Annotated in this window: 57 protein-coding genes (2 of these 57 cut by a window edge); 42 read left to right on the top strand and 15 right to left on the bottom strand. The window is 72.3% G+C overall.

Going from position 1 to position 55,938, the window contains the following annotated elements:
* On the top strand, positions 1-1,474 hold the 3' portion of the coding sequence (locus tag CF165_RS34690; protein ID WP_093951804.1) for an IucA/IucC family protein. Its footprint begins 257 nt before the window's first position; only the last 1,474 of its 1,731 coding nucleotides appear in the window; the start codon falls outside the window, past its left edge; its stop codon occupies positions 1,472-1,474.
* Complete coding sequence (locus CF165_RS34685; RefSeq protein ID WP_093951803.1) at positions 1,471-2,778, top strand: type I glutamate--ammonia ligase; 1,308 nt, start codon at positions 1,471-1,473, stop codon at positions 2,776-2,778. The genes CF165_RS34690 and CF165_RS34685 overlap by 4 nt, the downstream gene beginning before the upstream one ends.
* Positions 2,779-2,967: 189 nt before the next feature.
* Here the strand turns inward: CF165_RS34685 and CF165_RS34680 are convergent, their stop codons facing one another.
* Positions 2,968-4,356: an FAD-binding oxidoreductase gene (locus CF165_RS34680; RefSeq protein WP_093951802.1), complete on the bottom strand. Its 1,389-nt coding sequence runs from the start codon at positions 4,354-4,356 to the stop codon at positions 2,968-2,970.
* A 72-nt stretch (positions 4,357-4,428) separates the two neighbouring features.
* Positions 4,429-7,407 (bottom strand): ATP-binding protein, encoded by a 2,979-nt coding sequence (locus tag CF165_RS34675; protein WP_093951801.1) that lies wholly within the window; start codon positions 7,405-7,407, stop codon positions 4,429-4,431.
* A gap of 90 nt (positions 7,408-7,497) precedes the next feature.
* Between CF165_RS34675 and sthA the strand changes: the two genes are divergently transcribed.
* The 7 genes from sthA to CF165_RS34640 all read left to right on the top strand — a co-directional run bounded on the left by sthA (position 7,498) and on the right by CF165_RS34640 (position 16,916).
* On the top strand, positions 7,498-8,907 hold the full coding sequence (sthA, locus tag CF165_RS34670) for a Si-specific NAD(P)(+) transhydrogenase (RefSeq protein ID WP_240521926.1): 1,410 nt from the start codon (positions 7,498-7,500) through the stop codon (positions 8,905-8,907).
* Between the two features lie 88 nt (positions 8,908-8,995).
* Positions 8,996-10,885 carry an intein-containing Rv2578c family radical SAM protein gene (locus CF165_RS34665; RefSeq protein WP_205661047.1) on the top strand — a complete coding sequence of 630 codons (1,890 nt, stop codon included), beginning with the start codon at positions 8,996-8,998 and terminating at the stop codon, positions 10,883-10,885.
* Between the two features lie 155 nt (positions 10,886-11,040).
* Positions 11,041-11,643, top strand: a complete 603-nt coding sequence (gene merB / locus CF165_RS34660) for an organomercurial lyase (protein WP_093951799.1) — start codon at positions 11,041-11,043, stop codon at positions 11,641-11,643.
* A 94-nt stretch (positions 11,644-11,737) separates the two neighbouring features.
* A complete protein-coding gene (aspS, locus tag CF165_RS34655) occupies positions 11,738-13,513 on the top strand; it encodes an aspartate--tRNA ligase (protein WP_093951798.1) in 1,776 nt (591 codons plus the stop codon).
* A complete protein-coding gene (locus CF165_RS34650; RefSeq protein ID WP_167441645.1) occupies positions 13,513-14,460 on the top strand; it encodes a DUF389 domain-containing protein in 948 nt (315 codons plus the stop codon). The genes aspS and CF165_RS34650 overlap by 1 nt, the downstream gene beginning before the upstream one ends.
* A gap of 79 nt (positions 14,461-14,539) precedes the next feature.
* Positions 14,540-15,727 carry a phosphotransferase gene (locus CF165_RS34645; protein ID WP_093951797.1) on the top strand — a complete coding sequence of 396 codons (1,188 nt, stop codon included), beginning with the start codon at positions 14,540-14,542 and terminating at the stop codon, positions 15,725-15,727.
* A gap of 340 nt (positions 15,728-16,067) precedes the next feature.
* Positions 16,068-16,916 carry an SGNH/GDSL hydrolase family protein gene (locus tag CF165_RS34640; protein ID WP_093951796.1) on the top strand — a complete coding sequence of 283 codons (849 nt, stop codon included), beginning with the start codon at positions 16,068-16,070 and terminating at the stop codon, positions 16,914-16,916.
* On the opposite strand, the gene CF165_RS34635 is transcribed toward CF165_RS34640, so the two are convergent.
* The 3 genes from CF165_RS34635 to CF165_RS34625 form a co-directional block, all read right to left on the bottom strand.
* Entirely contained in the window at positions 16,888-17,616 is a 729-nt protein-coding gene (locus CF165_RS34635) for a metallophosphoesterase family protein (RefSeq protein ID WP_093951795.1), read from the bottom strand. The genes CF165_RS34640 and CF165_RS34635 overlap by 29 nt on opposite strands.
* Before the next feature lie 62 nt (positions 17,617-17,678).
* Positions 17,679-18,890, bottom strand: a complete 1,212-nt coding sequence (locus tag CF165_RS34630) for a cytochrome P450 (protein WP_093951794.1) — start codon at positions 18,888-18,890, stop codon at positions 17,679-17,681.
* A gap of 34 nt (positions 18,891-18,924) precedes the next feature.
* Positions 18,925-19,620, bottom strand: a complete 696-nt coding sequence (locus tag CF165_RS34625) for a TetR/AcrR family transcriptional regulator (RefSeq protein ID WP_093951793.1) — start codon at positions 19,618-19,620, stop codon at positions 18,925-18,927.
* Positions 19,621-19,762: 142 nt separating this feature from the next.
* On the opposite strand from CF165_RS34625, the gene CF165_RS34620 reads away from it, so the two are divergent.
* The 3 genes from CF165_RS34620 to CF165_RS34610 all read left to right on the top strand — a co-directional run bounded on the left by CF165_RS34620 (position 19,763) and on the right by CF165_RS34610 (position 22,547).
* Positions 19,763-21,139: a replication-associated recombination protein A gene (locus CF165_RS34620; protein ID WP_093951792.1), complete on the top strand. Its 1,377-nt coding sequence runs from the start codon at positions 19,763-19,765 to the stop codon at positions 21,137-21,139.
* A 147-nt stretch (positions 21,140-21,286) separates the two neighbouring features.
* On the top strand, positions 21,287-21,664 hold the full coding sequence (locus CF165_RS34615; RefSeq protein WP_093951791.1) for a VOC family protein: 378 nt from the start codon (positions 21,287-21,289) through the stop codon (positions 21,662-21,664).
* A 37-nt stretch (positions 21,665-21,701) separates the two neighbouring features.
* On the top strand, positions 21,702-22,547 hold the full coding sequence (locus CF165_RS34610; RefSeq protein WP_093951790.1) for an NAD(P)-dependent oxidoreductase: 846 nt from the start codon (positions 21,702-21,704) through the stop codon (positions 22,545-22,547).
* Here CF165_RS34610 and CF165_RS34605 read toward each other — a convergent pair.
* Positions 22,544-23,425 (bottom strand): hypothetical protein, encoded by an 882-nt coding sequence (locus CF165_RS34605; protein ID WP_093951789.1) that lies wholly within the window; start codon positions 23,423-23,425, stop codon positions 22,544-22,546. The genes CF165_RS34610 and CF165_RS34605 overlap by 4 nt on opposite strands.
* A 128-nt stretch (positions 23,426-23,553) precedes the next feature.
* On the opposite strand from CF165_RS34605, the gene CF165_RS34600 reads away from it, so the two are divergent.
* From CF165_RS34600 to CF165_RS34565, 8 genes are all read left to right on the top strand, one after another.
* Positions 23,554-23,940, top strand: a complete 387-nt coding sequence (locus CF165_RS34600) for a DUF948 domain-containing protein (protein ID WP_093951788.1) — start codon at positions 23,554-23,556, stop codon at positions 23,938-23,940.
* Positions 23,937-24,242 carry a hypothetical protein gene (locus CF165_RS34595; RefSeq protein WP_093951787.1) on the top strand — a complete coding sequence of 102 codons (306 nt, stop codon included), beginning with the start codon at positions 23,937-23,939 and terminating at the stop codon, positions 24,240-24,242. Before CF165_RS34600 ends, CF165_RS34595 begins: the two co-directional genes overlap by 4 nt.
* A 73-nt stretch (positions 24,243-24,315) precedes the next feature.
* A complete protein-coding gene (gene alaS / locus CF165_RS34590) occupies positions 24,316-26,976 on the top strand; it encodes an alanine--tRNA ligase (RefSeq protein WP_093951786.1) in 2,661 nt (886 codons plus the stop codon).
* Positions 26,977-27,034: 58 nt separating this feature from the next.
* On the top strand, positions 27,035-27,469 hold the full coding sequence (gene ruvX / locus CF165_RS34585) for a Holliday junction resolvase RuvX (RefSeq protein ID WP_338023523.1): 435 nt from the start codon (positions 27,035-27,037) through the stop codon (positions 27,467-27,469).
* Positions 27,466-29,547, top strand: a complete 2,082-nt coding sequence (gene mltG / locus CF165_RS34580) for an endolytic transglycosylase MltG (RefSeq protein ID WP_093951785.1) — start codon at positions 27,466-27,468, stop codon at positions 29,545-29,547. The genes ruvX and mltG overlap by 4 nt, the downstream gene beginning before the upstream one ends.
* A gap of 16 nt (positions 29,548-29,563) precedes the next feature.
* The gene (locus CF165_RS34575; RefSeq protein WP_240521930.1) at positions 29,564-30,391 is read left to right on the top strand and encodes a shikimate dehydrogenase; all 828 of its coding nucleotides are present in this window, start codon (positions 29,564-29,566) and stop codon (positions 30,389-30,391) included.
* A gap of 82 nt (positions 30,392-30,473) precedes the next feature.
* Entirely contained in the window at positions 30,474-31,733 is a 1,260-nt protein-coding gene (locus CF165_RS34570; RefSeq protein WP_093951849.1) for a GrpB family protein, read from the top strand.
* Positions 31,734-31,822: 89 nt separating this feature from the next.
* Positions 31,823-32,041, top strand: coding sequence for a hypothetical protein (locus CF165_RS34565; protein WP_093951783.1), 219 nt, complete (start codon positions 31,823-31,825; stop codon positions 32,039-32,041).
* 15 nt (positions 32,042-32,056) lie between these two features.
* On the opposite strand, the gene CF165_RS34560 is transcribed toward CF165_RS34565, so the two are convergent.
* Together CF165_RS34560 and CF165_RS34555 are read right to left on the bottom strand one after the other, a co-directional pair.
* Positions 32,057-32,716 carry a TetR/AcrR family transcriptional regulator gene (locus tag CF165_RS34560; RefSeq protein WP_093951782.1) on the bottom strand — a complete coding sequence of 220 codons (660 nt, stop codon included), beginning with the start codon at positions 32,714-32,716 and terminating at the stop codon, positions 32,057-32,059.
* A gap of 25 nt (positions 32,717-32,741) precedes the next feature.
* Positions 32,742-33,167 (bottom strand): hypothetical protein, encoded by a 426-nt coding sequence (locus CF165_RS34555; protein ID WP_093951781.1) that lies wholly within the window; start codon positions 33,165-33,167, stop codon positions 32,742-32,744.
* A gap of 124 nt (positions 33,168-33,291) precedes the next feature.
* On the opposite strand from CF165_RS34555, the gene CF165_RS34550 reads away from it, so the two are divergent.
* On the top strand, positions 33,292-34,224 hold the full coding sequence (locus CF165_RS34550; protein WP_093951780.1) for a D-2-hydroxyacid dehydrogenase family protein: 933 nt from the start codon (positions 33,292-33,294) through the stop codon (positions 34,222-34,224).
* Positions 34,225-34,411: 187 nt separating this feature from the next.
* Here the strand turns inward: CF165_RS34550 and CF165_RS34545 are convergent, their stop codons facing one another.
* The 4 genes from CF165_RS34545 to CF165_RS34530 all read right to left on the bottom strand — a co-directional run bounded on the left by CF165_RS34545 (position 34,412) and on the right by CF165_RS34530 (position 37,634).
* Positions 34,412-35,227, bottom strand: a complete 816-nt coding sequence (locus tag CF165_RS34545; protein WP_093951779.1) for a serine hydrolase domain-containing protein — start codon at positions 35,225-35,227, stop codon at positions 34,412-34,414.
* Positions 35,228-35,308: 81 nt separating this feature from the next.
* Positions 35,309-35,575, bottom strand: coding sequence for an HPr family phosphocarrier protein (locus CF165_RS34540; RefSeq protein ID WP_093951778.1), 267 nt, complete (start codon positions 35,573-35,575; stop codon positions 35,309-35,311).
* A 38-nt stretch (positions 35,576-35,613) separates the two neighbouring features.
* Complete coding sequence (locus tag CF165_RS34535; RefSeq protein ID WP_093951777.1) at positions 35,614-36,849, bottom strand: PTS transporter subunit EIIC; 1,236 nt, start codon at positions 36,847-36,849, stop codon at positions 35,614-35,616.
* Positions 36,846-37,634 (bottom strand): GntR family transcriptional regulator, encoded by a 789-nt coding sequence (locus CF165_RS34530; RefSeq protein ID WP_093951776.1) that lies wholly within the window; start codon positions 37,632-37,634, stop codon positions 36,846-36,848. Before CF165_RS34530 ends, CF165_RS34535 begins: the two co-directional genes overlap by 4 nt.
* A 243-nt stretch (positions 37,635-37,877) precedes the next feature.
* Here CF165_RS34530 and CF165_RS34525 point away from each other — a divergent pair, with 243 nt between their 5' ends.
* Together CF165_RS34525 and CF165_RS34520 are read left to right on the top strand one after the other, a co-directional pair.
* Positions 37,878-38,117: a PTS sugar transporter subunit IIB gene (locus CF165_RS34525; protein WP_167379806.1), complete on the top strand. Its 240-nt coding sequence runs from the start codon at positions 37,878-37,880 to the stop codon at positions 38,115-38,117.
* The gene (locus CF165_RS34520) at positions 38,114-38,569 is read left to right on the top strand and encodes a PTS sugar transporter subunit IIA (RefSeq protein ID WP_093951775.1); all 456 of its coding nucleotides are present in this window, start codon (positions 38,114-38,116) and stop codon (positions 38,567-38,569) included. The genes CF165_RS34525 and CF165_RS34520 overlap by 4 nt, the downstream gene beginning before the upstream one ends.
* Positions 38,570-38,639: 70 nt before the next feature.
* Here CF165_RS34520 and CF165_RS34515 read toward each other — a convergent pair whose 3' ends face one another.
* The gene (locus CF165_RS34515; protein ID WP_093951774.1) at positions 38,640-39,077 is read right to left on the bottom strand and encodes a QcrA and Rieske domain-containing protein; all 438 of its coding nucleotides are present in this window, start codon (positions 39,075-39,077) and stop codon (positions 38,640-38,642) included.
* A gap of 105 nt (positions 39,078-39,182) precedes the next feature.
* Between CF165_RS34515 and CF165_RS34510 the strand changes: the two genes are divergently transcribed.
* From CF165_RS34510 to CF165_RS34465, 10 genes are all read left to right on the top strand, one after another.
* Positions 39,183-39,551 (top strand): hypothetical protein, encoded by a 369-nt coding sequence (locus CF165_RS34510; RefSeq protein ID WP_093951773.1) that lies wholly within the window; start codon positions 39,183-39,185, stop codon positions 39,549-39,551.
* 10 nt (positions 39,552-39,561) lie between these two features.
* Complete coding sequence (locus CF165_RS34505) at positions 39,562-40,074, top strand: sigma-70 family RNA polymerase sigma factor (RefSeq protein WP_093951772.1); 513 nt, start codon at positions 39,562-39,564, stop codon at positions 40,072-40,074.
* Positions 40,071-40,709, top strand: coding sequence for an anti-sigma factor family protein (locus CF165_RS34500; RefSeq protein ID WP_093951771.1), 639 nt, complete (start codon positions 40,071-40,073; stop codon positions 40,707-40,709). The genes CF165_RS34505 and CF165_RS34500 overlap by 4 nt, the downstream gene beginning before the upstream one ends.
* A gap of 468 nt (positions 40,710-41,177) precedes the next feature.
* Entirely contained in the window at positions 41,178-41,801 is a 624-nt protein-coding gene (locus tag CF165_RS34495) for a prepilin peptidase (protein WP_093951770.1), read from the top strand.
* Positions 41,802-41,848: 47 nt separating this feature from the next.
* Positions 41,849-43,036, top strand: a complete 1,188-nt coding sequence (gene aroC, locus CF165_RS34490; RefSeq protein WP_093951769.1) for a chorismate synthase — start codon at positions 41,849-41,851, stop codon at positions 43,034-43,036.
* Complete coding sequence (locus CF165_RS34485) at positions 43,033-43,554, top strand: shikimate kinase (protein WP_205661046.1); 522 nt, start codon at positions 43,033-43,035, stop codon at positions 43,552-43,554. Before aroC ends, CF165_RS34485 begins: the two co-directional genes overlap by 4 nt.
* Before the next feature lie 8 nt (positions 43,555-43,562).
* Entirely contained in the window at positions 43,563-44,672 is a 1,110-nt protein-coding gene (aroB, locus tag CF165_RS34480) for a 3-dehydroquinate synthase (RefSeq protein WP_093951767.1), read from the top strand.
* Entirely contained in the window at positions 44,669-45,100 is a 432-nt protein-coding gene (gene aroQ, locus CF165_RS34475; protein ID WP_093951766.1) for a type II 3-dehydroquinate dehydratase, read from the top strand. Before aroB ends, aroQ begins: the two co-directional genes overlap by 4 nt.
* Positions 45,097-46,011, top strand: coding sequence for a GNAT family N-acetyltransferase (locus CF165_RS34470; protein ID WP_167441644.1), 915 nt, complete (start codon positions 45,097-45,099; stop codon positions 46,009-46,011). The genes aroQ and CF165_RS34470 overlap by 4 nt, the downstream gene beginning before the upstream one ends.
* Positions 46,012-46,195: 184 nt before the next feature.
* Positions 46,196-47,671, top strand: a complete 1,476-nt coding sequence (locus CF165_RS34465) for a glycoside hydrolase family protein (RefSeq protein ID WP_093951765.1) — start codon at positions 46,196-46,198, stop codon at positions 47,669-47,671.
* 129 nt (positions 47,672-47,800) lie between these two features.
* On the opposite strand, the gene CF165_RS34460 is transcribed toward CF165_RS34465, so the two are convergent.
* Complete coding sequence (locus tag CF165_RS34460; protein WP_093951764.1) at positions 47,801-48,322, bottom strand: B-4DMT family transporter; 522 nt, start codon at positions 48,320-48,322, stop codon at positions 47,801-47,803.
* 91 nt (positions 48,323-48,413) lie between these two features.
* Here CF165_RS34460 and CF165_RS34455 point away from each other — a divergent pair, with 91 nt between their 5' ends.
* From CF165_RS34455 to nusB, 3 genes are read left to right on the top strand one after another with little or no spacing between them, the layout of a single operon-like run.
* Positions 48,414-49,502 (top strand): M24 family metallopeptidase, encoded by a 1,089-nt coding sequence (locus tag CF165_RS34455; protein WP_093951847.1) that lies wholly within the window; start codon positions 48,414-48,416, stop codon positions 49,500-49,502.
* A gap of 44 nt (positions 49,503-49,546) precedes the next feature.
* Positions 49,547-50,110, top strand: coding sequence for an elongation factor P (gene efp, locus CF165_RS34450; protein WP_086856368.1), 564 nt, complete (start codon positions 49,547-49,549; stop codon positions 50,108-50,110).
* The gene (nusB, locus tag CF165_RS34445) at positions 50,110-50,565 is read left to right on the top strand and encodes a transcription antitermination factor NusB (protein WP_086841739.1); all 456 of its coding nucleotides are present in this window, start codon (positions 50,110-50,112) and stop codon (positions 50,563-50,565) included. Before efp ends, nusB begins: the two co-directional genes overlap by 1 nt.
* 121 nt (positions 50,566-50,686) lie before the next feature.
* Here nusB and bldD read toward each other — a convergent pair whose 3' ends face one another.
* The gene (gene bldD / locus CF165_RS34440; RefSeq protein ID WP_003096372.1) at positions 50,687-51,175 is read right to left on the bottom strand and encodes a transcriptional regulator BldD; all 489 of its coding nucleotides are present in this window, start codon (positions 51,173-51,175) and stop codon (positions 50,687-50,689) included.
* A 246-nt stretch (positions 51,176-51,421) separates the two neighbouring features.
* Between bldD and pyrR the strand changes: the two genes are divergently transcribed.
* The 6 genes in view from pyrR to carB are tightly spaced (each overlapping or abutting the next) and all read left to right on the top strand, a layout consistent with a single transcriptional unit that may run on beyond the window.
* Positions 51,422-52,021, top strand: a complete 600-nt coding sequence (gene pyrR / locus CF165_RS34435) for a bifunctional pyr operon transcriptional regulator/uracil phosphoribosyltransferase PyrR (RefSeq protein ID WP_093951763.1) — start codon at positions 51,422-51,424, stop codon at positions 52,019-52,021.
* Entirely contained in the window at positions 52,018-52,965 is a 948-nt protein-coding gene (locus CF165_RS34430) for an aspartate carbamoyltransferase catalytic subunit (protein ID WP_093951762.1), read from the top strand. Before pyrR ends, CF165_RS34430 begins: the two co-directional genes overlap by 4 nt.
* Positions 52,962-54,248 carry a dihydroorotase gene (locus CF165_RS34425; RefSeq protein ID WP_093951761.1) on the top strand — a complete coding sequence of 429 codons (1,287 nt, stop codon included), beginning with the start codon at positions 52,962-52,964 and terminating at the stop codon, positions 54,246-54,248. Before CF165_RS34430 ends, CF165_RS34425 begins: the two co-directional genes overlap by 4 nt.
* Positions 54,248-54,742 (top strand): PH-like domain-containing protein, encoded by a 495-nt coding sequence (locus tag CF165_RS34420; RefSeq protein WP_093951760.1) that lies wholly within the window; start codon positions 54,248-54,250, stop codon positions 54,740-54,742. Before CF165_RS34425 ends, CF165_RS34420 begins: the two co-directional genes overlap by 1 nt.
* The gene (gene carA / locus CF165_RS34415) at positions 54,703-55,860 is read left to right on the top strand and encodes a glutamine-hydrolyzing carbamoyl-phosphate synthase small subunit (RefSeq protein ID WP_167441643.1); all 1,158 of its coding nucleotides are present in this window, start codon (positions 54,703-54,705) and stop codon (positions 55,858-55,860) included. Before CF165_RS34420 ends, carA begins: the two co-directional genes overlap by 40 nt.
* Positions 55,860-55,938: the beginning of a carbamoyl-phosphate synthase large subunit gene (carB, locus tag CF165_RS34410; RefSeq protein ID WP_093951758.1), read on the top strand. 3,251 nt of this gene lie beyond the right edge of the window; the window shows 79 of its 3,330 coding nt (coding positions 1-79); its start codon is at positions 55,860-55,862; the stop codon falls past the right edge of the window. Before carA ends, carB begins: the two co-directional genes overlap by 1 nt.

Here is a 55,938-nt window from a genome sequence, read left to right as displayed (position 1 = left end):
AGTCCTGGGCCTGAGCGGGCTGCGGCTGGCCGACGTGCTCGCCGAGCTGACCGCCACCGTCGCCAACGAGGCCGCGCGGCTGCGGCGCGCGCCGACCGCGGCCGAACTGTCCACAATGGAGTACAACGTCGCCGACGGGCACCTCACCGGCCACCCGCGGCTGGTGCTCAACAAGGGCCGCGTGGGCTTCTCCGCGCGTGACCGGGCCCGGTACGCGCCCGAGGCGGGCGAGGACATCCGGCTGCGCTGGTTCGCCGTCCACCCGGACCACGCCGAGTTCCGCTGCGTCGGCGGGCTGAGCCGGGACGCGCTGCTGGCCGCCGAACTCGGCGAACTGCGCGCGGAGTTCGCCGCGAAAGCTCCCGGGGACTACGTCTGGGTGCCCGTGCACCCCTGGCAGGCCGACGAAATCCTCGGCACACTCTACGCCGCCGAGCTCGCCACCGGCGTCGTGGTCGACCTCGGGGAGAGCGCCGACGCCTACCGGCCGCACCAGACGGTCCGGACCCTGGCGAACGTGAGCACGCCCGGACGCCACGACGTCAAGACCGCCGTATCGGTGCGGAACACGCTCGTCTACCGCGGGCTCAACTCCGCGGCCACGCTCGCCGGGCCGTCGGTGACGACGTGGCTGCGCCGGATCGGCGCGGCCGACCCGCTGCTGAGCGAGAAGTACCGGTTCGGGCTGCTCGGCGAAGTCGCGAGCGTGTCGGTGAAGCACCCGCTGTTCGGGCACCTCGAAGAACTGCCGTACCGGTTCCACGAAACCCTGGGCGCGCTCTGGCGCGAGCCCATCCAGCTCTCCGAGGGGGAGCGCGCGATTTCGTTCGCCGCGCTGCCCTACCGCGGACCCGACGGCGTCTCGATGCTGTCGCACCTGATCGGCGGCGGGGACGCGACAGCGTGGCTGACGCGTCTTTTCGACCTGGTGCTGACGCCGTTGCTGCAGTGGCTGCTGCGCCACGGCGTCGGGTTCTGCCCGCACGGCCAGAACCTGGTCCTCGTCGTCGACACCGCCGGGTTCCCGCAGCGGGTGCTGATCAAGGACTTCGCCCAGGGCGTCGACCTGCTCGACGAGCAGCTCGAAAGCTACGAGAGCCTGCCTGCCGAGGCGGCGGCCGACATGCTGCGCTGGCCCGCGCACCTGCTGGCCCAGTCGCTGTTCAGCTCGGTGTTCTCCGGCCAGTTCCGGTTCTGGGCCGAGCTGCTGCTCGACGAGCGGAGCCTGCCGCGGGCGGCGTTCTGGGCGCTGGTCCGGGAAATCGTCGGCCGCTACCGCGACGAGAACCCGGACGTGGCCGCGCGGTTCGACGCGTGCCGCCTGTTCGCCCCCGACGTCGAGCGGGTGACGCTCAACCGGGAGCACTTCGCCGGCCAGGGCTTCGACAAGGTGGAGCGCGACGACGAGTTCGACGTCCGCTGGGGCCGGGTGCCGAACCCGCTGCACGCCCCGGACCCCGGCGGCGCCTGGTGACGGCGTTCACGCGGCCGGCCGGCCCGCGATCCCTGGCCGACCGGCAGGAGGCGGCTTCCGCGGGAACGGCCGTGCTGCGCGGAATCCTGGCCGAGGACGGTGCCCGGCTGCTCCTGCTGGTGCCCGACCCGCACGCCCGCTTCGCCGCCGTCGAGCTGGCCGCGCCGTTCGCCGCTTCGGTGCTCGACGACGGCTACGGTGTCTGCAGCTACGTCTTCGCGTGGACGCCTTCGCGTGACCCGCTCAAGGCGTCCGGCGTGCTCGGCGGCTACCTCGAAGGCTTCGGCGACCTGCGGATGCGGCTCGACGCGGCGAGCGCGATCCCGCTGGGGGAGCGGACGTGGGCGGTGGTGTGCGACGCCGAATGGCCGTCCGGGACCGTCGCGGAGCTGGCGCCGCGCGAAGTGCTGCGCGGGCAGCTGGCGGCACTGGAAGGTCTGGGGCTGGGGCCGTCGGTGGGCATCGAGCACGAGGTCGTCTTCCGCGATTCCGCCGGCGTGCCGCTCACAACGCACGGCGTCGACTACGCGGTGGGCGGCACCGAACGCCTGGCGCCGCTGCTGCGCGACCTGCGCACGGCGCTGGACGACGCGGGGCTGGGCGTCGAGTCGGCGCGCGCCGAATGCCACCCGGGGCAGTACGAGATCGTGCTGCGCCACCGCGACGCCCTGTCCGCGTGCGACGACGTCCTGCTGCAGCAGCTGATCGTGCGGCGGGTCGCCGCGCGCCACGGCGTCACCGCGGACTACCTCGCCGCGCCGGAGCCGGGGCAGGGAAATTCTGGACATGTGCACCTGTCGCTGTCCGCAATGGACGGTTCGGAACCGGATCTGCTGGGCGGCTTCCTGGCCGGGGTGCTGCGGGACGCGCGGGCGCTGACCGCCGTCTGGGCTCCGACGTGGAACAGCTATGTCCGGCTGCGGACTGCGCCGTTCTCGCCCCGTGAGGTTCGCTGGGGGTACGACGATCGGACCGCGTCGGTGCGCGTGGCCGGGCCGTCGTCGAGCCCTCGGCTGGAGTTCCGCTTCGCCGGCGCCGATGCCCAGCCTCATCTGGTCGTCGCCGCCCTGCTGGCGGCCGGGCGGTTCGGCTTGGAGGAGGGGCTCGCGCCGCCGGATGCCGGGGTCACGGTGGGTTCACTGGCGACGTCGCCGTGGGAGGCGCTGCCGCTGCTGGAGCGGGTCGGGGAGTTGCTGGGTCCCGCCGTCGCGGCACAGCTGGCGGCGCTGCTGACCGAAGAGATCGAGTCCTCTTTGGACACTGTTACGGACTGGCAGCGTCGCCGTGGCGCTCTGCGGTCTTGAGAGGGCTGGGTTCCGCCACCCCGAAGCCTGATTGTGACTACGGCCGGCGGCACCGTGTCAAGGCGGGAAAGCGTGCCTTGACACGGCGTCGCCGTCCGTGTTCTGGCTTCGGATCGGGGTTGCGGGGGGTCTGGGTGTCGTGCGGGCTGGGCTGGCGGCCTTCCCTTGCCTTTCGTCAGCCCCGGGTTCCTAGGCCGGGCGGATGTTCTGGTTGACGTGGAACACGTTCTCCGGGTCGTACCGGCGTTTGACCGCGGCCAGCCGCTCGTAGTTGCCCCGGTACGACGACCGGACGCGGTCCTGGCCCTCCTCCATCATGAAGTTGACGTACGCTCCGCCCGCCGAGGTCGGGTGCAGTTCCTCCCAGTAGTCCCGGGTCCACCGCGAGATCGCTTCCGCGTTCTCCGGCGCCGGGTCGACGCCGACGATCACGCCCGACCAGCCGCCCGAGCGGTGCGGGAACGCCGTCGCGTCCGGGGCGACCCGGCTCGCCGCGCCGTCGATCGGGTAGAGGTGCATCGACGAATGCATCGTCGGCAACGCCTCGCCGTGCTTGAGGTGGATGTCGATCGCCGCGTCGGAGATCTCGTGGAACACGTCCGCGCGCCAGTACCACTGCAGCCCGGCGGGGTACAGCGCGTCGAACGCGCCCTGCAGCGCCGTGTACGGCATCTCCTGCAAACCCACCAGCAGCGGCGAGCCGAAGTCGCGGACCGGCGCGAGCACCTCGTCCGCCTTCGCGTGTGCTCCGGTGTAGCACCAGACGATGCCGCACGCCTTGCGGCCCCACAGCTCCTCCGGGAACGGCGGTGCGGGTGGCACGGTCAGCAGGCCGAACCAGCCGTTCAGCTCCTCCGGCAGCGACGGCAGCAGTTCCCGGTACCAGCGCAGCACGTCCGGCGTGTTGGCCAGGTCGTAGAGCACCGGTCCGGCGATCACCGAGCCGTGCTCGCCGATGTCGTGGCAGCGGAACGTGAACGACGTGACGACGCCGAAGTTGCCGCCGCCGCCGCGCAGCGCCCAGAACAGGTCGGCGTGCGAAGACTCCGAAGCCTGCACGAACGAGCCGTCCGCGAGCACGACGTCCGCGGCGAGCAGGTTGTCGACGGTCAGCCCGAAGCGGCGGGCCAGGTAGCCGATGCCGCCGCCGAGGGTCAGGCCCGCGACGCCGGTGGACGCGACGATGCCCGACGGCGTCGCCATGCCGAACGCGACCGTCGCGTGGTCGACGTCGCCCCACGTGCAGCCGGCGTCGGCACGGACGGTGTGGTGCACCGGGTCGACCGTGGTGCTGCGCAGCCCGGACAGGTCGATGACCAGCGCGTCGTCGGCGACGCCGAGGCCGCCCGCGTTGTGGCCGCCGCCGCGCACGGCGAGGTCCAGGCCCCGTTCGCGGCCGTAGCGGACGCAGGTGACGACGTCGGCGGCGTCGCGGCAGTAGGCGATCGCCGCCGGCCGCTTGTCGATCATGGCGTTGTAGACGGCGCGGGCTTCGTCGTAGCCCGGGTCCGCCGGCGTGACGAGTCTGCCGCGCAGAGTGGCGGCCAAGGCTTCGTGTGGCAACGCGGTGGTGGTCATGGGTGGCCCCTCTCGGATTTTCCGGTTCAGGGCGAACGTAGGCACCAGGCGTTCGCGAAGCGTTCGGTCCGTTCAGGACGGTCCGGAGCCGGCGAGATCCGCCTCGCACCGCCGCAGCAGCGCGACGCTGCCCTGGGCGCGGGCCAGCTCCGCGGCGGCCCGCAGGCGGGGGCCCGGATCGGCGTCGTGCGCGGCCCGCAGCCGCAGCACCTCCGGCAGCCACCAGCGGTCGTCGCGGGCCTCGCCGGCGGCGAGCGCCGCGTCCAGCGTCGCGCGGGCCGCTTCGGGCGCGGACAGCTCGGCCACCAGCGTCAGCCAGTACGGCATCCGGGCGAACGCCCCCTCGGCCTTGAGGTGCGCGACGCCCTCCTGGGTGGCGGCCAGCCCCGCCGCGCCGCCGCGGGCCCAGCCGCCCAGCACCAGCGCCCACTCCCGGTAGTAGGCGAACCCGTACCGGTCGCACAGGGCGCGCAGCTCCGCCACGGCCGCCGACAGCGTGGGCCGGTCGCGGCGCAGCTGGTGGGTGATCCCGGCGTAGGCCAGCGCGATGGTCAGGCTGTACGGGTGCCCGGCCGCGCGGGCCCGCTCGACGGCTTCGGCGCTGCTCGCCACCGCGGCGTCGTCGTGGCCGAGCAGCCACTGCGCGTGGGCCGCCCAGGCCGGGCCGTGGATGTCGGGCCGGGTGCCGATCGGCCAGGTCGACGCGCCCCGCGTGCGCTCGGCCCCCAGCTCGAAGTGCCGCAGCCCCTCGGCCGGGCGGCCGAGGCTCACCGACGAACCCGCGACGATGAAGTGCGCCGAGCCGCTCAGCTCCGGGCTCGTCCCGGGGACGAGCAGCGAGAGCGCGCGTTCGGCCGACTCGTGCGCCTGCGCGGTCCGGCCCTGGACGAACTGGGACGACCACAGCTCCAGCAGCGCGGTCAGCGCGGAATCCTGGCTGTCCAGGGATTCCGCGAGCGCGAGCGACTGCTCCAGGGTGCGTTGCAGCTCGGGAGAGGCGTAGCCCTGGTGCGCGTTGAGCGGCCCGGCGAGCGCTTCGAGGACGGCGAGTTCGGAGCGGTCCCGGTTGCCGCTGGGCGGCCGCGCGCGGACGAGCGCCAGCGCTTCCTTCAGCAGCCGGATCGCTTCGGCGTGGGCGAAGGTCCGCGCGGCGACGGCCGCGGCCCGCCGGTAGTGCTCGACGGCACGGTCCGGGCGGCCGCCGCGGGCGTACTGCTCGGCCAGCTGCACGGCCACGGCGTCGGGGTCGCCGGCGTGCAGCAGCTCGATGCCCTGCGCCAGCCGCCGGTGCAGCAGCCACCGGCGCGGCGGGCTGACCTGCTGGTAGGCGGCGTCGCGCAGCAGGTCGTGGGTGAAGTCGTAGCCACCGCCGACCTCGCGCAGGATCCGGCGCCGCCACAGCTCGTCGACCGCGTCGACGACGGTGTCCGCGTCGAGGTCGCTGGCTTCGGTGAGCAGCTCCAGGGTGACGTCCCGGCCGGCCGCGGCGGCCAGCCCGGCGACCTCGCGGGCCGCCGGGCCGGGCTGCTCGAGCCGGGCCCGCAGCACCCCGGACAGCCGCCCGGCCGGCGGGGAAGCGTTGGCGCGCAAGGCTTCCACGACGTACAGCGGGAACCCGCCGGTGGCCGCGTGCAACAGCGTCCGGTCCGAATCGGACAGCGGGCGCCCGGCGACCGCTTCGCCGAGGCGAGCCGTGCCGTCGGCGTCGAAGGGACGCAGGGGGAGCTCGGTCAGCTTGCCGTCCTCGCGCAGCTGGGTGATCCAGGTCCCGGCCCCGCCTTCGCGAAGGGTCACGGCGACCAGCAGGGGCGCCTCCGGCACGAGACCGAGGCAGAAGGTGACGAACGCGCTGGTCTCTTCGTCGCACCACTGCGCGTTGTCGAGGACGAGCAGGACGGGGCGTTCACCGGCGGTGAGCGCGCGGGCCAGCCCCTCGAAGAACCGCAGGCGCTGCCACGCGTCGACCATCGGGTGCCCGCCCGCGACCGGCCGCGCGGCCGGCAGCAGCCGGTCGACTTCGGCCCGCCACACCGGGTCCAGGGCGGCCGCCGCCCGCTGGACGGCCGGGGTGCGCAACCACTCGGCCACCGGCGCCAGCGGGAGCTGCCCGGCCGAACCGAAGCAGCGGCCGGTGGCCACCACGGCGCCTTCCGCGCGGGCCAGCACGGCGAGCTCGGTGACCAGGCGCGTCTTGCCCACCCCGGCGTCCCCGCGGACGAGGGCGACCCCGGCCCGGCCCGCGGCGGCCGCGCGCCACGCCTCACCGAGCCGGGCCAGCTCGGCGGCCCGGCCGACGAGCCCGGGCGCCGCCGCCCGCCCGACCTCGGGGCCGGGCCGGGCGAGCAGCCGGCGCAGCGCCGCGCGCGTCGGCTCGGCGGGCACGACCCCGAGCTCGTGTTCGAGGACCGACGCGCACCGGTGGTAGGTGCTCACCGCGCCCGCCCGGTCGCCGGCGTCGGCCTGCAGCCGCATCAGCGTCCGGTAGCCGGTCTCCTCCAGCGGGCGCAGGCGGATCCGGCGGCGCGCGGCGGCGAGCGCGGCGGCCGGGTCGCCCGACGGCGTCCGGCAGATCAGGTCGCACAGTTCGACGCACTGGCGGTCGAGCTCGGCGCGGGCCGCCAGGACCCAGTCGTCGGTCAGGCCCGGCAGCAGCTCGCCGCGGTAGGCGGCCAGCGCGGCGTCGGCGTGGGCGAGCACGCCCCTGGCGTCCCCGGTGGCCAGCGCGGCCCGGCGGGCGAGGTCGAACTCCCGGACGTCCACCCGGCTCGTCGGCGTGTCGCGCCAGCACAGGTCGCGCCCGGTGACGGCCAGCGACGGCTGCTCGCCCAGCACGTGGCGCAGCTGGTGGAGTTCGCGGCGCAGGTTGGTCAGCGCCTGCGCGTCGGTGGAGTCCGGCCAGAACAGCCCGGCGATGAGGCGCCGCGGCTGCGCCAGGCCGGCGTGCACGACGAGGTAGGCCACCAGCGCGACCGACCGCGGCGACCGCGTCAGCACGGCGCCGGTCGCGTCGTCGGCGATCACCTGCTCGCCCAGCAGCGAAACCCGCAGCACCCGGCCACGCTAACCCCGCGGCGGGGTCACCGGCGGATCTTCACCGGCAAGGGGTTGCGCCGGGGCCGCCGGGTGCGCAGGCTCGACGTCGTGAGCGAGCACGAGTACGACCTCATCGTCATCGGTTCGGGCCCCGGCGGACAGAAGGCCGCGATCGCCGCGGCGAAGCTCGGCAAGCGGGTGGCGGTCGTCGACCGGCACGACATGGTCGGCGGGGTGTGTGTCAACACCGGCACGATCCCGTCCAAGACACTGCGCGAAGCGGTGCTCTACCTGACCGGCATGAACCAGCGCGAGCTCTACGGCGCGAGCTACCGGGTCAAGCAGGACATCACCATCGCCGACCTGCTGGCGCGCACCCAGCACGTGGTCGGGCGCGAGGTCCAGGTCGTGCGCGCGCAGCTGCTGCGCAACCACGTCGACCTGATCGCCGGCACCGGCTCGTTCGCCGACCCGCACACCGTCCTCGTCGAGGGCCGCCACCGCGGCGACCGGCGGACGCTGTCCGCGGACTACGTCGTGATCGCCACCGGGACCCGGCCCGCGCGGCCGAAACAGGTCGACTTCGACGCCGCGCGCGTGCTCGACTCCGACGAGATCCTGCGGCTCGAGCAGATCCCGTCGTCGCTGGTCGTGGTCGGGGCCGGGGTGATCGGGATCGAGTACGCGTCGATGTTCGCCGCGCTCGGCTCGCGGGTCACCGTCGTCGAGCAGCGCGACCACATGCTGGACTTCTGCGACCCCGAGATCGTCGAGTCGCTCAAGTTCCAGCTGCGCGACCTCGGCGTCACGTTCCGCTTCGGGGAGAAGGTCGCCGACGTCGCGGTGTCCGACGACGCGACGATCACCACGCTGGTCAGCGGCAAGCGCATCCCGGCCGACGGCGTCATGTACTCCGCGGGCCGCCAGGGCATGACCGGCGAGCTCACCCTGGAGGCGGCGGGCCTGTCCGCGGACGAGCGCGGCAGGCTGGCGGTCGACGAGCACTACCGCACCGAGGTGCCGCACATCTACGCGGTCGGCGACGTGATCGGCTTCCCGGCCCTGGCGGCGACGTCGATGGATCAGGGCAGGCTCGCGGCGTACCACGCGTTCGGCGAGCCGGCGAACGGGCTGGGCGCGCTGCAGCCGATCGGCATCTACACGATCCCGGAAATCTCCTACGTCGGCGCGACGGAGGCCCAGCTGACGTCGTCTTCGGTGCCGTACGAGGTCGGCATCGCCCGCTACCGGGAGCTGGCGCGCGGCCAGATCACCGGCGACAGCTACGGCATGCTGAAGCTGCTGGTGTCCACGGCGGACCGGAAGCTGCTGGGCGTGCACGTGTTCGGCACCGGCGCGACCGACCTGGTCCACATCGGACAGGCGGTGATGGGCTGCGGCGGCACGGTCGACTACCTCGTCGACGCGGTGTTCAACTACCCGACCCTTTCGGAGGCGTACAAGGTCGCGGCCCTGGACGCGACCAACAAGATCCGCGCGCTGGACCGCTTCGCCTGAGCCGTCCCAGTAGCCACACCAGCACCACGTGATCCGCTTGTCCCGAACCGGTTTGACACCCGTCTAGAACATATGTTCGACTGGCGCCGTGCGATGGGATCGGCAGCGGACAGGGGAGGGTGAACCGGCACTGCCCGGGCTCGAGGGCTTGGTGCGATCGGTGCGGTCACCGGAATTCGACGGCGTCACCTTCCACGAGGTGCACGCGCGGTCGGTGCTGAACAAGGTGCCCGCGGGGTCGGGGGTGCCGTTCGGCTGGACCGTCAACCCCTACCGCGGCTGCTCCCACGCCTGCACCTACTGCCTCGAAGGCGGCACCCGGATCCTGATGGCGGACGGCCGGACGAAGGCGCTGTCCGAGCTGAAGGTCGGCGACGAGATCTACGGCACCCGCGGCCACGGCGCGTCCCGGCGGCTGGTGCCCACCCGGGTCCTCGCGCACTGGACGACCCTGCGCGACGCCTACCGCGTGACGCTCGAGGACGGCACCCGGCTCGTCGCCGGCGGCGATCACCGGTTCCTCACGGCCAAGGGCTGGAAGCACGTCACCGGCAGCAAGTTCGGCGCCGCGCAGCGGCCGCACCTGGAGCCCGGCACCGAGCTGATCGGCGTCGGCCGGTTCGAGCCGACGCCGGACGAGACGCTCGGGTACCGGGCCGGCTACCTGTGCGGGATGCTGCGCTCCGGCGGGTTCGCCGCCGAGACCGACGCCGCGGCGCGCGCGCTCGAGTACCTGCCGGACTTCGGGGCGTCGGTCGCGTTCCTGCAGGTCCCGGCCGAACCGGACGCGCACTGGCAGCGCGGGTTCCTGGCCGGCGTCTTCGACCTCGCCGGCGGGTACGGCCGCGGGCAGCTCGCCGTGGCGCACGACGAGCCCGAGATCGCCGACGCCTTCGTCGCCGCGCTCGCCCGGTTCGGCTTCGCCCACCAGCTCGACGAGGTCCCGAAGTTCCCGACCCGCCAGGAGATCCGGCTGCTCGGCGGGATCGGCGAGGTGCTGCGGTTCCTGCACGTGAGCAACCCCGCGGTGGGCTGGAAGCGGTCCCTGGACGGCGCGGTGATCGGCGCGAGCCGCCGTCGCGTGGACGCGATCGAGCCGCTGGGCCTGCAGCTGCCGCTGTTCGACATCACCACCGGCACCGGCGACTTCGTGGCCGACGGCATGGTGTCCCACAACTGCTTCGCCCGGAACACCCACACCTACCTCGACTTCGACGCCGGCCGCGACTTCGACACCCAGGTGGTCGTGAAGATCAACGCACCGCAGGTGCTGGCGGCGCAGCTGAAGAAGCCGTCGTGGCGGCGCGAGCACGTCGCGATGGGCACCAACACCGATCCGTACCAGCGCGCCGAGGGCCGCTACCGGCTGATGCCGGGGATCATCACGGCGCTGGCCCGCTCGGGGACGCCGCTGTCGGTGCTGACGAAGGGCACCGTGCTGGCGCGGGACCTGCCGCTGCTGCGGGACGTCGCCCGCGACGTGCCGGTGGGCCTCGCCGTGTCGATCGCGCTTCTCGACGAAGAGCTGCAGCACCGCCTCGAACCCGGGACGCCGAGCCCGCGGGCGCGGCTGGAGCTCGTCCGCAAGGCGCGTGAGGCCGGGTTGCCGTGCTCGGTGCTGGTGGCGCCGGTGCTGCCGTACCTGACCGACTCCGAGGAGGCGCTGGACGCGCTGTTCGCACAGCTCGCCGAGGTCGGTGCGACGAGCGTCACGGCGTTCGCGCTGCACCTGCGGCCCGGCGCCCGCGAGTGGTTCGGCCGCTGGCTGGCCGGCTCGTACCCGGCGCTCGTCCCGCGGTACCGGGAGCTGTACGCGCGCGGCAGCTACGTCCAGAAGGCGTACCGGGAGCGGCTGGCGGAGCGGGTCGGGCCGTTGCTGCGGCGGCACGGTCTGGATCGCAAGAGCGGTTTCGACGCTCGTGGTCCCGAGCTGCCGGCGGCCGCACCCGCGCCCGCCGAGCAGCTGCGCCTGCTGTGACGGTCCTCTGTGGACTCATCGGGTGACGTACTGGGCCGTTCGGGGCTATGTGACCCGGTGTCTTCGGTTTGCGGCAAAATGTCCGGTCGTGTCGTTGTCGTCCCGCCTCACCGGCGCCTAACGTCGAAGGGATCGATCCCGAAAGGAGCCGGACGATGACGACCTCGCAGACCGACCGTGTCGCAGCCGCCCGGCTCGCCTGGGCCGCGCTGAAGCTGACCCGGGCCGGCCGGCACCCGGTGGGCGTCGACCGGCTGGCCGCGACCGTCGGCGTCACCCCGGCCGAGGCCCGGCGGCTGGTCGAGCTGATCGGGTTCACCCTGCACCGGGACCTCGTGTCGACCGGCCCGGCGCCCCGCGGCGCCCGCCACCGCCTCGAGCCGGCCGAGGGCACCCTCGGCGCGGGCCCGGACGGCACCGTCGACATGTTCCTCCTGGCCATCGCGACCGGCGAGCGCGTCCACGCGGCGGCGATCTGCCCGGTCACCGGGACGCGCATCCGCATCGAACTGACGTCCCACGCGATCCTGCTGGCCGACCCGCCGTCGGCGGTGGTCGCGGCGGTCGACCTCGGGTTCGGGCTCGACGGGGTCGACGGGGTGGCCTGTGCGGGCCAGCCGTTCTTCGCCTCCGCCACCGCGGCGGCGAGCTGGCTGGTGGCGCACCCGGGCGGGCGCATCTACCAGGTGGCGGCCTACCTGGCCCAGGCCCACCGCCTGGTCGCGGCGCTGGAGACCCGGCCCAAGTACGTCCTCTGACCACCACGCCGGGCGAGCCTGCCGACGTCGTAGGCTGGGTGGTTCGTTAGCCTTCAAGCGGCGAGAACCCCCATGTCGAAGGAGAGCAGTCGCAGTGCTCCGCACTCACAACGCCGGCACCCTGCGTGCCGGACAGGCCGGACAGACCGTCACCCTCACCGGATGGGTGGCCCGGCGGCGCGATCACGGCGGCGTCATCTTCATCGACCTCCGCGATGCCAGCGGCGTCGCCCAGGTCGTCTTCCGCGAAGGCGAGATGGCCGAGCGCGCCCACGCGCTCCGCTCCGAGTTCTGCGTCAAGATCGTCGGCGAGGTCGCCAAGCGGCCCGAGGGCAACGCGAACGCCGAGATCCCGACCGGCGAGATCGAGGTCCTCGCGACCCAGCTCGAGGTGCTTTCCGAGGCCGCGCCGCTGCCGTTCCCGATCGACGACCGCGTCGACGTCGGCGAAGAGATCCGGCTCAAGCACCGCTACCTCGACCTCCGCCGCAGCGGCCCGGCCGCGGCCATGCGGCTGCGCAGCGAGGTCAGCCGCGCCGCGCGCGAGGTGCTGCACGCTCAGGACTTCGTCGAGATCGAGACCCCGACGATGACCCGTTCCACGCCCGAAGGCGCGCGCGACTTCCTGGTGCCCGCCCGGCTCAAGCCCGGCTCCTGGTACGCGCTGCCGCAGTCGCCGCAGCTGTTCAAGCAGCTGCTGATGGTCGGCGGCATGGAGCGGTACTACCAGATCGCCCGCTGCTACCGCGACGAAGACTTCCGCGCCGACCGGCAGCCGGAGTTCACGCAGCTCGACATCGAGATGAGCTTCGTCGAGCAGGACGACGTCATCGCGCTCGGCGAGGACATCGTCTCCGCGCTGTGGAAGCTGGTCGGGCACGAGATCCCGCGGCCCATCCCGCGCATCACCTACCACGAGGCGATGGCCAAGTACGGCTCGGACAAGCCGGACCTGCGCTTCGACCTCGAGATCACCGACATGACGGAGTTCTTCGCCGACACGCCGTTCCGCGTGTTCCAGGCCCCGTACGTCGGCGCGGTCGTGATGGCGGGCGGCGCGGACCAGCCGCGGCGCCAGCTCGACGCGTGGCAGGAATGGGCGAAGCAGCGCGGCGCGCGCGGCCTCGCGTACATCCTCGTGAACGAGGACGGCACGCTCGGCGGCCCGGTCGCGAAGAACCTGTCCGAGACCGAGCGCGAGAACGTCGCCGCCGCGGCGGGCGCCAAGCCGGGCGACTGCATCTTCTTCTCCGCGGGCAAGGCGTCGAGCACCCAGCCGCTGCTGGGCGCCGCGCGCGACGAAATCGGCAAGCGCCTCGGCCTGATCGACGAGAACGCCTGGTCGTTCGTGTGGGTCGTCGACGCGCCGCTGTTCGCGCCGGTCGAGGACATCGGCGACGACGTCGCCGTCGGCTCCGGCAAGTGGACCGCGGTGCACCACGCCTTCACCTCGCCGACCCCGGAGTGGATCGACAAGTTCGAGCAGGACCCGGGCAACGCGCTCGCCTACGCCTACGACATCGTGTGCAACGGCAACGAGATCGGCGGCGGCTCGATCCGTATCCACCGCGGCGACGTCCAGAAGCGCGTCTTCAGCCTGATGGGCCTCGGCGAGAAGGAGGCGCAGGAGAAGTTCGGCTTCCTCCTCGACGCCTTCCAGTTCGGCCCCCCGCCGCACGGCGGCATCGCCTTCGGCTGGGACCGTATCGTCATGCTCCTGGCCAAGGCCGACTCGCTGCGGGACGTGATCGCGTTCCCGAAGACCGGCGGCGGCTACGACCCGCTGACCGCGGCGCCCGCGCCGATCACCGCGCAGCAGCGCAAGGAGGCCGGCATCGACGCGAAGCCGGCCCCCGCCCCGCAGAACTAGTGCTGCACCTCAGGGCCGTGTGCCCGCAGGACAAGACCGCCGAAGCGCTCGACATCCTGCGGGCCCACGCCGGGACGGCACACCTCATCGTGCACCGCGGCGCCGCCGTGGACCCCGAGGGTGACCTGGTCGAGGCCGACATCGCGCGCGAGGCGGCGGACGAGATCGTCGACGCGCTGTGCGGGCTCGACCTCGACCACACCGGCGGGATCACGCTCGAAGCACTCGACACCGCGCTGTCCGACGCCGCCGACAACGCGGAGGAAGCGGCGCCGGGCGAAGCGGCCGACGCCGTCGTCTGGCAGGAGCTCCTCGGCCGGACGGGCGAGGAGTCGCGGCTGAACGTGACGTTCCTGACGTTCCTCACCATCGCGTGCCTGCTCGCGGCCGTCGGCGTGCTCACCGACTCCTCGGTGACGATCGTCGGCGCGATGGTCGTCGGACCGGAGTTCGGGCCACTGGCCGCGCTCGCCGTCGGCCTGGTGCTGCGGCACGGGCAGCTGATCCGGCAGGCGGCGGTCGCGCTCGGCGTCGGCTTCCCGCTCGCCATGGTGGTCACGCTCGGCGGCACGCTGCTGGTCCGCGCGACGGACGTCTTCGGCGAGAAGGCGTTCGAGCTGCAACAGCACAACGAGGTCGACTTCGTGTTCTCCGTCGGGGCGCCGTCACTGGTCGTGGCGATGCTCGCCGGCGCCGCCGGAATGCTCGCCATGACGTCGGCGAAGTCGGCCGCGCTGGTGGGCGTGTTCATCTCCGTGACCACGGTGCCGGCCGCCGGGTACGCGGTCGTCGCGGCCGTGGCGGGGGAGTGGAGCCGGTGCCTCCAGTCCGTCGGGCAGCTGCTCGTCAACCTTCTCGGAATCGTTGCAGCAGCGGCCATTGTGTTGATCGTGCGCCGGAATGGGCAACGTTCACCCGCGGGAATGCGTCCGCTTTCACGCGGGTGACCCGTGTCCGGGCGGGATGCGTCTTCTTGTCCGGATGTCAGTAGTCATGGTTGCTCAGTCACGAGTAGGGTCGGTGACAATGACAGTCGACACCTCCTCCGCCGGCGACGCTGGGGTCGGGGCAGGAGCCGAGCACCTCGCCGTCGCGGCCGCGGTCACGGCGGGTGAGTCCGTTCTATCGCGGCGCTTCGGCAGCGCGATCACCCTGGTCGCGCCCGAGGACCTCGCGGGGAGCGGGCCCGCCACGGTGGTCCGCGCGAGGGTGGTGTCGTCGTCGTTCGCGCTGCCGCGCACGCTGGTGATCAAGCACTACCCGGATCCGCCGGAGCCGGGCGCCGCCGACCCGTTCGCGCACGAGGCGGTCAGCTACCAGCTGTTCACCGCGCTCTCGCCGGACGAGCGGATGTGCCCGGAGCTGCTGGCCCACGACGGCCGCCACCGCGTGCTCGTGCTGGAGGACCTCGGCCGCACGCCGACGCTGGAGGACAAGCTCTACGCGCGCGACTCCCGCGCGGCCGAGCGCGCCCTGCTGTCGTGGGCCCGGTCGCTGGGCAGGCTGCACGCGAGCACGGCCGGGCGCGAACCGGACTTCAACGCGCTCCTGCGGCGGCTCGGTGGCCCGGCGAAGAGCGACTCCGGCGACGTCGACGAGCTGTGCGCGGAAGTGCCGACGCTGCTGCAGGAGCGGCTGGGCATCACGGTGCCGGACGCGGTGCGCGCCCAGGTGACGGTGGCGCTGGAGCAGTCGCGTGCGGCGGGCTTCCGGGCGTTCAGCCCGGTCGAGCTGAGCCCGGACAACAACCTGGTCACCGGCGAAGGCGTCCGCTTCCTCGACTTCGAGTACGGCTGCGTCCGCTCGGCCCTGGTCGACGCCGCCCACCTGCGGCTGCCGTTCGCGAGCTGGCCGGACGCGCTCGCCCTCCCGGCCGGGATGAGCGAGGCGATGATCGCGGCGTGGCGCGCGGAGGTGGTGGGAGTGTGGCCGGCCTTCACCGACGACGACGTCCTCGCCACCCACCTGACCGCCAGCGAGCTGCTGCGGGTCTGGCTGATCACGGGGGAGGAGCTGAGCTCGCTCGACCTGTCCCGCCAGGCCGCCCCGGTGAGCCGCGAGGCGGCGTTCGTGACGTGGTGGCGGGACCTGGCCAAGCACGCGGGCTACGTCCGGATGGCGGCGGTGCCGGAGTTCGCGGCCAAGGTGGCGGCGGCACTGGCGGCCCGCCTGGGACCGCACGCCGACCTGGCGTTCTACCCCGCGTTCCGGTGACGTTGTCCACAGCTGCAGTTCAGTGACCCACCACCCCGAAGCCGGATTGTGACTACGGCGGTAGCGCCGCGTCAAGGCGGGAAAGCGTGCCTTGACCCGGCGCTACCGGCCGTGTTCTGGCTTCGTATCGGGGTGGCGGGGGAGGTCTGGGTGGGGTGCCGGTCATGCTTCAGCGTGCCGTTCATGCCGGTGAGCCTCTCAAGGGGCGCTTCCGGACGGCTGGCAAACCTCGCCGTCGTGAACAGGACGTTTCCGGCGCCGGTGAGGTGAGCGTCAAGAATTAGGCCCGGTGTCGGGGCCGCGTTACCTCGTCCTCACCGGGTGTGAGTCTCCGTGGCCGATGGTCGTGGACGTGACCGTGATGAGCGTCGATGTCACTCCCCGGCCCGAGCAGCCCGAGCCCCCCGAACGTCCCGGAACGCCGCTCAAACGAGCCCGGCGCCTGGTCGTTCTGGGCGACTCCACCGCCGTCGGGCTCGGTGACCCCCTTCCGCGGCGCGGTGGCTGGCGCGGCGTCGGCCCCCTGGTCGCCGCCGCGCTCGGTGTCGAACCGGGCGGTTACCTCAACCCCTCCTTCGCCGGGGCCAGGATGCGGTGCGTGCTCACCGAACAGGTCCCCGCCGCCGTCGCCCACCGGCCTGACGTGGCCCTGCTCGTCGCCGGCATGAACGACACCCTCCGCCCGGACTTCGACGCCGCGCGGATCGCCGCCGATCTCAGCGACGTGATCCGGCGCCTCCGCGAGACTGGGACCACTGTGCTGCCCGTCCGCTTCCACGACCACAGCAAGGTGTTCCGCCTCCCGCCGTCGCTCAAGCGTGCCCTCAGCGCTCGCGTCGCCGAACTCAACGCGGCCATCGACGACGTCGTCGCCCGCGAACGCGTGCCCTGTCTCGATCTCGCCCGGCTGCCCGGCGCCTACGACCTGGCCTCCTGGAGCGTCGACCGGCTGCACCCCTCCGAACTGGGCCACCGCATGCTCGCGAGCGGCTTCACCGGGCTGCTCGCCGACGCCGGGTTCGCCGTGCTGGAACCGGTGAGCCTCACCTGCGGCGGCGGCGTCGAACCGAGCACCACGGGACACGTGGGGTGGCTGGTGCTCAAGGGGATCCCGTGGCTCTGGCGCCGCGGCCGCGAGTTCCTGCCCTATGCCGCCGTCATCATGTGGAACTCGTTCCGCGCGCGCTGAACACCCGCAGCGCTTCCACGTCCGAAGCCGGGTTGCGGACGAAGAAGTCCGCCCACTCCTCGATGCCGGGATAGCCCGATCGCGAAGCGAGGAAGCGGCACGCGGCTTCGGCGTCGTATTCCGTCCGCCGCAGCTCGACGCCGCCGTCGAGCAACGCCCAGTGCGCACCCCTTGTCCCGTAAGGCATTCCGACGCTGCCGGGGTTCACGATCAGCCGCCGGTCCGCGAGCCGCACGAACGGCATGTGCGTGTGCCCGCACACGACCGTCGGCGCGGAAACGCCCGCCAGCACCTCCGCCCAGCGCTCCAGGGCCGAGTCGACCAGCACGATCTCCGTGTCGTCCCGCGGAGTCGCGTGGCAGAACAGCACCCCGTCCACCGTCACCGTCAGCGGCAGCGCGTCCAGCACCGGCAGGTCCGCCGGGCGCAGCTGCTTCGCCGCCCAGGGGAAGATCGGGTCCGGGACGAACATCCCCGAGCCGCGAGCCGATTCGGCCAGCTCGCGGTCGGCGTTGCCGCGGACCCAGATCGCCCGGTCGCCGAGTGCCTGCAGCCGGTCCAGGGTCTCCACGGGCATCGGGCCCGCCAGCATGTCGCCGAGGAGCACGATCTTGTCCGCCGAGAGCACGTCCGGCTCCGCCAGGACCGCCTCCAGCGCCGGGAGCACCCCGTGGATGTCCGACAGGACCGCCACCTTCATCGTCCCACCATCGGGCAAGCCGGGCGCCCCGGGCGAGGGTGTTCGCCCAGGGCGCAACCGGCCTACGCCGTGGTGAGCGGCAGCTCCCGCACCCCGGTCATGTTCGGGTTGACCTGGAACTTCGGCGGCTCACCCGGGATCGTGCGCAGCGCCGGGTAGCGGTCGAACAGGATGTTCAGTGCCACCCGGCCCTCCAGCCGCGCGAGCGGCGCGCCGATGCAGAAGTGGATACCGCGGCCGAAGGCCAGGTGCGGGTTCGGATCGCGCAGCGGGGTGAACGTGCCCGGGTCGGTGAACACCCGCTCGTCCCGGTTGGCCGCCGCCACCCAGAGCATCAGCAGCTGGTCGGCGGGCACGGTGACGCCACCCACCTCGACCTCCCGCATGGTCGTGCGGGCCACCGCCGCGAACGGCGTGAGGAACCGCAGCGACTCCTCGATCGCCGGCGGCACGAGCGACCGGTCCGCGCGGGCCCGCTCGTCCCACTCCCGGTGCGTGTCCAGGCACAGCACCGAGTTGCCGAGCAGCATCGTGGTGGTGATGTGCCCGGCCAGCAGCAGGATGTTGGCGAAGTTGACGACTTCGTTGCGCGACAGCCGTTCGCCGTCCACCTCGGCTTCGACCAGCTTCGTCAGCAGGTCTTCGCGCGGCTGCTTCCGCCGCTCGTCGACGTGCACGCCGAGGTAGTCGGTGAGCGACTTCTGGCCCTCCAAGGACTTCTTGATCGCTTCGTCCTGCTTTTCGTCCTTCTTCACCAGCGAAAGCTGCTCGGAGGACTCGAACATCTTGTCCACCCAGCCCTTGAACAGGTGCCGGTCGCTCGCCGGGACGCCCAGCAGCTCGGCGATCACGATCACCGGCAGCGGGTAGGCCAGGTCCTCGACCAGTTCCAGCCGTCCGGGAGTGGTGACGGCGTCGAGCATCTCGTGGGTGATCGCGGCGATCCGCGGCTCGAGGTCCGCCACCACCTTCGGCGTGAAGGCGCGGCTGACGAGCTTGCGCATCTTGTTGTGCAGTGGCGGGTCCAGCTGCAGGAGGTTGCCCGCCGACATCGCTTCGAGGTCGGCGTCCGGCATCATCTCCTTCGGCACCAGCCGGGTCGTGTCGGACGAGAACGTGGCCGGGTCGCGGAGGATCTCCTCGATCTCCGGGTGCCCGTAGACGTTCCACATCCCCAGTTCCGCGGCGAACTCGACGCGGTTTTCCGGCTGCTTCCCCCGCAGCCAGAACTGGGAGGCGTGGAGTCCCCAGGTGTCCGCCAGTGTGGTGGTCATTTCCGCCCCTTCTTTCCCCTGTGTGGCCCCGGGATCAGCCGGGTGCCCTGGTGGGATCGTGTGCGTAGATCCCGTTCCGGTAGCCCGCGACGAGCTCTTCGAGCGCCGCACCCAGTTCCGCCGCCACTTCCGCGACCGCCTCGGGATCGGGCTCGCCGGCCGGCTCGAAAGCGGTGCGGATGACGTGCGCGAGGGCGTCCGCCCTCGCCTCCAGCGGGATGCCGTCGAACTCGTCGGTGAGCGTTCCGCCGAAGTAGAAGCCGACCGTCGTGGCGTTGATCGCGAAGGACAGGTTCGGCACGTCCGTCCGGACCAGGCCGTGCCGCAGCATCGTGTCCTCGAACTGCGCGCGCAGCTCGTCCTGCTGCTTGCGCAGGGCGAGATCGCCCATCGAGCCGAACATCTCGGCGTTGCCGCGCAGCATCGCCATCACCAGCGGACGGCGATGGGTGGTGCGGAACGACGCCGAGATCATCCGGTGCGGGAGGATCATCGCCGGGTCGGCCTTGACCGCGCTCAGGATCTCGTCGGTGAGGTCGGCCGATTCGCGCATCATCAGCGCCTGGAACAGCAGCTCCTTGTTGCGCCAGTGCAGGTAGACGGTGCCCTTGCCGATGCCGACCGCGCGCGCGATGTCGTCGATCGCCACCTTGCGGTAGCCCATGCGCAGCAGCAGCTCGCCCGCCGCGTCCAGGATGCGGTCGGCACGTTCGCGGTTGGGATGGCTCATGTGTCGTTCACCTGCTGGCTCGTTGAGCGTTTGACCTGTTGACCGGAATCGCACTTTCGGTCAACCAGTCATCACGACGGTAGCGCCGATCCGGGGACCGCGGCAAGGGGTTCTGTCGGGGGTGTCGGTTAACGTCATCGGTGTGGCACAGGACGAGCTATTTACCGTGAACGCCGACATCGCGCCTCCGCCGGAGCGCACGGGGTCGAACGCGGGCGTGGAACCGCACGCGGACCCGGCCAGTTCGCCGCTGGCCGTGCGGATGCGCCCGCGTTCGCTCGGCGAGGTCGTCGGCCAGCAGCACCTGCTGCGCGAAGGCGCGCCGCTGCGGCGGCTGGTCGAGGGCGCCGCGCCGGCGTCGGTGCTGCTCTACGGCCCGCCCGGCACGGGTAAGACGACGCTGGCCAACCTGGTCTCGATCGCCACCGGCCGCCGGTTCGTCGCGATGTCCGCGCTTTCGGCCGGCGTCAAGGAAGTGCGCGGGGTCATCGAGGAGGCGCGGCGGCGCCGTCAGTACAACGCCGAGAACACCGTGCTGTTCATCGACGAGGTGCACCGGTTCTCCAAGACCCAGCAGGACGCGCTGCTCGGCGCGGTCGAGGACCGCACCGTGCTGCTCGTCGCGGCGACGACCGAGAACCCGTCGTTCTCGGTCGTGTCCCCGCTGCTGTCGCGGTCGCTCGTGCTGCAGCTGCGCCCGCTGACCGACGCCGACATCACCGAGCTGATCGAGCGTGCCCTGGCCGACGAGCGCGGCCTCGGCGGTGAGCTGACGCTGACCGAGGACGCGCGCGCCCACCTCGTCCGGCTCGCGGGCGGGGACGCGCGCCGCGCGCTCACCGCGCTGGAGGCGGCGGCCGACGCGGCTTCGGCCACCGAGGCGAAGACGATCGATCTGGCCACCGTCGAGTCCACTGTGGACAAGGCGGCGGTGCGGTACGACCGCGACGGCGACCAGCACTACGACGTGATCAGCGCGTTCATCAAGTCGATCCGCGGGTCCGATGTGGACGCCGCGCTGCACTACCTGGCCCGGATGATCGAGGCCGGGGAGGACCCGCGGTTCCTCGCCCGGCGGCTGGTCGTGCACGCCAGCGAGGACGTCGGCCTGGCCGACCCGACGGCCCTGCAGGCGGCGGTCGCGGCCGCGCACGCGGTGCAGTTCATCGGCATGCCGGAGGGACGGCTGGCGCTGGCCCAGGCCACGATCCACCTGGCGACCGCGCCGAAGTCCAACGCGGTGGTGACGGGCATCGACGCCGCGCTGGCCGACGTCCGCGCCGGACTGGCCGGCACCGTCCCGCCGCACCTGCGCGACGGGCACTACGCGGGAGCCAAGAAACTGGGCAACGCTCAGGGCTACCGGTACCCGCACAACGTGCCGGAAGGCGTGCTGGCGCAGCAGTACCCGCCGGACGAGCTGGTGGGCAAGGACTACTACGAGCCGACACAGCGCGGCGCCGAGCGCCCGCTCGCCGAGCGCGTCCCGAAGCTGCGCCGGACGATCCGCGGACAGTGATCTCAGCGTGAAGGGGGCTTCACGCCGCGTTGAACACCGTTCGCCGGATCCCGGGCCGCCGGTGCCGGGGTCATCGCGTTTCGTAAGCTCGCGGCCTGAGGCGGCCCGGAACGCCGGAAGGGCCGCGCGACGGCAGGAGGCGTGCCCGTGCCCGCGACGTTGCAGTGCGTCGTCTTGGACTGTCCGGAACCTGTCGTGCTCGCCCGCTTCTACCAGGCGCTGCTCGGCGGCGAGGTGGACCGGCCCGACCCGCGCTGGCGGGTCGACGAGGACTGGTCGACCCTCCACGTGAACGGCCTGGTGCTGGGGTTCCAGCGAGCGCCGGACCACCGGCCGCCGAGCTGGCCCGACCCGGCCTCCCCCCAGCAGTTCCACCTCGACTTCGAGGTCGACGACTTCCGGGAGTCGCACCACGTGGTCCTGGCGAACGGCGGCCGCCTGCTCGACCCGGACCTCGGCGGCCGCGGCTGGCGCGTCTACGCCGACCCGGCGGGCCACCCCTTCTGCCTCCTCGGCGACTACTGAGCGCGCGGGCGCGGCGCGCCTTCGGCACGATGGCGACATGACTGTCGCGTTTCTCGGAACCGGGATCATGGGCGCCCCGATGGCGGCCAACATCGCCAAGGCGGGCCTCGACGTCCGGGTCTGGAACCGGACCCGCGAAAAGGCCGAGCCCCTCGCTGACGTCGCGACGATCGCGGACTCGGCGGCGTCGGCGGCCGAAGGCGCGGACATCCTCGTGACGATGCTGGCCGACGGCCCCGCCGTCGCCGAAGCATTCGAAGCCGCTTCGCCTGCTTCGGGAACGTTGTGGCTGCAGATGAGCACGGTCGGCCTCGACTGGACCGACCGCCTGGCCGCCACGGCCGAGCAGGCGGGCGTGGTGTTCGTCGACGCGCCGGTGCTCGGCACCCGGCAGCCCGCCGAGCAGGCGCAGCTGCAGGTCCTGGCGTCCGGTCCGGAAGAGGCGCGCCCGAAGGCGACGCCGGTGTTCGACGCGGTCGGCGTGAAGACGCAGTGGCTCGGCCCGGCCGGCCGGGGCAGCCGCCTGAAGCTGGTGATGAACGCCTGGGTGCTCGCGCTGACCAACGGCACGGCCGAAAGCCTCGGCCTGGCCCGGGCGCTGGGCCTCGACCCCGCGCTGTTCCTGGAGACGATCGAGGGCGGCGGGCTGGACGTCGGCTACGCGCACGTCAAGGGCGCCGCGATGCTGTCCGGCGAGTACCCGGCGGCGTTCCCGGCCGGGCTGGCCGCGAAGGACGCCCGGCTGGTGGTGGAAGCCGCGGGCGACGACGTCGACGTGGCGGGCGCGAAGGCGGTCCTGCAGCACCTGGAAGCGGCGGTCGAAGCGGGCCACGGCGACGAAGACATGGCGGCGCTTTACCGCGCGGTCGTCAAGGAGCGTTAGAGGAGCGTCGCGAGCCGGTCGACGCCGAGGCCGCTCGTCATGAGCCGCTCCTTCGCGTTGCCCAGGAGCTTGCGCGTCCACGGCGTGAAGCCGCCGTCGCCGACTTCGGCGAGTTCGCCGCCGAAGGACGCGTACACCTTGAAGCAGAGACCCTCGTAGTACCCGCCTCGGCCGCCTTCGCGCTCCGGGAACGGCCGGACCGGCACGTCCACCGCGTCGAGCAGGTCCGCGAAACGCGGGTCGAGCACGGTCACCGCCAGCTCGACGGCGGACGCGCCCAGTGCCCGGCACCCCGCCACCATCAGCCGGGCGTGCTCGGCGACGTGCCGTCGCTCGAACTCGAGGTTGCCGGTGTCCCGGCCTGCAGTCACCGCGCCGAACAGCGAAAAGTGCGCGTACAGCCCGGCCCCGCCGACGTGCTGGGCGCGGACCACCCGCTGGACCGTCGCCAGCCGGACCGGAGCGAGACCCGTGCGCCGGACCGCCGCTTCCAGCGCCAGCCCGGTCGTCGGATCCGCGGCGACCTCGGTGCCGCGGCCGGTGGGCACCATCCGGTGCTGCGCCAGCCCGGTCACCACCGAGTGCGTGCCCAGCGGCACCAGCGGCGCGAGCGCGACCAGGTCGAACGCGGAAGCCGCGGTCAAGAGCGCGTCCTCGGCCCGCCGCAGCACGGCGAACGGCAGCGGGCTCGGCGCGACGAACCGGTCGTCCCGGTGCCGGCGCAGCACGTCGGGCGCGGCCAGGCGGTCCGCGCGGCGGCGCGCCACCTCCAGTTGGACCGTCGTCAGGTCGGCGCCGGGCAACGCGGTCAGTACGTCGGCCGCCGTGCCTGCCGGCCCGGCGAGTACGCGGCGGCCGGGTCCGTCGTCGTGTCCCATCGCCCAGGTGTACCGCCCCGCGACGGCCGGGGCGAGGCGTTTTCGGGGCCGGGCGGGGTGACACGGTCGGGGACCCGGCCAGGCGGTAACCTCAGTCGGCATCCCGACCCCTGAACCGAGGAGGGCCCGTGTCGGCAGGGCAGATCGCCGCGTTGATCGCCGCAGGAGCATTCGTGGTGCTGGTCGTCCTGCTGGCGATCCCGCTGATCAAGCTCGGCAAGACGCTGGACGCGGCCACCGAGGCGATCGAGCGCACCAACAGCAACACCGATCCGCTGCTGATCGGCGCGAACGAGACGATCACGCACGTCAACACCCAGCTCGAGCGGGTCGACGGGATCACCGCGAACGCGCAGGCGGTCACCGGCAACGTCTCCGCGCTGACGTCCGTGTTCACCGCGACGCTAGGCGGCCCGCTCGTCAAGACCGCGGCGCTGTCCTACGGGCTCAGCAAGGCGATCAGGGCGCGCAAGAAGAAGAGCGCCCTGAAGGCCGCGAGGAAGGCCGGCAAATGAGGCGGCTGTTCTGGCTCGGCGTCGGCGTGGTCGCCGGCGTCGCGCTGTCCCGCAAGGCCACCGAAACCGCTCGTCAGGCCACCCCGGCCGGGTTAGCATCGAACCTGGGTGAAGCCGTGCGCGAGCTGGCCGGTGCCGTCGGTTCGTTCGGCGCCGAGGTGCGCGCGGGCATGAACGAGCGGGAACAGGAGCTGCACGACATGGTCGAGGAGCGGACGGGCGTCACGGCGCCCCGCGCCGAGGGACGGCACGCTGCCGCCGCCCGGCGCCCGGTCCGGCGAGCTCGCCGGGCGGAGGGCTGATCCGGGCCTGCCCGGAACCCTTCCGCCGTCGCCGCCGACCCCGTTCTTCGCCACCAGCTACTAGGACTGACCCGTGGACACACACGAAATCACCGATCGTTTCCTGCGCCATTTCGAGGGCAAGGGGCACACGCGCGTGCCCAGCGCGCCGCTGATCCTCGACGACCCGAACCTGCTGTTCGTCAACGCCGGCATGGTGCAGTTCAAGCCGTACTTCCTCGGTGAGGCGCCGCCGCCGTACCCGCGCGCGACCTCCGTGCAGAAGTGCGTGCGCACGCCGGACATCGACGAGGTCGGCAAGACCACCCGGCACAACACGTTCTTCCAGATGGCCGGCAACTTCTCCTTCGGCGACTACTTCAAGGAAGGCGCCATCGAGTACGCCTGGGAGCTGATCACCAAGCCCCAGAGCGAAGGCGGCTTCGGCCTCGACCCGGACCGGATCTGGGCGACGGTCTACGAGGACGACTCCGAAGCCGCGGGCCTGTGGCGCAAGCTCACCGGCCTGCCCGGCGAGCGCATCCAGGCGCGCGACATGGTCGACAACTTCTGGTCGATGGGCATCCCGGGCCCGTGCGGCCCGTGCTCGGAGATCTACTACGACCGCGGGCCGGAATACGGCCGCGAGGGCGGCCCGGTCGTCGACGAGGACCGCTACATCGAGATCTGGAACCTCGTGTTCATGCAGAACATCCGGGGTGAGGGCAGCGGCAAGAAGGACTTCCCGATCCTCGGCGAGCTGCCCGCGAAGAACATCGACACCGGCATGGGCGTCGAGCGCGTCGCGACGATCCTTCAGGGCGTCGAGAACGTCTACGAGACGGACCTCGTGCGGCCGGTGATCGGCCGCGCGGAGGAGTTCTCCGGCCGCCGCTACGGCTCGAACCACGCCGACGACGTCCGCTTCCGCGTGATCGCCGACCACGCCCGCACCGGCGTCCTGCTGATCGGCGACGGCGTCACCCCGGGCAACGACGGCCGCGGTTACGTGCTGCGCCGGCTCCTGCGCCGCATCGTCCGCTCCACCCGCCTGCTGGGCGTGCAGGAGCCGGTGCTGCAGGAGTTCGCGAAGGTCGTGCGCGACACCATGGGCCCGACCTACCCCGAGCTGGTCGACGGCTTCGACCGCATCAACGAGGTCGTCCGGATCGAGGAGGAGGCGTTCCTCTCGACCCTGACGAGCGGTTCGCGCATCTTCGACATGGCGGCCGAGGAGACCAAGCGCGGCGGCGGTGACGTGCTGGCCGGTGACAAGGCGTTCCAGCTGCACGACACCTACGGCTTCCCGATCGACCTGACCCTCGAGATGGCGGCCGAGCAGGGCCTGACCGTCGACGAGGACGGCTTCCGCACGCTCATGAACGAGCAGCGGACCCGCGCGAAGGCGGACGCGGCGGCCCGCAAGACCGGCCACGGCGACCTCTCCGAGTACCGGAAGGTCCTGGAGCAGCACGGCGAGACCGAGTTCCTCGGCTACACCGACCTGCAGGCCGAGGCGAAGGTCGTCGCGCTGCTCGAAGACGGGCAGCCGGTCCGCAGCGTCTCCGCGGGCAAGAAGGCCGAGCTGGTCCTCGACCGGACGCCGTTCTACGCCGAGAGCGGTGGCCAGGTCGCCGACACCGGTGTGCTGCTCGGCGACGGTGTCGAGCTGAAGGTCCTGGACGTCCAGAAGATCGTCCCCGGCCTGTTCGTGCACCGCGTCGAGGTCACCGACGGCGAGGTCGGCCTGGACACCAAGCTCACCGGTTCGGTCGACGCGCACCGCCGGCTCTCCATCGAGCGTTCGCACTCCGCGACGCACCTGGTGCACGCCGCCGTCCGCGGCGCCTACGGCAAGCGCGCGGCGCAGGCGGGTTCGCTGAACTCGCCGGGCCGCATGCGGTTCGACTTCACCACGCCCGGCTCGGTGTCCTCGGACGTGCTGACCGAGGTCGAGGAGGAGGTCAACGACTACCTCCAGACCAACGTCGAGGTGCAGAGCTACACCACGACCAAGGACAAGGCCCTCGAGCTGGGCGCGGTCGCGCTGTTCGGCGAGAAGTACGGCAACGACGTCCGCGTGGTCGACATGGGCGAGTACTCCCGCGAGCTCTGCGGCGGCACGCACGTCGACCGGATCGGCCAGCTCGGCCTGGTCAAGCTGGTCTCCGACGCCTCCATCGGCTCGGGCGTGCACCGCGTCGAGGCGCTCGTCGGCGGCGACGCGCTGAAGTACGTCCGCAAGGAGCAGTTGCTGGTCTCGCAGCTGGCGAACACCTTCAAGGTGCCGTCCGACCAGCTGCCGGGCCGCATCGAGGACGTCCTGACCCGGCTGAAGAACGCCGAGAAGGAGATCGCGCAGCTCAAGACCCAGCAGGTGCTGGGGTCGGCGGGCGCGCTGGTCGACAAGGCGCAGAACATCGGCGGCGTCACCGTCGTGGCCGAGGTCGTGCCCGACGTCGACGGCAACGGCCTGCGCGCGCTGGCCTCGGACATCCGCGGCCGGCTCGGCTCGCGGCCGGGGGTCGTGGCGCTGTTCTCGCCGGCCGGCGAGAAGCTGAGCTTCGTCGTCGCGACGACCAAGGCGGCCCAGGAGAAGGGCATCGCCGCGGGCAAGCTCGTGCCTTCGTTCGCCGAGAAGATCGGCGGCCGGGGTGGCGGCAAGCCCGACATGGCCCAGGGCGGTGGCACGAACCCGGCCGGCGCGGCCGAGGCGGTCACGGCCCTGCGCTCGGCGATTGCCGGCGTTGGTTAACCGCGGAAACCGCGGCCCGGATCGGCCAGGCAAGGACGATCCGGGGCGCGGCCGTCGGCTGGGGGTGGATGTCGGATCCGTCCGGGTCGGAGTGGCGCTGAGCGATCCGGCCCCCGTGCTGGCTTCGCCATTGGTTACCCTCTCCCGCGATGCGACCGACGACAGAGATCTGGACCAGCTGGCCGCTCTCGTCACCGAACACGAGGTGGTCGAGGTGATCGTGGGCCTGCCGAGAACGCTCGCCAACCGCCAGGGACCGGCGGCCGAGCTGGCCATCGCGTATTCTGAACGCCTGGCCGGGCGGATAGCGCCCGTGCCGGTCCGGCTGGGCGACGAGCGGCTGACCACGGTCACCGCATCCCGCATCCTCTCCCAGCGCGGGGTCAAGGGCCGCAAGCAGCGCGCGGTGGTCGACCAGGCCGCCGCCGTCGAGATCCTGCAGGCCTGGATCGACGCCGCCGCTGCGCACCGCGCCCGGGAGGGAGACCGATGAACGAGCAGCCACCCGAGCGTGGGCGTCGTCGCCTGCGCGAACCGGACGAGGCCACCCCGCCGCCGTCCCGGCCCGCGCCGCGCCGCGTCGACCCGCGCGACCCCCGTGCGAGCGGTTACCAGGAACTTCCGCCGTCCCGGCACAGCGGCCAGCACGAGCTGCCGCAGCCGTCGCGCCGGGCGCGGCCCGAGCCGGGCTACGACCCGGCGGGCGGCCGCCGCCGCCGGCTCGAGCCGACCGGCACGCTGCCCCCGGCCGACGACGAGTTCGACCCGCAGGCCCAGCAGGCCGCCCCCGCCCGGGCCGCGCGTGCCCGGCACGGCCTCGATGAGGGCTCCGAGATCGAGCCCCCGGCCGCCCGGCGCCGTCGGGCGGCCCCGGAGCCCGGCGAGGCCGCGAGCCGGCCACCCCGGCGGCGCGCCGCCGCGGAACCGGTCGAGCCGCCACCTTCGCGGCGGCGCCGCGCCGAGCCCGAACCGCAGCCGGGCCGGCGAGGCCCGGTCCCCGAGCCGATGGAGGCCGCCGAGCCGCCGCGGGGCCGTCGCCGGGCCGCCCCCGACCCGGCCGAGGCCGCCGAGCCGCGGTCGCGTCGCGCGGCACTCGAGCCCGACGTCGATCCCCGCCGCGGGGCCCCGGAACCCCCGCCGCCCGCGCGGCGGTCCGTCCAGCCGGGTGACCGCTCTGCCGTCATGCCCGAACCCGGTGCCGAGCCCCCGCGGCGACGCCGTCCACCGCCCCCGCCGGTGCGCGAGGAACCGGCGACCGACGTCATACCCGCGCTGGCGCCCCCGCCTCCGGCGGAGCCCCCGCGTCCGCCGCGTGAGGAGCCCGAGCTCTTCGCCGAGGACGACGAATACGCCGACGACGCCGCTTATGACGAGTACGACGACGAGTACGCGGACTACGACGAAGCCGAGTACGACGACGACTACGAGGACGAGCCGGAGAAGCCGCGGAAGAAGAAGGGCAAGCGCGCCCTCGGCTGGGTCGCCGCGCTCGTGGTGATCGTGCTGCTCGCCGGCGGCGCCTACTACGGCTTCAACAAGATCTTCGGCTACGCCGACTTCGAAGGCGCCGGCGACGGGGACGTGCTGTTCCAGGTCGACGACGGCGACTCGACGTCGGCGATCGGCGCGAAGCTCGCCACGGCGGGCGTCGTCGCCAGCGGCAAGGCGTTCGTGAAGGCGGGCGAGGACAACCCGAAGCTGGCCAAGATCCAGCACGGCTTCTACGTGATGAAGTCGCACATGTCCGGGGCCAGCGCGGTGGAGCGCATCGTGGCGCCGGAGGCGAGGGTCGGGCAGCTGGAGATCCGGCCGTACACGCAGTTCGACGACATCACCCAGCCCGACGGCAAGGTCACGCCCGGCGTGTACAGCCTGATGGCGAAGGCCTCGTGCGCCCAGCTCAACGGCAAGAGCACCTGCGTCTCGACCGACGACCTGCGCAAGGTCGTCGACGGGGCCGACCTGAAGGTGCTCGGCGTGCCGGACTGGGCGATCGAGCCCGCGAACAAGACCGACCGCAAGGACCGCAGGCTCGAGGGCCTGATCGCCCCGGGCGTCTACGACGTCCGGCCGGGGGCCAGCCCGCAGGAGATCATCACCCAGCTGGTGAAGACCTCGGCCGAAGCGCTCCAGAACTCCGGGCTCAGCCCGCAGTCGACCGGTCCCGGCATGACGCCGTACCAGACGCTGATCATCGCCTCGATCATCGAACGCGAAGCCGTGAAGGTCGACTTCGGCAAGCTCTCGCGGGTGATCTACAACCGGCTGGCGATCAACATGCGGCTGCAGATGGACTCGACGGTCAACTACGTGCTGGACCGGCCGACGCTGGCGACCAACGACGACGACCGCGCGAAGTCCGGCGTGTACAACACGTACCGGGTCACCGGTCTGCCCCCGACCCCGATCTCGGTCCCGAGCCCCGACGCCATCCAGGCGGCGGTGCACCCGCCGGCGGGGGAATGGTTGTACGTCGTCAAGTGCGAGAAGAACGGCCTGTCCTGCTTCGCGGTCAACTTGGGCGACCACAACAAGAACGTCGCGGAAGCCAGGGCGAAGGGTGTCTTCTGAGCCGCGCCGCGCCGCTGTGCTCGGCAAGCCGGTGGCGCACTCGCTGTCACCGGTGCTCCACGGCGCCGCGTTCGCCGCGCTCGGCCTGACCGGCTGGACGTACGAGCGGATCGAGACGAGCGCCGAGGAGCTCCCGGCGCTGGTCGGCGGTCTCGGCCCCGAGTGGGCCGGGCTGTCGGTCACCATGCCGGGCAAGCGTGCGGCGCTGGACCACGCGGACGAGGTGACGCCGCGCGCGGCGGCCGTCGGCGCGGCCAACACCCTGGTCCGCACCGCCGCCGGCTGGCTCGCGGACTGCACCGACGTCGACGGCGTCACCGGGGCCTTGCGCGCAGCGGGCGGGTACGAGCCGTCGCCGTCCGACACCGCGGTCGTGCTCGGCGCGGGCGGCACCGCGGCCGCGGCCGTCGTCGGGCTCGCGGCGCTGGGGGTGCGGCAGGTGCGCCTGGTCGTCCGGGAACCCGCCCGGGCGGCGGAAACGCTCGACGCGGCGAAGCGGGCTTCGCTCGACGTCGACGTCCTGCGCTGGGCCGATACGGACTTCGCGGCGCTGGGTTCCGCGGCGGTGCTGGTGAACACCGTCCCGCCGGACGCGATCGTGCCGCACGTGGCCGACCTGGCGTCGGTCGCGCACGTCCTCGACGTCATCTACCACCCGTGGCCGACACCCCTCGCCGAAGCGGTCGCGGCGCGCGGCGGCCGGCTCGCGACCGGGCTGGACATGCTGCTGCACCAGGCTTTCGGCCAGACCGAGCACTTCACCGGCCGCCCCGCCCCACGCGCGGCGATGCGGGACGCCCTGCGCGCGGCGACGGGCAACCTGCTGCCGTTGCCGATCGACTGACAACGCCTGCGAAAACCCTTCGCGCGGATCGCCGGATTCGATATTCTGGCGGACTGCCCAAATGAAGGGGGTCTTCACCGAGATGACCAGTCAAGAAGCGCTGAACGACGACGAGATCGCCTCGGCGTGGGTCGGCGAGGCACCGAAGCTCAACTCCACGGTCACCCTCGCCGACTACGACCCGGAGTGGCCGAAGCTCTTCGAGCGCGAAGCCGAGCGGATCCGGGGTGTGCTGGGGGAGCGGGTGCTCGTCTTCGAGCACGTCGGGTCGACGTCGGTGCCGGGCCTGTGCGCCAAGCCGATCATCGACATCCTCCTGGTGGTGCCGGATTCCGACGACGAGGACGCCTACGTCCCGGCGCTGGAGGCCGCGGGCTACCGGCTGACGATCCGTGAGCCGGACTGGGAGAAGCACCGCTGCTTCAAAGGCCCGGACACGAACATCAACCTGCACGTGTACTCGCCCGGAAACGGCCAGACCGAGCGCTACCGGCTCCTGCGCGACCGGATGCGGGCGCACCCGGAGGAGCGTGACCTCTACGCGGCGAAGAAGCGGGCGCTGGCCGCGAAGACGTGGAAGTACATCCAGAACTACGCCGACGCCAAGACGGAGGTGATCGAAGAGATCCTCGGCCGCGCCCGGGCCGGGCAGTACGACGCGTTCAGCGAGGCCTACGCCGAGCACGCGGAGAAGTCCGTCACCAACGCCCTCTACGACCGGCCCGCGATCGTGGACCTGGCCGGGGACGTGGAGGGCAAGCGCGTGCTCGACGCCGGTTGCGCGGCGGGGCACCTGAGCGCGCTGCTGGCCGGGCGGGGCGCGGACGTCCTCGGCGTCGACGCGAGCGCCGGCATGGTCGCCGTCGCGCGGCGGAAGTTCGGGGACGTCGCGCGGTTCGAGCAGGCGGACATCACCCGCCCGCTCGACGTCGAGGCCGGCTCGATCGACGTGGTCACGGCGTCGCTCGTGCTGCACTACCTGAAGGACTGGGAGCCGGCGCTGGCGGAGTTCCGCCGGGTCCTGAAACCCGGTGGGCTGCTGGTGTTTTCGGTGCACCACCCGGGCGAGGACTGGCGGTGGTTCGGCAAGGAGAACTACTTCGAGGTCGAGCTGCTGGAAGACGAGTTCCCGCCCGGTCAGCACGTGCGCTTCTACCGGCGTCCGCTGAGTCGGACGTTCCAGGCGGTGCGCGACGCCGGGTTCGAGGTCGACCGCCTGGCCGAGCCGATGCCGGTGCCGGAGGCCGACGAGGCCGACCCGAAGTGGGCGGCGAACCTGCGCAGCAAACCGCGGTTCCTGTACTTCCGGGCGGTCAGTCCCGCTCGGCCGGATCGAGCATGACCTCTGCGCCGGGCAGCGGGACGGTTTGAGGCCGGGTGATCCCGGGAACCCTTTCGCAGTCCTGACTTTCACTGAACAGGGGTGGGTGGATGTCGTCCTTCAACGTGAAGCCGTCGAAACCCGTAGCCGTTTTCGGCGCGATTTTCGGGGTGGCCGTCCTCGTCTTCGGATTCGTCAACGGCCGGAATTCGTCCGGGGGTTTCATCTGGCTGTGGCTGATTGCCGGGGTGGCGATCATCGCCTTCAACCTGTGGGCCGCGTTCAGCAAGAACGGTGCCACCGAAGTGATTTCCCGTAAGGAAGAATAGCGATCAGGCGTCCGGTCAGTCCCGCTTGGCCAGCTCGCGGATGAGGTCGACGACCTCACGGCTGACCGGGCGGAACATCCGCAGCCGGGAGAGCGCGGCCAGCCGGGTGATCAGGGGGACGCTGCGCTCGACCAGCATCCGGCTGCGTTTCGTGCCGGGCGAGCGGTCGTGCACCCAGAACAGCACCACGCCCATCTGACCGAGCCAGAGCAGCTCCGGCAGCTGGTCCCGCAGTTCCGGGTCGAGCTTGACGTCGGAGCCGTTGACGACCTCGCGCATGAGGCCGATCGAGGCTTTGCGGGCGGCCGAGGAGTCGTCGCTGAACGGGCTCAGCGGCGACTCCGGGTCGGCCGCGTTGACGAAGAACTGCGTGCCGAACCGGTGGTAGGGCTCGGCGATGTCGAGCCAGCACAGCAGCACCGCCCGCAGGCGCGCCGCGAAGCCGGTCTCGCTCTCCAGCAGTGGCCGGGCCGCGGCCTGGTGCTGCCGGGCGATCTCGTCGTAGAAGCCCTGGACCAGCTGTTCCTTCGAAGAGAAGTAGTAGTACGCGTTCCCGACGGAGACGCCCGCTTCCGCGGCGATCGCCCGCATCGTCGTGCGGTCGTAGCCGTTCTCGGTGAACAGCCGCATCGCGGTCGTGACGATCAGGGACCGCGTTTCCTCGCTCTTGGCCACGCACAGCACGTTAGCGCCGGGGGAGTCAGGGCGCGGGGTAGGGCGGGACCTGGCCGGCGTAGGGCATCGGAACCGGCTGTGCCATCGGGACCGATCGGGGCTTCGGGGCCAGGTGACGGCGCCGGATGCCGTTGAAGACCAGCACGTTCGTCAGGTGCATGCCGCCGAGGATGAGCGCGACCGTGCCGACCTTCACCGAGAGCAGCTCGAACACCTCCCGCGCGGTGGGCACCTGGGCGCTGCTGGTCAGGAACAGCGTCACGAAACCGAGGCTGATCAGGTAGAAGCCGACGACCAGGAGCTGGTTGACGGCGTTGGCGAGGCCGGGGCTGTCGGCGAAGACCTCGGTGAGGAAGGGGCGGCCGTGCTTGCTCAGCGTCCGGGCCACGAGCACGGTCAACGGGACGCTGATGAGCAGGTAGAGCGCGTAGGCGACGACGACGGGATCCATGGTTCCTCCAAGTTTTGAACGTGTTCAGGATGACGGTAGCCCGGTTTCTGAACGTGTTCAAGAGTGCTGGGTGTCACGTTGCCCCTGGTCCGCGGGGGCGGCCGGGGCTGGCTACGGTGAGGCCATGCGGATCGCGATTCTCGACGACTACCAGAACGTCGCCCTCACCTTCGGCGACTGGGAGTCGCTCAAGGCCGACATCACGGTCTTCACCCAGCCCCTGGACGACGTCGTCCGGCAGCTGCAGGGCTTCGAGGCGATCGTCGCGATGCGCGAGCGCACCCGCTTCCCGGCCGAGGTGCTCGACCGGCTGCCCGACCTGAAGCTGCTGGTCAGCACCGGCAAGCGGAACGCGGCCATCGACGTCGCGGCCGCGCGGCGCAACGGCGTCGTCGTGTCGGCCACCGGCTACATCGGGGAGCCGACCGCCGAGCACACCTGGGCGCTGATCCTCGCCGCGTCGCGGAACCTGCCGCAGGAGTTCCGGTCCATGCGCGAGGGCGGCTGGCAGACGACCGTCGGCACCATGCTGCACGGCAAGACGCTCGGCCTGCTCGGCCTCGGCAGGCTCGGCGCGGGCGCGGCGAAGATCGGGCAGGTCTTCGGCATGGAGACCATCGCGTGGAGCCAGAACCTGACGCAGGAGAAGGCGGACCCGCACGGCGTCACCGCGGTGTCCAAGGAGGAGCTGTTCGCCCGCTCCGACGTGCTCTCGATCCACCTGGTGCTGAGCGAGCGCACGCGGGGCCTGGTCGGGGCGGCCGAGCTCGCCGCGATGAAGCCCACCGCGTTGCTGGTGAACACCTCGCGCGGCCCGATCGTCGACGAGGACGCGTTGGTGGACGCGTTGCGGCGCAAGGAGATCCGCGCCGCGGCGCTCGACGTCTACGACACCGAGCCGTTCCCCGCCGACCATCCATTGAGGACACTCGACAACGCGGTCCTGACGCCGCACATCGGGTTCGTCGCCCGGGAGACGTACGAGATCTTCTACGGCGACGCGGTCGAGGACATCGCCGCCTACCAGGCGGGAAAGCCGATCCGCCTCATGGAGTGAAGGTGTGCGGCCCGCCGGGGCTCGAGGTCCCCGCACCAGCCCGGCGGCGGGCCTGCACCCTTAGATGACACCACCCCGACCCGCGCGACGGCAGGGTCTTTGGACCCTGCCGGCAGGGTCCGTTCGGCTGAACGGCCCGCTGCGGCTGGTCGTGAGTGAGAAACAGGGTTAGCACACTGTTTCTCACTCACGACCGCAGATCCGCCAGCACGGCGTCGGTGTAGCGCGGCCAGACCTCGGCGGCCCACGGGCCGAACGCGCGGTCGGTCAGCGCGACGCAGGCCGCGCCCGCGTCCGGGTCGACCCAGAGGAACGTGCCCGACTGGCCGAAGTGGCCGAACGTCCGCGGCGAGCTGTTCGCGCCGGTCCAGTGGGGACTCTTGTGGTCGCGGATCTCGAAGCCGAGGCCCCAGTCGTTGGGCTTCTGGTGGCCGAACCCGGGCAGCACCCCGGAAAGTCCGGGGAACACGACGTTCGTCGCTTCGGCGACGGTGGCCGGGTCCAGCAGCTTGGGCGCCTGCAGCTCCGCGGCGAACGCGGCCAGGTCATCCACAGTGGACACCGCGCCGGACGCGGGCGAGCCTTCCAGCGCGGTCGAAGTCATGCCGAGCGGGCCGAACAGCGCCTCGGCCTGGTACTGCGCGAAGGGGATTCCGGAGTGCTCGGCGAGCGCGTCGGCCAGCTGCTCGAAACCGGCGTTGGAGTAGAGCCGCCGCGTGCCGGGCGCGGCCATCGCCTTGTGCGCGTCGAAGGCGAGACCGGAGGTGTGGGCCAGCAGGTGCCGCACGGTCGAGCCCTCGGGCCCGGCCGGGGTGTCGAGCTCGACGACGCCCTCTTCGACCGCGATGAGCGCGGCGTAGGCGGTCAGCGGCTTGGAGACCGAGGCCAGCCGGAACTTCCGCGCGGTGTCGCCGTGGCTGTCGACGACACTCCCGTCCGCCGCCACCACGGCCGTCGCGGCGTTGTCCACCGGCCACTCGTCGATCAGGCGCACGCTCTCCATGGGGCCAGCCTACGAAACGCCGCGAAGGCCTCCGCACCGGCTGTCGGGGAGCCGGTGCGGAGGCCTTCGCGGGGGTGTATCTCAGGCGTCGAGGTCGGTGGCGACCAGCTGGGCGACCGCTTCCACGGCCTCCTCGGCGCCCTCGCCCTCGGCGCTGATGATGACCTCGTCGCCGTAGCCGGCGGCCAGTGTCATCAGGTTGAGCACGCTGCCGGCGGCCACCGGGCTCCCGCCGGCCTTGGCGATCTGCACCGCGACGGGTTGCGCCGCGGCCGCCTTCGCCACCAGCGCGGCCGGCCTGGCGTGCAGGCCCACCTTGCTCGCCACGGCGACGCGTTTCTCCGGCATGTTCGTCCTCTCCCTACGGGTTTACGTCGGTACGGATGTTACGCGGCGGCGGTCCGGTCGAGGTCGGCCTCGATCGAGTCGTCCTCGCGGCCCGGCGTGCGCAGGTTGAACTTGGTGATCGCGAACCGGAACACGACGTAGTAGATCACCGCGTAGACCAGGCCGATCGGGACGAGCAGCCACGGCTTCTGCGCCGCCGGGGCGCCCAGGTTCAGCAGGAAGTCGATCCCGCCCGCCGAGAAGTTGAAGCTCTGGTGGATGCCCAGCGCGTTGCAGATCGCCAGCGAGGTGCCGGTCATGATCGCGTGGAACAGGTACAGCGGCCACGCGACGAACATGAACGAGAACTCGATCGGCTCGGTGACACCGGTGATGAACGAGGTCAGCGCCGCGGAGATCATCACACCGCCGACGACCTTGCGCTGCGCCGGACGCGCGGTCTGCCAGATCGCCAGCGCGGCCGCGGGCAGCGCGAACATGAAGATCGGGAAGAAGCCCGTGGTGAACGCACCCGCGGAGGTCTTGCCGGCGATGAAGTTGTTGATGTCACCGCCGTCGAAGATGAACCAGACCGGGACGTTCAGCAGCTGGTGCAGACCGACCGGGATGAGCAGCCGGTTCAGGGCGCCGTAGACGCCGCCACCCCAGACCGGGGACGCGGTGACCGCGTCGCCGACGGCCTCGATGCCGCTGTTGACCCAGTGGAACACCAGGCCGAAGATCACGCCGAGGATCAGCAGCACGAAGGCGGTGATGATCGGGACGAACCGGCGGCCGCCGAAGAACGCCAGGTAGGCGGGCAGCTTGATGCGGTGGTAGCGCTGCCACAGCAGGGCGGAAACGATACCGACGACCACACCGGCGAGGACCGAGTAGGGCCAGTTGATCGGCGCGAGCTCGGTGGCACCCGCCTTGTACTTGGGCACATCGCTCAGCGGGGCGAACACCTGGATGACGCTGGTGAAGACGAAGAAGCCGACGACCGCGGCCACGGCGGTCGAGCCGTCGCCCTTGCGGGCGAAGCCGACCGCGATGCCGACCGCGAACAGCAGCGGCAGCCAGTTGAACAGCGTGCCGCCCGCGGCGCCGAGCACGCTGGCGACCTTGGTCCAGCCGAGGCCCTTTTCCCCGAGCATGTCGGGCTGGCCGAACCGGACCAGGATGCCGGCCGCCGGGAGCACGGCGATGGGGAGCATGAGGCTGCGGCCGAAGCGCTGAAGACCGGCGAGGCCTCCGCCGCTCTTCTTCGCCCCCTCCGCGGTGGTGGTGCTCATCTGGATCCTCCATAGTGGGGTGGTTGACCGGGTTCCGGGGTGTTCCGGTCCAACTGCATGGTCACCTGGTAATGATCTCCCCGGTACCAGGACGTGATGTCTTCGATCGGGTCGCCGTTGGCGCTGGAGACCCGCCGGAACACGAGCAGCGGGCTGCCGGCACGCATGCCGAGCAGCCGGGCCGTCTCGCGGTCCGCGCCTTCGGCCCAGACCGTCTGCCACGCCCGGTCGGGACGCACACCGTACGTCTCGGCCAGTTGCGCGTAAATGGACTGGGTCAGGTCGAGCTCGAGCAGGCCGGGAGCCCGGCCCGCGTGGTACCAGCCGCGCTCGACGGCCAGTGGCACGCCGTCGGCGTGGCGCAAGCGCACCAGGTGGTGCGCGCGAGCACCCTCGGCCAGGCCGAGAGCGTGCGCCGAGGCGGTGGGCGGCACCTCGGTGGCCGCCGAGACCACCTCGGTCGTCGGGGTCAGCCCCCGCCTCCGCATGTCGTCGGTGAACGACATCAGGTAGAGCTGCAGCTCCATCCGCCGGGCCGCGGTGAACGTGCCCTTGCCGCGGACCCGGGCGAGCAGGCCCTCCTCGACCAGCTTGCCGATCGCCGACCGGACCGTGAGCCGCGACACGCCGTAGCGCTGGGCCAGGTCGCGTTCCGACGGGATCGGCGCGCCCGGCGGGAGCTCGCGCTCCACCGTGCGGCGGAGGATCTCCCGCAGCTGGGCGTGCTTGGGCGTGGGCCCGTTGACGACCCGGTCGGGTGGCGGGACGTGCGCGGCCGCGCTCATCGGCGTCACCCTCCTCGTTCTGGCGGTCACCGGGGACCGGTGCTCGCGTCCGGCCCGGAACATTGGTACGTTCCGGTCTAGACCAATGATCTGATGGGGCAGGATGCTCCGCCGTGCGGACGGGTGTCAACCACCGTTATCCGTTCGTGGCCCGCGGCGGGGTGCATGCCGACGAACGGCGTAGTACAGGTGGACACGCGGTTCGCGTCAGGTTGGGAACTAACAGTGATCAAGGAGACCGCGATGGCGGATGACAGGCCCGAAAAGATCCTCGCCGCACTCGGCGGAACGGAAAACCTCACCGAGATCGAGGGCTGCATCACGCGGCTGCGCTGCGAGGTCGAGGACATGAGCCTCGTCGACGAGGCGGCGCTCAAGAAGGCCGGCGCCATGGGCGTGGTCAAGATGGGGTCGTCGGCCCTGCAGGTGATCGTCGGGCCGGAGGCGGACACGATCGCCAGCGACATCGAGGACCTGCTGTGAGCCTGGAGGTGCTCAGCCCGGTCGCCGGGCGCGTGGTGCCGATCACCGAGGTCCCCGACCCGGTGTTCGCGCAGGCCATGGTGGGGCCGGGCCTCGCGGTGCAGCCCGCGGGCGGGCGGGCGGACGCGGTCGCGCCGGTCGACGGCACGATCGCGACGCTGCACCCGCACGCCTTCGTCGTGGCGACCGAGGACGGCAAGGCCGTGCTGGTCCACCTGGGCATCGACACGGTCAAGGAGAAGGGCGAGGGCTTCACGCTGCACGTCGTCAAGGGCGAGCAGGTGCGAGCCGGCCAGCCGATCGTCAGCTGGGACCCGGAGGCGGTGACCGCGGCGGGCTACTCGGCCATCGTCCCGGTCGTCGCGCTGGACGCCGCGGCGGACGTGCTGTCCGGTTTGGACGCCGACCGCGACGTCGAGGCCGGTGCCCCGCTGTTCGGCTGGGACGCCTGAGCGGGATCCGTCACGCGGAGGGCCCTTGTGGACTCGAAGTCCTCAAGGGCCCTCCGGCATCAGCGGCTCGTCAGCCGGTGACGACCTTCCCGTTCTCGACCTTGACCGGCACCGACGGCAGCGGCTTCTTCGCCGGGCCTTGCTTGACCTCGCCGGTCAGCGCGTTGAAGACCGAGCCGTGGCACGGGCAGACCAGGTCGGCGCCCTTCGGGGCGACCGTGCAGCCCTGGTGGGTGCAGACGGCGCTGAACGCGGCGGCGGCCGACTCGGACGGCCGGGCCACGATCACGTCGGAGCCGTCCGGGGCCTTCGCCGCCTTCGCCTGCCCGACCGGGACGTCGGCGAGTGCGACCAGCGGCGTCCCGGCGGCGATCGGTGCTTGGGCGGTGCCGGACTTGGGGGCGGAGTCCGACCCGCAGGCGGTGAGCGCGACGGCGCCGACGGCGGCACCGGCGACAGTGGCACCCGTGGTCAAGACGGTGCGGCGGGAGTGCAGTTCGGCTGTCATGCCCTCCTAAACGAGATCGGCACCCCATCGGTTCAATCCGCGGTGAACCGGATCGGCCCCCGTTTCGTGTATGTAGCGGAGTGGGTGTGGAGTGGAGGAACGATCATGGTGAGTTGGGTTCTACGCATCGTCGTGGCGGCCGCATTGCTGGGCTCGGCGGGTGTGCACTACTTCTTGTGGACGCAGGGTTACTCGGGCATCACCGGCACGCTGTTCTTGCTCAACGCGATCGCCGGGCTCGTCCTCGCGATCGCCGTCCTGGCCTGGCGGCACTGGCTGCCCGCGCTGGGCGCGGCCGGCTTCGGGGCGGTGACGCTCGGGGCGTACGTCCTCGCCGCGACGGTCGGGTTCATGGGGAACCACGACCAGTTCAACAGCCAGCCCGAGTACTGGGGCGTGATCACCGAGGCCGTCTGCATCGTGGGCGGTCTGGCGCTGCTGTTCGTGAAGGACCGGCGCCGCGCGACGGTCTAGGTCCGCACCGGTGAAGGACGTCGCCGAAGAGGCGCTGATGCGCGCGCTGCACGAGGAGCACGCGGCCGCGCTGTGGTCCTACGCGCTCCAGCTGACCTCCGGGGACCGGGTCCGGGCCGAGGACGTCGTCCAGGAGACGCTGCTGCGGGCCTGGCGCTCGACGGCGGTGCTGGACCAGTCGCAGGGCTCGGCGCGGGCGTGGCTGTTCACGGTGGCCCGCCGGATCGTGATCGACGGCTGGCGGTCCGCCTCGGCCCGGTCGGAGGTGATGACCGACCGGCCGCCGGAACGCGCGGTCGCCGACGGCACCGACCGCGCGGTCCAGGGCTGGCTCGTCGCCGAGGCGCTGGCCGAGCTGTCGGACCGGCACCGCGAAGTGCTGCAGCTGTGTTACTTCCAGGGCTATTCCGTGGCGGACGCCGCGCTCCGGCTGGGCGTGGCCGAAGGGACCGTCAAGTCGCGCACGCACTACGCGTTGCGCGCACTGCGGCTGGTACTCGAGGAAAGGGGGGTGACCCAGTGAGCGAAGACCCGTTCGCGACGTTCGACGCGGCATACGTCCTCGGGGCGCTCGCCCCCGAGGACCGGCAGCGCTTCGAGCAGCACCTCCGCACCTGCGACCGGTGCGCGGCCTCGGTCCGCGAGCTGGCCGGCCTGCCCGGCCTGCTGGCCAGGGTCGACGCGCCCGCGGTCGTCCCCGACGCCGGCGCGCCGCCTCAGGACCTGCTGCCCACGGTGCTCAAGCGGGTGCGGCGAGGCCGCCGGATCCGCACCGCGGTGACGGCGGTGTCGGCCGCGGTGGCGGTGTCGGCGTGCGTGGCACTGGGCGTCGTGGCGTGGACCCCGCCCGCCCCGCCGCCGTCGACCGAAATGACGGCGCTGGGCCAGTTCCCGGTCCGCGCGGACGCCCGCCTGGCCGCGTTCTCGTGGGGCACGCAGGTCGACATGACGTGCAGCTACACGGGCGGCCGCAGCGGCGGCGAGTACATCCTGATGGCGATCTCGCGTTCCGGGGAGGAAACGCAGCTGGCGACGTGGAAGGCGGTCCCGGAGAACACGGCCCGCCTCTCGATCGGCACGGCTCTGCGGCAGTCGGACCTGGCAGCGCTGGAAGTCCGCCTGGGAAACGGGCTTCCCCTGCTCCGGCTGACCTTGTGACGTGGCTCATCCGGGCCGCAGGGGGTCCCGGATGAGCCACCCCCGGCCCACGGCACCACCTCCGCCGTGTCGCCCCTCCAATCACGCGTGATGCCCCTCTGATCACGCGAGATGCGCCTCCAATCACGCGAGATGCCTCTCCAATCACGCGAGATGCCTCTCCAATCACGCGAGCCGACTGCCGAGGTACGCGAGTCGACCGTCCAGGTACGCGAGTCGACCGTCCAGGTACGTGATCCGACCGTCCAGGTACGCGAGTCGGCCCGTGCGAGTGCCTGGCCGACCCGTCCAATCACGCACGTCGACCATTCCGGAGCGTGAACCGACCCTCCAGGCGCACGAGCAGCCGTCCCGCAGCCGGTCGTGGCGTCGCCCACAGGAGTGAAACCCGGCCCGGAACGCAGCGAACGGTCCGTTCGTGACGCCCGGCATTTGCCCTGCTCAGCCCGGCCGCAGCAGGCTGGGTCCATGACCTTGCCGATCTTCGCCACGACCACCGCGGCCGCCGCCGGCGCCGCCACCGCTCCCGTCACCGCCGCGCTGCTGAAACGCGCCTCGGCGCCGGTCCCGATGGCCCTCAACGCCGTCCTGGCCGCCCTCGGCGTGGCCGCCGTCACCGCCGGCGAGGTCGCCGGCGCCTGGCCGGGCTGGTGGCTCCCCGTGCCCGTCCTGCTGACCGTCGTCGCGGTGCCGCTCGCCCTCGCCGACCTGCGTCACCGCCGGCTGCCCGACGTCCTGACCCTGCCCGCGTACCCGCTCTTCGGCGCCGCCGTGGGCGCGGCCGCGCTCGGCGGTGGCGGCCCGTCGCCGGCCGTGCGGGCGGCCGCCGGTGCCGTGCTGTTCGGCGGTGCGCACGCGCTCGTCCGCCTCGCGACGCCGGGCAGTCTCGGCGCCGGTGACGTGAAGCTGTCCGGCAGCCTCGGCGCCGTGCTGGGCGCGGCCGGCTGGGCCGCGCTCGCGGCCGCGGCCGTTCTGGCCGCGCTCTTCACCCTCGCCATCGCGGCCGTTCGGCGTGGCTCCGGCCGCGTGCCGCACGGTCCCGCGCTGCTCACGGCCACCTGGCTGTGCGCGATCTTCCCGGGTGCGCCGTGACCGGAACACCTTTCCGCCCCGACCGGCCCCCGTGACAGGATTGAGCCATGTTGCGCTGGATCACCGCAGGTGAATCGCACGGACCCGCGCTGGCCGCCGTGCTCGAAGGCATGCCCGCCGGTGTCGCCGTCACCACCGCCGACGTCACCGAACAGCTCGCCCGGCGCCGCCTCGGCTTCGGCCGCAGTCCCCGGATGGGCTTCGAGACCGACCACATCGAGTTCCTCGGCGGCGTGCGCCACGGCCTCACCCAGGGCGGCCCGGTCGCGGTGCAGATCGAGAACGCCGAGTGGCCCAAGTGGGAGCAGGTCATGGCGGCCGACCCGGTCGACCCGCAGGTGCTCGAAGGGCTCGCGCGCAACGAACCGCTCACCCGGCCCCGCCCGGGCCACGCGGACCTGCCCGGCATGCAGAAGTACGGCTTCGAGGAGGCACGCCCGGTCCTGGAGCGGGCCAGCGCGCGGGAGACCGCGTCGCGGACCGCGCTGGGCACCGTCGCCCGGAACTTCCTGAAGCAGCTGCTCGACGTCGAGATCCTCAGCCACGTCGTCTCGATCGGCGGCGCGGACGCGCCCGAGGGCCCGCTGCCGGTCGCGGCCGACCTGGCCGCCATCGACGAGAGCCCGGTCCGCGCGTTCAGCCAGGAAGGCACCGACGCGATGGTCGCCGAGGTCGACGCCGTGCGGAAGGCGGGCGACACCGTCGGCGGCGTGATCGAGGTCCTCGCCTACGGCCTCCCGCCGGGCCTCGGCTCCCACGTCCACTGGGACCGGCGGCTCGACGCGCGGCTGGCCGGCGCGCTCATGGGCGTCCAGGCGATGAAGGGCGTCGAGGTCGGCGACGGCTTCACCACCGCGCGCCGCTGGGGCAGCCAGGCGCACGACGAGATCGACCGCGGCTCCGGGCCGGTCGGCGTCACCCGCCGGTCCAACCGCGCGGGCGGCCTCGAAGGCGGGATCACCAACGGTGAGCCGCTGCGGGTGCGCGTCGCGATGAAGCCGATCTCGACCGTCCCCAAAGCACTGTCCACAGTGGACGTCAAGACCGGCGAGCCCGCGGTGGCCATCCACCAGCGGTCCGACGTCTGCGCGGTGCCGCGGGCCGGGGTCGTGCTGGAGTCGGTCGTGGCGCTCGTCCTCGCCGACGCCGCGCTGGAGAAGTTCGGTGGCGACTCCCTGGCCGAGAGCAAGCGGAACGCCGAGGCGTACCTCAAGGCCATCGAGGAGCGGTGGTGAGTCCTCGCGCGGTGATCATCGGCCCGCCGGGCTCGGGCAAGAGCACGGTCGGGCCGCTGCTGGCGGCGGCGCTCGGCGTCGCCTTCCGGGACTGCGACGACGACATCGTCGCGCGTACCGGGCGCAGCATCTCCGACATCTTCGCGGAGGACGGCGAACCCGCCTTCCGCGCGCTGGAAGAAGAAGCGGTCGCGACGGCGCTGGCGGAGCACGAAGGCGTGCTCTCCCTCGGCGGCGGCGCGCCGCTGACGCCGGGCACGCGTGCCCGGCTGGCCGAGCACACCGTCGTGTTCCTCAACGTCGGCCTGGCGGCCGGCGTGCAGCGCACCGGCCTTTCGAGCGCGCGGCCACTGCTGGCCGGGGTGAACCCCCGCGCCACCTTCAAGAAACTGCTCGACGAGCGGTTGCCCGTCTACCGCGAGGTCGCCACCGTCGAGGTCGTCACCGACGACCGGACACCCGCCGAGCTCGTCGCGGACCTCGCCGCGCGGCTCGCCCCCGCCGAAGCCAAGGAGTGAACCCGCCCGTGTCCGATCCGGTGCGCATCCCCGTCGACACCGCCCATCCCTACGACGTCGTGATCGGCCGCGGCCTGCTCGGCGACCTCACCGCGCAGCTGGCCGACGCCTCGAAGATCGCGCTGATCCACCCGCCCACGCTGACCACCACGGCCGAGGCCATCCGCGACGAGCTGAACGCGGCCGGGCTCGACGCCCACCGCGTCGAGATCCCGGACGCCGAGGACGGCAAGGCGCTGACCGTCGCGAGCTTCTGCTGGGAGGTGCTCGGCCGGATCGGGCTCGACCGCCGCGGTGTCGTGGTCGGCCTCGGCGGCGGTGCCGTCACCGACCTCGCCGGCTTCGTCGCCGGCACCTGGATGCGCGGGGTCCGGCTGGTCAACGTGCCGACCACGCTGCTCGGCATGGTCGACGCCGCGGTCGGCGGCAAGACCGGCATCAACACCGACGCGGGCAAGAACCTCGTCGGCGTGTTCCACGAGCCGAGCGCGGTGTTCGCCGACCTCGCGACGCTGGAGACGCTGCCGGCGAACGAGCTCGTCGCCGGGATGGCCGAGGTCGTCAAGACGGGCTTCATCGCCGATCCGCGGATCCTCGAGCTGATCGAGGCCGACCCCGCCGCGGCGGTCGACGCGACCGGTGACGTGCTGGCCGAGCTGGTCCGGCGGTCGATCCAGGTGAAGGCCGCTGTCGTGGCCGCCGACCTGCGCGAGTCCGACCTGCGGGAGATCCTCAACTACGGCCACACCCTCGGCCACGCGATCGAGCGGCGCGAGCGGTACCGGTGGCGGCACGGCGCCGCCGTGAGCGTCGGGCTGGTGTTCGCCGCCGAGCTGGCGCGGCTGGCCGGGCGGCTCGACGACGCCACGGCCGAGCGGCACGCCGCCGTGCTGAAGCTGCTCGGCCTGCCGACGACCTACGACGCCGACGCGCTGCCCCAGCTGCTGGAAACCATGAAGGGCGACAAGAAGACCCGGTCCGGGGTGCTGCGGTTCGTCGTCCTCGACGGTCTCGGCAAGCCGGGCCGGCTCGAGGGCCCGGACCCGTCGCTGCTCGCCGCCGCGTACTCCTCGATCGCCGCGGACGCCCCGTCCGGCGGCGGGAGCGTGCTGCTGTGAAGGCGTTCGTGTTCAACGGCCCCAACCTCGGGCGGCTCGGCAAGCGCGAACCGTCGGTCTACGGCTCGACCACCCACGACGATCTCGCGGCGCTGTGCGTCAAGACCGGCGACGAGCTGGGGATCGAGGTCGAGGTCCGGCAGACCGACCACGAAGGCGAAATGGTCGGCTGGCTGCACGAAGCCGCCGATGGTGGTCACCCGGTCGTCCTCAACGCCGGCGCGTGGACGCACTACTCGATCGCGGTGCGCGACGCCGCGGCGCAACTGTCCGCGCCGCTGATCGAGCTGCACATCTCGAACGTGCACAAGCGAGAGGAGTTCCGGCACCACAGCGTGCTTTCGGACATCGCGACGGCGGTGATCGCCGGTCTCGGCGTCGACGGCTACCCGCTCGCCCTGCGCTGGCTCGCCGCGCACCCGGGGTGACCGCACCGACGCTGACCACGGCGCGGCTGGCGCTGCGGCAGCTGGTCGAGGCCGACCGCGAAGCCGTCGTGAAGGTCTTCTCCGACCCGGAGATGAGCCGCTTCTTCGCGGCGGACTTTTCCGACCCGGCGGCGGCGAGCGCGATGGTCGACCGGCGCCTCTCCTACCGCGGCCCGGCCGGCCAGGGCCACTGGGTGATCGAGCGCGACGGCGAGGTCATCGGCGTCGCGCACCTGCGGCCGTCGTGGGAACTGCCGGGCGAGGTGCCCGAGCTGGGCTACTACGTCGCCTCCGCGCACGCCGGGCAGGGCCTGGCCACGGAGGCCGCACGGGCGGTGCTGGACCACGGGTTCCACGCGCTCGGCCTGCCCGCCGTCTGGGCGCTGGTGCACGAGAACAACGCCGCGAGCCGGAAGGTGGCCACGCGCTTGGGTTTCCTCGACGTCGGCAGCGGGATCCACTACGGCGACCTGCACCGGGTGCTGGTCGCGCTGCCCGCCGTCCACGGGCGGCCGCACCACGTCGAGCTGTGGGTGCCGGACCTCGCCGAAGCCGAGCGGTGCTGGGGCTGGCTGCTCGGCGAACTCGGCTGGAGCGAGTTCCAGCGCTGGGCCGCCGGTGTCAGCTGGCGGCTCGGCGGGACGTACGTCGTCGTCGAAGCTTCGCCCGCGCTGAGCGCGCCGGAGCACGACCGCATGCGCCCGGGCCTGAACCACCTGGCGTTGCACGTGGCGACCCGCGCGCAGGTCGACGACCTGGCCGCCCGGGCGGCGGAGCACGGCTGGCGGCCGCTGTTCGCCGACCGGTACCCCCACGCGGGCGGTCCCGCCCACTACGCGGCCTACCTCGAGAACGACGCGGGCTTCGAGGTCGAGCTGGTCGCGTCGGAAGGACCCGCGACAGGGAAATGAAGTGAATGAGTCTGACTCACTCACCTCGTCCGACGACAGGAATGAGTCATTCACGGCGACAGCGCGGGGGTGCACGATCGGGCGACCGTCGACCGGGAGCGCCGCCACCCGGGCAGGGGGCCGATCGCTACACTGCGATGTCGTGCGCCCGTTTCGTCATGGGGGTCGGCGACCCGCTCGTGCCTTGTTCGCCAGCGTCCTGGCGGGCCTTCTGGTCGCGGGCTGCACCCAGGGTTACGCCCAGCCGCAGGCGGCGGGGGACCAGCCCGCCATCGCGGGCGGGAAGACCGCCGAGCCACCGCGGCCCACCGACGTCAAGCTCGCTTCGGGTGACCCCCGGCAGAGTGGTGGCGTGATCGCCGCCGGCGGGGCGGACGCCGTCTACAACTACGGGCCGTCGGTGATGCTCGACCACGGGCAGACCCGGATGTGGTGGTGCAGCCAGTACGGCGGCGCCGGGCCGGCCGGCGACGACATCCTCTACGCCCGGGCGCAGTCGATCGACGGGCCCTTCACCGGGCCGGGCGGCGGGATCCCGGCGGCCGTGTTCTCCGGCGCGCCGGGGCAGTTCGACGGCATGCACACCTGCGACCCGTCCGTGCTGCGGGTCGGCTCGACGTACTACCTGTACTACACCGGCGCGGCGGGCGACCACGCGCTCGGCAACGCCATCGGGCTCGCGACCAGCCCCGACGGGGTGCACTGGACCCGCGCGGCCGGCGGCCGGCCGATCCTGGGGCCGTCGCACGACGTGCACCGCGCGAACGTCTACGGCGCGGGCCAGCCGTCCGTGGTCTACCTCGACGGCTGGTTCTACCTGATGTTCACCGACACCACCGGCCGCGCCGCGGGCTGGAACGGCGCGGGGCAGTTCCTGCTCCGCTCGCGCGACCCGGCGTTCGGGTCCGGGGCGCAGGCGCTGGACGTCGGGGGGTTCGTGCCGGTGGCGTCGACGTCGGCGCCGCGCGCCCGGTCGGTCGTCGACGGCTTCAGCGCGGACCTGATGTGGGTCGGGGCGCTCGCCGCGTTCGTCGTCGCGCACGAGACCGACGGCGGGACGACACTCACGTTCTGGACGGCGGACTTCACCGAGCACCCGTTCCAGCCGGTGCTGATCCCGGGGCCGTGGAAGGAAGGGCCGGGGCTGGTGCGCCGGGCCGACGGGCACGCGCCGCTGTCGTCGGCCGACCCGTGCGACCGGGTGCCGTTCGACGTCGTGCGCGCGACCACGCTCGGCGGGGCCGGCGCGCCGACCGATCTGCGGCACTTCGGGCTGGACCTGCTGGGCAGCCGGGCCTGCGGGAACCCCGGCCGGGTCGCCGCGACGTTCGACGGCGTGACGATGCCGTCGCCGGAACGGACGATGGACCTGGTCCGGGCCGGGCGGCGGGTGCGGATCGACCGGCGCTCGGTCGCGGCGATGCTGGCCGGCGAGCTGCTGGAGAAGGCGCCGCCCGCGGTGGCGGTGCTCCCGGTGGCGGCGCGGCTCCGGCCGGGTGCGGAGGCCGTCCAGGCGCCGGGCGGGTTCGGGCTGCTCCTCGACGACCGGCGGCTGTGGCGGGTACCGGACGCCGGAATCGTGGCGGCCAACGGCTCGGCGGCGCACCCGGTGACGGCCGCGCAGTGGAACGCTTACCCGCGGGGTGCCTCGCTGGGGTGAGCCCGGCGTGTCGAGTCGCTCGCCGTGCCGAGCGGCAGGCGTGGGGTGGTCATCGGCGGGTTTCCGTAGCGGGGCCGGTTCGCCGGGCGCCCGGCCGACGGGAGTGCGAGGCCGCGCAGCCGAGGCAAGCTACCCGCGGGGTTCTTCGCCCGCCGGCTGACCGCGGCGTGCCGGGCGCGGGCGAGGCCGCGGTCGGGGCTGGGGGCGCGGCCGTGGCGGGTCGGCGGGACCGTCGAGCGGCGATTCCTCGTCCGCCGGCCGGGATCGCCCGATCCGCCCGCCGACGAACAGCCCGAGCCCGGCCGGGATCAGCACCAGCAGGGCCGAGAACGCCGCTCCGCCGGTGAGCGCGCCGCCGAGCTCGGACACTCCCGTCTGGTCGACGAAGACCGCGCGGCCGACGACGTACAGGATTCCGGCCACCGGGCCGGCGATCAGCGCCGAGATGAACCACACCCGGCCGCGGTCGGGCAGGCCGCGCCAGGCGTCGACGGCGCTCCAGAGCGCCGCTGCCCCGACGAGCACCGCGAGCGCCAGTGCCACCACCGGGGTCTGCTCGGTCGGGTGGTAGACGGCGTACTTGGCGAGGAGGGTGATGGCCGCGCCGTGCAGCACCGCCATCCCGAGCCCGCGAATCACCCAGGCGCTCATCCTGCGGAGTGTAGGCGGCCTACTGGCGAGTCGCTTACCCGGCGAGGGAACGCGACGAACGTCCGGCCCGGCCCGCACTAGGGTGGAACCCGTGCCCGAAACCCATGGACGACGTCGTGCCGCGCTGCGCGGGCTTCTGACCGAAGCCGGTGTGGACGCGCTCCTGCTCACCGATCTGCTGAACATCCGCTACCTGACCGGGTTCACCGGCTCGAACGCCGCCGTGCTGCTGCACGCCGGCGGCGAGGGGAAAACGCTCTTCTGCACCGACGGCCGCTACACCACCCAGTCGGCCGCGGAGGTGCCCGATCTGGACAAGGTCGTCGACCGGGCCAGCGCCGCCGCCCTGGTCGCGATGGCCGCGAAGGACCCGAAGACCTACGGACGCGTCGGCTTCGAGAGCCACCACATGAGCGTGGAGGACTACGAAGCCCTCGCCAAGGAAGTTCCGCTGAAGCGGACCCCGGGGCTGGTCGAACGGCTGCGCGAGGTGAAGGACGAAGCGGAGATCGAGGCGCTGCGCCAGGCGTGCGCCGCCGCGGACCGGGCGCTCGACGACCTCGTCGCCGCCGGCGGGCTGCGGCCCGGGCGGACCGAGCTGGAAATCGCCCGTGACCTGGAGAACCGCATGCTGGAGCACGGCTCGAGCGAGCCCAGCTTCGCCTCCATCATCGCCGCCGGCGCGCACTCGGCCATCCCGCACCACCGGCCCACGCACGCCGAGCTGAAGCGCGGCGACTTCGTGAAGATGGACTTCGGCGCGACCGTCGACGGCTACCACTCCGACATGACGCGCACCTTCGTCCTCGGCGAGCCCGCGGACTGGCAGCGCGAGGTGTACGACCTCGTGCACGCCGCGCAGGCGGCGGGGGTCGACGCCGTCCTGCCGGGCGCCGAAGTGTCCGATGTGGACGCCGCGGCGCGGACCGTGATCGCGGACGCCGGGCACGGCGAGCACTTCGCGCACGGCCTCGGGCACGGCGTCGGCCTGCAGATTCACGAGGCGCCCAGCTTCGCCGCCACGGGCGTCGGTACACTGTCCGCCGGTATGGCGGTCACCGTCGAGCCCGGCGTCTACCTCGCGGGGCGCGGTGGCGTGCGCATCGAGGACACGCTCGTCGTGCGGGCTGGGGAGCCCGAACTCCTCACCCTGAGCACCAAGAACCTCGTGGTCGTCTGACAGCGGCCGCGAACCCGAAGATCGACACAGGAGACTGCAAGCTCGTGGCCACCACCAACGACCTGAAGAACGGGCTCGTCCTCAACCTCGAGGGCCAGCTGTGGACCGTCACCGCGTTCCAGCACGTCAAGCCGGGCAAGGGCGGTGCCTTCGTGCGCACGACGCTCAAGCACGTGCTCACCGGCAAGGTGGTCGACAAGACGTTCAACGCGGGCACGAAGGTCGAGACGGCCACGGTGGACCGCCGGAACATGACCTACCTGTACAAGGACGGCGCCGACTTCGTCTTCATGGACGGCGACACCTACGACCAGATCACGGTCCCGGCCGAGGTCGTCGGCGACAACGCCAACTACATGCTCGAGAACACCGAGGTCCAGGTCGCGGTGCACGAGAACGAGCCGCTGTACGTCGAGCTCCCGACGTCGGTCGAGATCGTCATCCAGCACACCGACCCCGGCCTGCAGGGCGACCGCTCCACCGGCGGCACCAAGCCGGCGACGCTGGAGACCGGCGCGGAGATCCAGGTCCCGCTGTTCCTGTCCACCGGCGAGAAGATCAAGGTCGACACCCGCGACGGCCGTTACCTGGGCCGCGTCTCCAGCTGATGCCGACGTCGAAACCCCACCCGAACCGCGGCGGCGCGATCAGCCGCCGTCAGGCGCGCCGCCGCGCGGTGGAGATGCTGTACGAGGCCGTCCAGCGCGACACCGACGCGGTGACGCTGCTGGCCGACCGGGTCGGCGCGACCGAGGTCGACCCGATCGCGGACTACACGATCAGCCTGGTCGAGGGCGTGACCGGCCGGAAGACCCAGATCGACGAGCTGCTGGCCGAGCACGCGCAGGGCTGGACCCTGGAGCGGATGCCGAAGGTCGACCTCGCGGTGCTGCGGGTCGGGGTCTACGAGCTGCTCTGGGCCGAGGACGTGCCGGACCCGGTCGCGATCGACGAGGCCGTCGGCCTGGCGAAGGAACTGTCCACGGACGACTCGCCGCGGTTCGTCAACGGCGTCCTGGGCCGGATCGGCACGATCGCCGACCGCCTCCGCGCCGTTCTGTAAAGCCCCCCGGTCGGGTGACCGCGGGGCAGGGCTCGCCCCCGAACGAGCCCCCGACGATTCAGTGAGCGTCTCCGGTGCCCCACCGGGAACGCTCACTGCGTCGGTACAGCAACACCCGGAATCAGTCCTCCTTGGAAGGACGCGCCTCCGGCGGCAGGACGCCCCAGTCGATGAGCTGCTCGGTCAGCTCGCCCGGGGTCATGTCGTAGATGATCGCCAGCGACCGCAGGTCCTCGGTGCGGATCGAGAGCACCTTGCCGTTGTAGTCGCCGCGCTGGCTCTGGATGGTTGCGGCGTAGCGGGCCAGCGGGCCCACCTTTTCGGCCGGCAGCTGCTGCAGGCGCTCCAGGTTGATCACGATCTTGGTGGCGGGCTCGGCACCGGAGGGGACCCGGCCCTCGGGCAGCAGCTCGACCACCGGCACACCGTAGAAGTCGGCCAGCTCGGCCAGCTTCTGCACGGTGACGGCACGGTCGCCACGCTCGTACGAGCCGACGACGACGGCCTTCCAGCGCCCACCGGACTTCTGCTCGACCCCGTGCAGGGACAGGCCCTGCTGCTGGCGGATCCCGCGGAGCTTGGCCCCGAGCGCCTTGGCGTAATCGCCCATCTGGTCGTTCTCCGTTCTTCACCCCCGTCCGGTCGGGGTGACCGGGCGGGGACTCTTCGAGTCGAATACTCAGAGTAATGGTTACGCATTGTTGTCACCAGGTCAAGCAGGAGCTTGCCGCGAATCACGCCACACCACCCGTAAGGCTGAGCAAAGTCCCTGCTACTGTCGGTGCGAAAGCCCCGACCAGCAGGGGAACAGACGTCCTTTAAGGACCCGTCCGGTGAGGCGGGGAAGGAGTCCGGTTTGTCGTCACGTCCGCGTGGCGCGGCTGGTTCGGCCGGGGAGCGCGAGCTCCTGTCGGCCGGCGATGTCGCGCGCACGATCGCCCGAATGGCCCATCAGGTCATCGAAAAGACCGCGAACGGTGCGGAGAGCACTACCCCGCCCGTGTTGCTCGGCATCCCGTCCCGGGGCACGCCGCTCGCTGTCCGCCTGGCCGACAAGATCGGCGAGTTCTCCGGGGTCCGCCCGCCGGCCGGCGCCCTCGACGTCACCCTCTACCGGGACGACCTCCGCCGCCGTCCGCCGCGCGCGCTCGAACAGACGCAGCTGCCCGCCGACGGCATCGACGACCGGGTGGTGATCCTGGTCGACGACGTGCTCTTCTCCGGCCGGACGATCCGGGCCGCGCTCGATGCCCTCCGTGATCACGGCCGCCCCCGCGCGGTGCAGCTGGCCGTGCTGGTCGACCGCGGTCACCGCGAGCTGCCGATCCGCGCCGACTACGTGGGCAAGAACGTGCCGACCGCCCGTGCCGAGGACGTCGTCGTCCTGCTGGCCGAGATCGACGGCCGCGACGCGGTCCTGCTGCGATCGTCAGACGCTCCTGGAGAGGACTCGTGAAGCACCTGCTCGCCACCGACGGCCTGGACCCGGCGGTCGCCACGGCCGTGCTCGACACCGCCGACGAGCTCAAGCACACGCTGCTCGGCCGGGAGGTCAAGAAGCTGCCGACGCTGCGCGGCCGCACGGTGATCACCCTGTTCTACGAGAACTCGACCCGGACCCGGGTGTCGTTCGAGATCGCCGGCAAGTGGATGAGCGCCGACGTGATCAACGTGTCCGCGTCCAGCTCCTCGGTCAACAAGGGGGAGTCGCTGCGGGACACCGCGCTCACGCTGGCCGCCGCGGGCGCCGACTGCGTGATCGTCCGGCACCCCGCCAGCGGCGCCGCCCAGCGGCTCTCGGAGTGGCTCGCCGAGCCCGGCACCTCGGTGGTCAACGCCGGCGACGGCACCCACGAGCACCCCACGCAGGCCCTGCTCGACGCGGCCACGCTGCGGGAACGCCTCGGCTCGCTCAAGGACCGCCGGATCGCCATCGTCGGGGATGTCCTGCACAGCCGGGTCGCCCGCTCGAACATCCACCTGCTCTCGGCCCTGGGCGCGGAGGTGGTGCTGGTCGCGCCGCCGACGCTGCTGCCCTACGGCGTCGAGAGCCTTCCGGTGACCGTTTCGCACGACCTCGACGCCGAGCTGCCCGCGGTCGACGCGGTGATGATGTTGCGCGTCCAGGCCGAGCGCATGGCTGGCGGGGGCCCAGGACAGAGCTTTTTCCCCAGTGCCCGTGAGTACTCGATCGCCTACGGCCTGTCGGAACGGCGGCTGAAGCTGCTGCCGGACCACGCGGTCGTCCTGCACCCCGGCCCGATGCTGCGCGGGATGGAGATCGCGAGCGCGGTCGCCGACTCCCCGGCCTCGGCCATCACCGAACAGGTCCGCAACGGCGTCCACGTCCGCATGGCGGTCCTCTACCACCTCCTGGCCAGCGAAGGAGCCGCCGCGTGAGCACCGTGATCCAGGGCGCCCGCCCCTACGGCGAGGGTGATCCGGTCGACGTCCTGATCGAGGACGGCGTGATCACCGCGATCGGCACCGTCGAGGTCCCCGAAGACGCCGAGGTGATCGACGCGGGCGGCCAGGTGCTGCTGCCGGGCTTCGTCGACCTGCACACCCACCTGCGCGAACCCGGCCGCGAGGACACCGAGACGATCGCCACCGGCTCGGCCGCGGCGGCGCTCGGCGGCTACACCGCGGTCTTCGCCATGGCCAACACCGACCCGGTCGCCGACAACGCCGTGGTCGTCGACCACGTCTGGCGGCGCGGGCAGGAGGCCGGCCTGGTCGACGTCCACCCGGTCGGCGCGGTCACCGTCGGGCTCAAGGGCGAGAAGCTCGCCGAACTGGGCACGATGGCGAACTCGCAGGCGCGGGTCACGGTGTTCTCCGACGACGGCCTCTGCGTCGCCGACCCGCTGCTGATGCGCCGCGCGCTGGAGTACTCGACCGCCCTGGACGTCGTCATCGCGCAGCACGCCGAAGAGCCGCGGCTGACCGTCGGCGCCCAGGCGCACGAGGGCGAGCGCGCGGCCCGGCTCGGCTACACCGGCTGGCCCGCCGCCGCCGAAGAGTCCATCGTGGCCCGCGACTGCCTGCTGGCGCTGCACGCGAACGCCCGGCTGCACGTCTGCCACGTCTCCACTTCGGGCACGGCGGACGTCCTGCGCTGGGCGAAGGACCGCGGCACGAAGGTGTCGGCCGAGGTCACGCCCCACCACCTGCTGCTCACCGACGAGCGCCTGGCCACCTACGACCCGGTCAACAAGGTGAACCCGCCGCTGCGCACGGAGTCCGACGCGGAGAAGCTGCGGGCCGCGCTGGCCGACGGCACCATCGACTGCGTCGCCACCGACCACGCGCCGCACGCGGTCCAGGACAAGGACACCGAGTGGACCGCGGCCCGGCCGGGCATGCTCGGGCTGCAGACGGCGCTGTCGATCGTCACCGAGACGATGGTCCGCACCGGCCTGCTCGACTGGCGCGGCGTCGCCCGCGTGATGAGCGAGCGGCCCGCCGAGATCGGCAACCTGGCCGGCCAGGGCCGTCCGATCGCCGTCGGCGAGCCGGCGAACCTGACGCTGGTCGACCCGGACGCCGAGTGGACGGTCCGGGGCGTGGAGCTGGCCAGCATCGCGGCGAACACCCCGTACGAGGGAATGCGGCTGCCCGGCGTGGTGACCGCGACGCTGCTGCGCGGGCGGACCACCGCGCGGGACGGGAAGATCTGCTGATGGAACGCCTCTGGCTGGTGCTGGCGATCGTCGCCTTCTTCCTGCTCTGCCTCTGGGGCATGTACGTGGGCTGGCGGCGGAAGTCCCGTTCGCAGAGCGCCCAGGTGCCGCCGTTCCCGTCGATCCCGGCGGAGCCGGGCGAGGTGCTGCTGGAGTCCACCGGCGTCTACCTGTCCACCACGACCGCCGGGAACTGGCAGGACCGGATCGTCACCCGCGGCGCGGGGCTGCGCACCGGCGCGGTCTGGCGCCTGCACGACGGCGGTGTCGCCGTCGAGCGCGGGGGAGCGCCCGACTTCTGGATCCCGCGGGAGGCCGTCACCGGCGTCCGGCGTGACACGAAGATCGCCGGGAAGGTGATGGGCACCGACGCGCTGCTCGTCATCACCTGGCGGCTCGGCGACGCCGAGCTCGACACCGGTTTCCGGGGCGACGACCTCGACGACTATCCACAATGGATCGAACAGCTCAAGATCAAGGGAGGTGCCCAGTGAACGCGCGCGCTCAGGCCGCACTGGTACTCGAAGACGGCCGGGTGTTCCGCGGCGCTGCCTACGGCGCGCAGGGGCGAACCCTCGGCGAGGCGGTGTTCTGCACCGGCATGACCGGCTACCAGGAGACGCTGACCGACCCGTCCTACCACGGCCAGATCGTGGTCCAGACGGCGCCGCAGATCGGCAACACCGGCTGGAACGACGAGGACGACGAGTCCTCGAAGATCTGGGTCAACGGCTACGTCGTCCGCGACCCCGCCCGCACGCCGTCCAACTGGCGCTCGAAGCGCTCGCTCGACGACGAGCTGGTGCGCCAGGGGATCGTCGGCATCGCGGAGGTCGACACCCGCTCGCTGACGCGGCACCTGCGCGAGCTCGGCGCGATGCGCGCCGGGGTGTTCTCCGGCGACGCGCTCGGCACGGTCGACGACATGGTGGCCGAGGTGCTGGCCAGCCCGAAGATGGAGGGCGCCGACCTGGCGGGCCAGGTTTCGACCCCGAAGCCGTACGTCGTGTCGCCTGAGGGCGAGACACGCTTCCGCGTCGTCGCGCTGGACCTGGGCATCAAGTCCAACACCCCGCGGCAGATGGTCAAGCGCGGCATCGAGGTGCACGTGCTGCCGTCGACCTCGTCGCTGGACGACCTGCTGGCGATCGAGCCGGACGGGGTGTTCCTTTCGAACGGCCCGGGCGACCCGGCCACCACGACGCACGCGACCGAGCTGACCAAGCAGGTCCTCGGCCGCGAGATCCCGCTGTTCGGCATCTGCTTCGGCAACCAGGTCCTCGGCCGCGCACTCGGCCTCGGCACGTACAAGATGCGCTACGGCCACCGCGGCATCAACATCCCGGTGATCGACGTGGCGACCCGGTCGGTCGCGATCACGGCGCAGAACCACGGCTTCGCCCTCGAAGGCGAGCCGGGGCAGCGCTTCGAGTCGCCGTTCGGTGCCGCGCAGATCAGCCACTACTGCCCCAACGACGACACGGTCGAGGGCGTGCGCGCGCTCGACGTCCCGGCGTTCTCGGTGCAGTACCACCCCGAAGCCGCGGCCGGCCCGCACGACGCGGCGCCCCTGTTCGACGATTTCGTTTCGCTCATGGAGAAGAAGGCCTGATGCCGAAGAGGACGGACATCCAGCACGTGCTGGTGATCGGCTCCGGGCCGATCGTGATCGGGCAGGCCGCGGAGTTCG

It is taken from the genome of Amycolatopsis vastitatis, assembly GCF_002234595.1.
Taxonomy (GTDB): domain Bacteria; phylum Actinomycetota; class Actinomycetes; order Mycobacteriales; family Pseudonocardiaceae; genus Amycolatopsis; species Amycolatopsis vastitatis.
This window is presented reverse-complemented; position numbering and strand designations above follow the sequence as displayed.

Coding starts and splice junctions, on each gene's coding strand:
- CF165_RS34565 (WP_093951783.1), top strand. CDS start 31,823: ATGTCGTCCTTCAACGTGAAGCCGTCGAAACCCGTAGCCGTTTTCGGC.
- CF165_RS34595 (WP_093951787.1), top strand. CDS start 23,937: ATGAGGCGGCTGTTCTGGCTCGGCGTCGGCGTGGTCGCCGGCGTCGCG.
- CF165_RS34555 (WP_093951781.1), bottom strand. CDS start 33,167: ATGGATCCCGTCGTCGTCGCCTACGCGCTCTACCTGCTCATCAGCGTC.
- CF165_RS34495 (WP_093951770.1), top strand. CDS start 41,178: ATGACCTTGCCGATCTTCGCCACGACCACCGCGGCCGCCGCCGGCGCC.
- CF165_RS34545 (WP_093951779.1), bottom strand. CDS start 35,227: ATGGAGAGCGTGCGCCTGATCGACGAGTGGCCGGTGGACAACGCCGCG.
- CF165_RS34645 (WP_093951797.1), top strand. CDS start 14,540: ATGACAGTCGACACCTCCTCCGCCGGCGACGCTGGGGTCGGGGCAGGA.
- CF165_RS34460 (WP_093951764.1), bottom strand. CDS start 48,322: ATGAGCGCCTGGGTGATTCGCGGGCTCGGGATGGCGGTGCTGCACGGC.
- CF165_RS34680 (WP_093951802.1), bottom strand. CDS start 4,356: ATGACCACCACCGCGTTGCCACACGAAGCCTTGGCCGCCACTCTGCGC.
- CF165_RS34420 (WP_093951760.1), top strand. CDS start 54,248: ATGGAACGCCTCTGGCTGGTGCTGGCGATCGTCGCCTTCTTCCTGCTC.
- CF165_RS34630 (WP_093951794.1), bottom strand. CDS start 18,890: ATGACCACCACACTGGCGGACACCTGGGGACTCCACGCCTCCCAGTTC.
- CF165_RS34570 (WP_093951849.1), top strand. CDS start 30,474: ATGACCAGTCAAGAAGCGCTGAACGACGACGAGATCGCCTCGGCGTGG.
- merB (WP_093951799.1), top strand. CDS start 11,041: ATGACGACCTCGCAGACCGACCGTGTCGCAGCCGCCCGGCTCGCCTGG.
- nusB (WP_086841739.1), top strand. CDS start 50,110: ATGCCGACGTCGAAACCCCACCCGAACCGCGGCGGCGCGATCAGCCGC.
- carA (WP_167441643.1), top strand. CDS start 54,703: ATGGATCGAACAGCTCAAGATCAAGGGAGGTGCCCAGTGAACGCGCGC.
- aroC (WP_093951769.1), top strand. CDS start 41,849: ATGTTGCGCTGGATCACCGCAGGTGAATCGCACGGACCCGCGCTGGCC.
- CF165_RS34530 (WP_093951776.1), bottom strand. CDS start 37,634: ATGAGCGCGGCCGCGCACGTCCCGCCACCCGACCGGGTCGTCAACGGG.
- CF165_RS34635 (WP_093951795.1), bottom strand. CDS start 17,616: ATGAAGGTGGCGGTCCTGTCGGACATCCACGGGGTGCTCCCGGCGCTG.
- CF165_RS34625 (WP_093951793.1), bottom strand. CDS start 19,620: ATGAGCCATCCCAACCGCGAACGTGCCGACCGCATCCTGGACGCGGCG.
- mltG (WP_093951785.1), top strand. CDS start 27,466: ATGAACGAGCAGCCACCCGAGCGTGGGCGTCGTCGCCTGCGCGAACCG.
- CF165_RS34535 (WP_093951777.1), bottom strand. CDS start 36,849: ATGAGCACCACCACCGCGGAGGGGGCGAAGAAGAGCGGCGGAGGCCTC.
- CF165_RS34525 (WP_167379806.1), top strand. CDS start 37,878: ATGGCGGATGACAGGCCCGAAAAGATCCTCGCCGCACTCGGCGGAACG.
- CF165_RS34605 (WP_093951789.1), bottom strand. CDS start 23,425: ATGGGACACGACGACGGACCCGGCCGCCGCGTACTCGCCGGGCCGGCA.
- CF165_RS34640 (WP_093951796.1), top strand. CDS start 16,068: ATGGTCGTGGACGTGACCGTGATGAGCGTCGATGTCACTCCCCGGCCC.
- CF165_RS34550 (WP_093951780.1), top strand. CDS start 33,292: ATGCGGATCGCGATTCTCGACGACTACCAGAACGTCGCCCTCACCTTC.
- CF165_RS34515 (WP_093951774.1), bottom strand. CDS start 39,077: ATGACAGCCGAACTGCACTCCCGCCGCACCGTCTTGACCACGGGTGCC.
- CF165_RS34540 (WP_093951778.1), bottom strand. CDS start 35,575: ATGCCGGAGAAACGCGTCGCCGTGGCGAGCAAGGTGGGCCTGCACGCC.
- CF165_RS34610 (WP_093951790.1), top strand. CDS start 21,702: ATGACTGTCGCGTTTCTCGGAACCGGGATCATGGGCGCCCCGATGGCG.
- CF165_RS34510 (WP_093951773.1), top strand. CDS start 39,183: ATGGTGAGTTGGGTTCTACGCATCGTCGTGGCGGCCGCATTGCTGGGC.
- bldD (WP_003096372.1), bottom strand. CDS start 51,175: ATGGGCGATTACGCCAAGGCGCTCGGGGCCAAGCTCCGCGGGATCCGC.